The following is a 57,671-nucleotide window of genomic DNA, read 5'->3' on the forward strand; positions in this document are numbered from 1 at the left end:
GTTATTGCCTTCGAGTTTGACCCAGATTTCGCTGCCGTTGTCCGGACCCATGCGCTGAAGCTTGACCAGAGGAGTGTTGCCGATGGTGTGTTCTAATGTATTCATGATCGCTGTCCAATAAAAAGCCCGGTGGCGCTTCGCTTACCGGGCCTACAGACGTCATATTGTAGGCCGGGTAAGCGCAGCGCCACCCGGCAAAACTACGTAATCCTAACCTATCAGGCTGACTCCGCCAGAGCAATATCCTCGCGCGTCTCGATGCGCTCCTTCCCGTGATAAATACGGGCATGCTGCAGCCCGACAAACAGGCGCTCACCCCGGTGCGGCGGCACGTCGTCGCGCATGACCACGGTCAGCGGCTCGGTATACCAGCCCAGCGGCTGTACCACCAATTGGGTGTAGTGACCTTTAGGGCTAGCTTCCAGCACCTGCACCGGCAGCGGTGAATCCAGGCTGGTACGGCGGCTCACGTCCACTTCCCACGGACGCAGGAACAGATCGACCGGCCCCTGATGCGCGGAGGTATAGCCCAGCGGCCAGCGGTGCGCGCCAACGTGGAACTGTCCACCGCGAATGGTGCCCTGCAGACGGTTCACCTCGCCCATAAACTCCAGCACGAAGCGGGTCGCCGGTTCACGCCAGAGCTGCTCCGGTTCGTCAACCTGCTCAATGTTGCCCTGGCTCATGACCACCACGCGATCCGCGACTTCCATCGCCTCTTCCTGATCGTGGGTCACGAAGACGCTGGTGAACTTCAGCTCTTCATGCAGCTGGCGCAGCCAGCGGCGCAGCTCTTTACGCACCTGCGCATCCAGCGCGCCGAAGGGTTCATCCAGCAAAAGAATTTGCGGCTCAACGGCCAGCGCGCGCGCCAGCGCCACGCGCTGTTTCTGCCCGCCGGACAGCTGGGCCGGGAAACGGTCCGCCAGGTGAGCCAGCTGCACCATCTCCAGCAGCTTGGTCACTTTCGCCTTAATGGTTGCCGCATCCGGACGCTCGCGACGCGGCAGCACGGTCAGGCCAAACGCGATGTTGTCGAACACGGTCATGTGGCGGAACAGCGCGTAATGCTGGAACACAAAACCTACTTTACGATCGCGGGCGTGCAGGCGGCTCACGTCGGTGCCGTGAAAGCGGATGTGCCCGCTGGTCTGATGCTCAAGCCCGGCGATAATACGCAGCAGCGTGGTTTTACCCGAGCCAGACGGCCCCAGCAGCGCCACCATTTGTCCGGAAGGGATATCCAGCGAGATATCATTCAGCACCTGGGTGCGACCAAAAGACTTCTTAATATTGGCAATCTCAATGCTCATGATTTCCCTCCTGATGCTGACGTTTTTCCTGATTTTCTAAACGCCACTGCACCACACTCTTCAAAAACAGGGTCAAAATGGCCATCAGCGTCAGCAACGCTGCGGCAGTAAACGAGCCGATGGTGTTGTAGTCCTGCTGCAGCAGCTCAATCTGTAGCGGCAGCGACAGGGTTTCACCCCGGATGGAGCCAGAGACGACGGACACGGCGCCGAACTCACCAATCGCGCGGGCGTTGGTCAGCACCACGCCGTAAAGCAGCGCCCAGCGGATATTCGGCAGCGTGACGCGACGGAACATCTGCCAGCCAGAAGCGCCAAGCAGCACCGCCGCTTCGTCTTCGTTGCTCCCCTGACTTAACATCACCGGCACCAGCTCACGCACCACAAACGGACAGGTCACGAAGATGGTTACCAGCACCATGCCCGGCCAGGCGAACATGATCTGCAGGTTATGCTCGTCCAGCCAGCCGCCCAATGGGCCGTTGGAGCCGTAAAAGAGCAGGTACACGAGACCCGCCACCACCGGCGATACGGCGAAAGGAATGTCCAGCAGGGTCAGCAGCAGCTGACGTCCCGGGAAGTTGAAGCGGGTCACCAGCCAGGCCAACAGGGTCCCGAACACGAGGTTCACCGGCACAGTGATCAACGCAATCAGCACGGTCAGCCAGATGGCATGCAGCATATCCGGGTTCGCCAGGTTTTCCAGCGCGGGCATCAGGCCCTTGCTGAACGCCTGAACGAAGATATAAATCGTCGGCACGACGAGGATGAGGCCGGAAACCAGCACGCCCACGCCAATCAGAAACCATTTGCCCCAGTTAATGCGGGGCGCATCGTATCGCTTCAATTGCGTAACTTCCGCCATCAGTGACCTACCACACGTCGACCAAAGCGACTTTGCAGAGTGTTAATCGAGTACAGCAGCAGCAGCGAGGCCGCCAGGATCACCGAGGCAATTGCGCTCGCCGCCGGATAATCAAACTCCTGCAAACGGATAAAAATCATCAGCGAGGTGACTTCTGTTTTCCAGGCGATGTTCCCGGCGATAAAAATCACCGCGCCGAACTCACCGAGGCTGCGGGTAAACGACAGCGCAACGCCCGCCATCAGCGCCGGAGAGAGTTCCGGCAGAACCACCTTACGGAAGCTCTGCCAGCGCGTGGCGCCCAGCGTTTCCGCCGCTTCTTCGTATTCCGGACCCAACTCTTCCAGCACCGGCTGCACGGTACGCACCACAAACGGGATGCTGGTAAAGGCCATCGCCACCGCGATACCGAGCCAGGTGTAGGTCACTTTGATATCAAATTTCGCCAGCCACTCGCCGTACAGCCCGTTCACAGAGAAGAGCGACGCGAGGGTTAAGCCTGCCACCGCCGTCGGCAGCGCAAACGGCAGATCCATCAGAGCGTCAAGCAGCGTGCGGCCCGGGAAGCGATAGCGGGTTAAGATCCACGCCATCAGCAGGCCAAACACGCCGTTAAAAATGGAGGCGACAAACGCCGACAGCAGCGTCACCTTATAGGCCGCCACCACCTGCGGGTTGGTGACCACGTCCCAATACTGCGCCCAGCTCATCTGAGCAAGCTGCATCACCAGCGCGCTGAGCGGCAACAGCAGGATCAGGCAGACGAACAGCAGGCTGGTCCCGAGGCTTAAGGTAAAGCCCGGCAGCACGCGTTTTGTCGAAACTGCAAACATCACTTATGCCCCGCCGCCAGCAGTTTGTCTAACTCACCGCCGCTGGCAAAATGCGTTTTCATCACATCAGGCCAGGCGCCGAAATGATCTTCCACGCGGAACAAATCGGTCTGCGGGAACTTATCTTTCAGCTTGTTCATCACGTCCGGGTTATTCACGCGATAGTAATAATCGGTAATGATGGTCTGCGCCTGCGGACTGTACAGGTAGTTGAGATAGGCTTTTGCCGCTTTCTCGGTACCGTTTGCCTGCACGTTTTTATCCACCCACGCCACCGGGAACTCGGCCAGGATGTTGGTTTTCGGGATAACGACCTCAAAGCCCTGCGCTTCATACTGTTTACGGATGTTATTCACTTCCGATTCAAAGCTGATCAGCACATCGCCGAGACCGCGTTCTGCGAAGGTCGTGGTCGCCCCACGGCCGCCGGTATCAAACACTTCGACGTTTTTCAGGAACTGGGTCATGAACTGCTCGGTTTTGGCTTTATCGTTACCGTCAGCCTTGTCCGCCGCGCCCCATGCGGCTAAATAGGTATAACGCGCGTTACCGGAGGTTTTTGGGTTCGGGAAAATCAGCTTCACGTCGGAACGCACCAGGTCGCTCCAGTCGTGGATATTCTTCGGGTTGCCCTTACGCACCAGGAAGCCCATGGTGGAATAGAACGGGGAACTGTTATTTGGCAGTCGGCTCTGCCAGTCCGCTGGGATCAGCTTGCCTTTGTCGTGCAGGATCTGCACGTCAGTCACCTGGTTGTAGGTCACCACATCCGCTTTCAGGCCCTGCAAAATCGCCAGCGCCTGCTTGGACGACCCGGCGTGGGACTGTTTAATAGTCAGCTTATCGCCGTTGTTGTCTTTCGCCCACTGCTGTTCAAACGGTGGATTAAGGGCGGCAAACAGCTCGCGGGAGACGTCATACGAACTGTTTAACAGTTCCGTCGCCTGCGCCTGTGCCACCAGCAGTAAACCTGCCAGCGCCAGAGTTCCTTTTTTCAGTACAGTAACGGCCATTGCGCACCCTTATAAATGTGATGACTATCTTATAGTCATAATATTTATAACGGGGATGAAAGGAGTAACGGTTTTATATACCGTTTGGTGATTTAGAAGCAGAAAAGGGAATAAGGGGTGCGGCCTGATGCCCTCACCCCGGCCCTCTCCCACAGGGAGAGGGAGAAAGGCCATTAAAGCGCCAGCAGACGCTCAACGGACGGCGCAAAGTAGTAGCCGCCGGTCACCGGTTTGGTGAAGCGCAGCATGGCGTCACGCTTGCCGTCGGTATCACCGAACATGCTCAGCAGCTGCTGCTCAATGTTATACAGGCGCGCGCAGTAGGCGCAGAAGTAAAGGCCGTGCGTGCCGCTTGCCGTGCCGTACGGCAGGCTCTGGCGAACAATCTTCAGCCCTTTGCCATCTTCTTTCAGGTCAACGCGGGTCAGGTGAGAGGTAACCGGACGGTCGTCGCCGTCGATCTCTTCGTTGGCTTCTTTAGTACGACCAATCATCATCTCCTGGTCGTGCACGCTCATGCGGTTAAGCTGCTTGAGGTTGTGCTCCCAGCGCTGCACGAACACGTAGCTGCCGCCTGCGTCCACGCCGTCTTTAATCACCGCCACGTCGCGACGAACTTCCTCACCCGCCGGGTTTTCCGTCCCGTCGACGAAGCCGCTCAGATCGCGTTCTTCGACCCAGCGGAAGCCGTGAACCTCTTCCTGCACCTCAATGCTGTCGCCAAAAGCCGCTACTGCCGCCTGGGCAACCGAAAAGTTCACGTCGTGACGCAGGGAGAGAATGTGGATCAGCACGTCGTATTGGGTCGCCGGAGCCAGACCTTTGCCGTAAGGGATGAAGTCTTTCAGCTCTTCCGCCCCTTCGCCGCCGCTCAGCTGACGCCAGACGTTATTGCCGAAGGCAACAACGGCGCCGAGGTGGGCCTCCGGGAATTTGGCCTGGAAGGTCGCCAGCTTATCAACAAACGCTTTACTGGCCGCACGCAGGGCATCCACGTCCCCTTTTACATTGGCTTCAATCCAAATCGCCGCGCGGCAATGTTCTGGCAAAATGCCACTCTGAACCTGAGACATCGCTCCTCCTGAAATAAAGATGCCACGTCAGCGTGGCATTGATGGCGGGTATTATACCCGGATTTCAGCGAGGCGGTTTGTTCAGGCGCAAATTACTGCTGCCAGAGTATTTTGCTCACCTTCCAACCCTTCAGCGTGTCGTCAGACGGCATCAATCCTTCCGGACCGCTCCAGGTGCCGGTGAAGACATAGCTGATGTGCTGGCTGCCTTCAGCCTTACATTCCACCGCGACCTTGTCGTCAGACGGCGCGCTGGTGCAGTTGCCAAAGGCCTGCTTATAAAGTTCGCTAAACGGCGTACCCACTTTCACACCGCTCGCCGTTGGAATATCTTCATCCATCACGGCGATTCGGTTTACCGTGCCTTTGTCACCGTTAATCACCAGCGCCAGCTTGTCGCCCTTCAGCGCTTCGTAATAGCGAACAATATTGCCATTCTCCGTTTTCATGCCGCTGCGCAGGCGATAATCACTGCCGATGGCATCCTGAATGGCATCCTGATCCAGTGCCGTCGAGGCGGTGATTTTCCCCACGCCCTGCTCGGTCACTTCCGTTGATGAGCCGAACCAGTTCCACGGATACGCGGCGGACCAGTTAATGGAGGAGAGCGTCGAACAGCCGGTCAACGCCAGCGGGAGAGCGCATAAAAGTAAACGCAGCGATTTCATTGAAACGTCCTTTCTTGTTAAATCAACGCTTGTTGGAGTGCGGCATCGGCAAAAAGTGCCGGATTAATCATCCTGATGCGCAAAACAGGCGCGAAGACGCGGGTTGGTCAGCAGCCACAGCAGGGCCACAATATCGGCAACCACCAGCGCAACGCCGGTGCCCGTCAGCGGTTCACCGTACCACCAGAGTACCGGCTGCCAGAAGAGCAGCGCAACCTGGGCGAGGATCAGCAGCCAGCGAAGCGCGCGCCAAAAACGGGGGATCGCCTGCCGTCGTCCGCTGCATAAAAAAGCGACCACCGCCGGTACGCCCGGCAGCAAGCCGAGCCAGAAGGCGTCATGATCGGGATAAAAGAGATTCAGCAGCGTGTCGCCCTGCCCGCGCGACGCGGCGGCCATCACAAACAGCACCCAGGTCCGGGCCTGCAGCAGCAAAACGCACCAGAATAAAAAGGGCAGCCTGACGCGGCCCTGCGCGTCATAGTCTGCCGGGTGGATCTCAGTACTCTTCATCTTCGATCAGACGCTTTCCTAAACTCAGCACGTCAGAATGCTCGTAACCCAGACGCTCATACATGCCCAGCACCACGTCGTTATCTTCCCGCACCATGATCTGGATTTTTGGGCAGCCGCGGGCGATAAGCTTCTTCTCGAGCCGGTTCAGCAGCGCATTGGCAATGCCGCGGCCACGGTATTCCGGGTGGACGCCCAGATAATAGGCCGAGCCGCGGTGGCCGTCGTAACCGCCCATCACCGTTCCCACGACCACGCCATTGACTTCCGCGACCAGAAACAGACTGACGTCGTGGTTCACCTTACGTTCGATATCCATTTCCGGATCGTTCCACGGACGCAGCAGATCGCAGCGCTCCCAAAGGGTGATCACCTCTTCGAAATCTTCCTGGCGAAAAACGCGTATCTCCATGGTATTAACCGCCTTTTCGGGTTTAAAAACAGTGATTATGGCGCGAAGCACGCCTTTAGCCAATAACCGGGGAAAATCTCGCCAAAATTTGGCATAATGTCACTTTGTCACGTATTGAAATGAAAAGTAAAACAATTCTCAATATGGACTGTCGTAACGGGAAACACGATACGATATAACACCAGGACCCCTTTTTTTAGTATTCAGGCCGCATGAGCACATTCAAACCATTAAAAGCACTCACATCGCGTCGTCAGGTTCTCAAAGCGGGGCTGGCGGCCTTAACGTTAACGGGCATCGCAAAGCAGGCTCAGGCGAAAGACGAGAGCACGCTCAAAACCAGTAACGGACACAGCAAACCGAAAACCAAAAAGCCGGGCGCGAAGCGTCTGGTGATGCTCGACCCGGGCCACGGCGGTATTGATACCGGCGCCATCGGCAAAAACGGGTCGAAAGAAAAACACGTCGTGCTGGCGATTGCAAAAAATGTGCGCGCAATTTTACGCAGCAACGGTATTGACGCCCGTCTGACGCGCTCTGGCGATACCTTTATTCCACTGTATGACCGCGTAGAGATCGCCCACCAGCATGGGGCGGATCTGTTTATGTCGATTCACGCGGACGGCTTTACCAACCCTTCCGCGGCCGGCGCCTCGGTGTTTGCGCTTTCCAACCGCGGCGCCAGTAGCGCCATGGCAAAATACCTCTCCGACCGCGAAAACCGGGCGGATGAAGTCGCCGGGAAGAAAGCCACCGACAAAGATCATCTGCTGCAGCAGGTGCTGTTCGACCTCGTGCAGACGGATACGATCAAAAACAGCCTGACGCTCGGCTCGCATATTCTGAAGAAGATTAAGCCCGTGCATCGCCTGCACAGCAGGAGCACCGAACAGGCAGCATTTGTAGTGCTGAAATCACCGTCCATCCCGTCCGTGCTGGTGGAAACCTCCTTCATTACCAACCCGGAAGAAGAGCGACTGCTCGGCACCACGGCGTTTCGTCAGAAGATCGCCAACGCCATCGCCTCCGGCATTATCAGCTACTTCAACTGGTTCGATAACCAGAAAGCGCACTCCAGGAAACGTTGATGAAACCCGATGCTCAACTGGTAAAAACCTTCCTGCTGCAGCTGCAGGATGAGATCTGCCAGAAACTGGCCGCCGCAGACGGCGGTGAATTTCAGGAAGATAGCTGGCAGCGCGAGGCCGGGGGCGGCGGGCGCAGCCGCGTGCTGCGAAACGGCGGCATCTTCGAACAGGCGGGCGTCAATTTTTCCCACGTGCACGGCGACGCCATGCCCGCATCGGCGACGGCGCACCGTCCTGAGCTGGCGGGCCGCAGCTTCGAAGCGATGGGCGTCTCGCTGGTGGTGCATCCGCACAACCCGTTTGTGCCCACCAGCCACGCCAACGTGCGCTTTTTCATTGCGGAAAAACCGGGGGCCGATCCGGTCTGGTGGTTCGGCGGCGGTTTCGACTTAACGCCCTACTACGGCTTTGAAGAAGATGCCGTGCACTGGCACACCACCGCGCGGGATCTTTGCCTGCCGTTTGGCGAAGACGTCTACCCGAAATTTAAAAAGTGGTGCGACGACTACTTTTACCTGAAGCACCGCGACGAGCAGCGCGGCATCGGCGGGCTGTTCTTTGACGATCTCAATACGCCTGATTTTGATACCGCATTCAGCTTTATGCGCGCGGTGGGTGAAGGCTATACCGACGCGTATCTTCCCATCGTCGAGCGCCGTAAAAACACTGACTACGGCGTGCGCGAGCGTGAGTTCCAGCTTTACCGCCGCGGGCGCTACGTGGAGTTCAACCTGGTGTGGGATCGCGGGACGCTGTTCGGCCTGCAGACCGGCGGGCGCACGGAGTCAATTCTGATGTCGATGCCGCCGCTGGTGCGCTGGGAGTACTGCTACGAACCAAAAGAAGGCAGCCCGGAGGCTGCCTTGAGGGAGTTTATTCAGGTTCGGGACTGGGTGTAACTGCCGGATGGCGCTGCGCTTATCCGTCCTGGTCAACCCGTAGGTCGGGTAAGCGAACGCTCCACCCGACACGCAGCGATTACAGCGGCTGCGTCTGCGCCTCAACCACCGCCAGCGCCACCATATTCACGATACGACGCACAGAGGCAATCGGCGTTAACACATGCACCGGTTTCGCCACGCCCATCAGTACCGGTCCTACGGTCACCCCTTCAGAGCTGGAGACGCGCAGCAGGTTATAGCTGATACGCGCCGCTTCCACGTTCGGCATAATCAGTATGTTGGCCGATCCCTTCAGCGGGCTGTCCGGCATACGTTCGTTACGGATGCTCTCCACCAGCGCGGCATCACCGTGCATCTCCCCGTCAATCATCAGCTCCGGCGCGCGCTCGCGCACCAGCTCCAGCGTCTGACGCATTTTGCAGGCCGCCGCGGATTTAGACGAACCAAAGTTAGAATGCGACAGCAACGCCACCTTCGGCTCAATACCAAAGCGACGCACGGTCTCGGCGGCCATCACGGTGATCTCCGCCAGCTCGTCCGGGGTCGGATCGTCGTTAACGTAGGTATCCGCAATAAAGGTGTTGCCGCTCGGCAGCAGCAGCGCGTTCATCGCCCCGGCGGTATGGACGCCGTCGCGATAGCCGAAGATCTCCTGCACCACGCTAAAGTGCTCGTGGTAATCGCCTATGGTGCCGCAGATCAGCGCATCCGCCTCGCCGCGATGCACCATGATCGCGCCGATCACCGTCGTGTTGCTGATGACGGCCTTCTGCGCCTGCTCCTGGGTGATCCCCCGGCGCTTCATGATCGCGTAGTATTCGCTCCAGTACTCTTTGAAGCGCGGATCGGATTCGTTGTTCACGATCTCGAAGTCCACGCCCGGCTTGATCTGCAGGCCCAGCTTCTGAATACGCATCTCAATTACGCTCGGACGACCAATCAGGATCGGTTTCGCCAGGCCTAAGGTGATCAGCTCCTGGGTGGCGTGCAGCACGCGCGCCTCTTCCCCTTCCGCCAGCACCACGCGCTTCGCGTCGGCGCGCGCCTGGGAGAAGATCGGCTTCATAAACAGGTTCGTTTTATAGACAAACTCGGTGAGCTTATCGACGTACGCGTCGAAATCGTGAATCGGACGCGTCGCCACACCGGAGTCCATCGCCGCTTTGGCTACCGCTGGGGCAATCTTAACAATCAGACGCGGGTCGAACGGTTTTGGAATGATGTAGTCCGGGCCGAAGCTCAGATCCTGATCGCCGTACGCAGACGCGACCACTTCGCTCTGCTCGGCGTGGGCCAGCTCCGCGATGGCGTGAACGGCGGCCAGCTTCATCTCTTCGTTGATCGCCGTTGCGCCGACGTCCAGCGCACCGCGGAAGATGAACGGGAAGCAGAGCACGTTGTTGACCTGGTTCGGGTAGTCCGAACGGCCGGTACAGATGATGGCGTCTTCACGCACCGCTTTCGCCAGCGGCGGCAGGATTTCCGGCTCAGGGTTCGCCAGGGCCAGGATCATTGGCGCACGCGCCATCTTCTTCACCATCTCCTGGGTCAGGACTTTCGGACCGGAGCAGCCGAGGAAGATATCCGCGCCGTCGATCACGTCGTCCAGGGTGCGTTTACCGTCGTCGTCGACCGCGTACGCCGCTTTGGTTTCCGCCATGTTCGGCTCGCGGTCTTTATAGATAACGCCCTTGGAGTCGCAGACCACAATGTTGTGTTTCTGCATCCCCAGCGCCACCAGCAGGTTCATACAGGCGATGGCCGCGGCGCCTGCGCCAGAGACCACCATGCGCACGTCGGAGAGATTTTTCTCGACCACGCGCAGGCCGTTGAGAATCGCGGCGGTGCTGATAATCGCGGTGCCGTGCTGGTCATCGTGGAACACGGGAATGTTCATACGCTCGCGCAGCTTCTGCTCGATATAGAAACATTCCGGCGCTTTGATGTCTTCCAGGTTGATCCCGCCGAAGGTTGGCTCCAGCGCGGCCACCACGTTGATGAATTTGTCAGGATCGAGTTCGTCCACCTCGATATCGAACACGTCGATACCGGCGAATTTCTTGAACAGTACCCCCTTCCCTTCCATCACCGGCTTACCGGCCAGCGCGCCGATGTTGCCCAGCCCCAGCACCGCCGTGCCGTTAGAGATCACGGCGACAAGGTTGCCGCGCGCGGTATATTTGTAGGCCGCCAGCGGGTCTTTTTCGATTTCCAGACACGGGGCAGCGACGCCCGGCGAATAGGCCAGCGCCAGATCGCGCTGGGTTGCCAGCGGCTTGGTTGGGGAGACCTGGATTTTCCCCGGAACAGGAAACTCGTGAAAATCGAGGGCACTCTGTTTTAACTGCTCATCCATCTTATTTTTCCTTTCACGTATCGGTCAAAAGGGTGACGTAAGCGATCCTGATGCACACCCTGGTGTGCCGCCTAGTATCGCCTCAGGCCGCCTCCTAAACTTTGAAGGCAGCCAAACTCTCACCATCACACATTAAAAATTGTTATCAATTTATAACAGCCATGTTACCCGTCTCAAAAGCAATGCCTCCCCCGTCTGCTATGCTTTTTTGTTAAGTCCATCATGATTTTCTCAGAAGTGTGAACTAACGCACTCATCTAACTCTTTTATTTCCAAGGAGTAATTATTTATGAACCAGCTAGACGGCATCAAAAAATTCACCACCGTGGTTGCAGACAGCGGCGATATCGAGTCGATTCGTCACTATCAGCCTGAGGACGCGACCACCAACCCTTCGCTACTGCTCAAAGCGGCCGGGCTTGCCCATTTTAGTCATCTGATTGATGACGCCATTACCTACGGTAAACAGCGCGGGAAAACGCAGGAGCAGCAGGTCGCCGAAGCCAGCGACAAGCTGGCGGTTAATTTCGGTGCGGAAATTCTTAAAAGTATCCCGGGGCGCGTCTCAACCGAAGTCGACGCGCGCCTCTCGTTCGATACAGAAAAGAGCATTAATAAGGCGCGTCGTCTGGTGGAACTCTACCAGGAACAGGGAATCGATAAATCACGCATTCTGATCAAGCTCGCCTCCACCTGGGAAGGCATCCGCGCGGCAGAGGTGCTGGAAAAGGAGGGTATCCACTGCAACCTGACGCTGCTGTTCTCGTTTGCCCAGGCGCGCGCCTGCGCTGAAGCGGGCGTGTTCCTCGTCTCGCCGTTTGTCGGGCGCATCTACGACTGGTATCAGGCAAAACAGCCGATGGACCCGTACGTGGTGGATGAGGATCCGGGCGTGAAATCAGTCCGTAATATCTACGACTACTACAAACAGCACCGCTACGAAACCATCGTGATGGGCGCCAGCTTCCGCCGTACCGAGCAGATCCTCGCCCTGGCAGGCTGCGACCGTCTAACCATCTCCCCTAACCTGCTCCAGGAGCTACAGGACAAAGAAGAAACGGTGATCCGCAAGCTGGTGCCGACCTCCACCGTTCTGCCAAAACCAAAAGCCATGACCGAAGCGGAGTTCCGCTGGGAGCACAATCAGGACGCCATGGCCGTGGAAAAACTGGCGGAAGGTATCCGCCTGTTCGCCGTCGACCAGCGCAAACTTGAAGATCTTCTCGCCGCCAAACTTTAACCCTGCCACGGAGTGAACTATGTCCCGTAAAGAGCTAGCCAATGCCATTCGCGCCCTCAGCATGGATGCCGTGCAAAAAGCCAATTCCGGCCACCCCGGCGCGCCGATGGGCATGGCTGATATTGCCGAAGTGCTGTGGAACGACTTTTTGAAGCACAACCCCAACGACCCAACCTGGTACGATCGCGACCGCTTTATTCTCTCCAACGGTCACGCCTCAATGCTGCTCTACAGCCTGCTGCACCTCTCCGGCTACGATCTGCCGCTTGAGGAGCTGAAAAACTTCCGCCAGCTCCACTCCAAAACGCCGGGGCACCCGGAGATTGGCTATACGCCAGGGGTGGAGACCACCACCGGACCGCTCGGTCAGGGGCTGGCCAATGCGGTCGGACTGGCAATTGCCGAGCGTACGCTGGCGGCGCAGTTTAACCAGCCGGACCACGAGATTGTCGATCACTACACCTACGTGTTTATGGGCGACGGCTGCCTGATGGAGGGGATCTCCCACGAGGTCTGTTCCCTGGCGGGCACGCTGGGGCTCGGCAAGCTGATTGGCTTCTACGATCACAACGGCATCTCCATCGACGGGGAGACCGAAGGCTGGTTTACCGACGACACGGCAAAACGCTTTGAAGCCTACCACTGGCACGTGGTGCACGAGATCGACGGCCACGACCCCGAGGCGGTGAAAAAAGCGATTCAGGAAGCGCAGAGCGTGAAGGACAAACCGTCGCTGATTATCTGCCGTACGGTCATCGGCTTCGGCTCGCCGAACAAGGCGGGCAAAGAGGAGGCGCACGGCGCGGCGCTGGGCGAGGAGGAAGTCGCGCTGACCCGACAAAAGCTGGGGTGGAAACATCCACCGTTTGAGATCCCGAAAGAGATCTACAGAGCCTGGGATGCCCGTGAAGACGGTGAGAAAGCCCAGCAGGCCTGGAACGAGAAGTTTGCCGCCTACAAAAAAGCACACCCGGAGCTGGCGGCAGAGTTTTCCCGCCGCATGAGCGGCGGCCTGCCGGAGGACTGGGACGATAAAACCCAGGCGCTGATTGAAAACCTGCAGTCCAACCCGGCGAAAATCGCCACCCGCAAGGCGTCGCAAAATACCCTGAACGCAATCGGCCCTCTTCTGCCCGAACTGCTCGGCGGCTCGGCGGACCTGGCGCCGAGTAACCTGACCATCTGGTCCGGCTCGAAATCGCTCAAAGAGGATATTGCCGGGAACTATATCCACTACGGCGTGCGCGAGTTTGGCATGACCGCCATTGCCAACGGCATCGCCCATCACGGCGGCTTCGTGCCCTACACCGCCACCTTCCTGATGTTCGTCGAGTATGCCCGTAACGCGGCGCGCATGGCGGCCTTAATGAAGGCACGGCAGATTATGGTCTACACCCACGACTCCATCGGGCTGGGGGAAGACGGGCCTACGCACCAGGCGGTTGAACAGCTGGCGAGCCTGCGCCTGACGCCCAACTTCAGCACCTGGCGTCCGTGCGATCAGGTCGAAGCGGCGGTGGGCTGGAAGCTGGCGGTGGAACGCCATAATGGCCCAACGGCACTGATTCTGTCCCGCCAGAACCTGGCGCAGATTGAGCGTACTCCGGAGCAGGTGAAAAACATTGCCCGCGGCGGCTACATCCTGAAGGACAGCGGCGGCAAGCCGGACGTGATCCTGATTGCGACCGGCTCCGAGGTGGAAATCACGGTGAAAGCGGCGGAGAAACTGACCGCCGAAGGCCACGCGGTGCGCGTGGTGTCCCTGCCCTCAACGGATATCTTTGACGCCCAGGACGAGGCGTACCGGGAATCGGTCCTGCCGTCCAGCGTCGCGGCGCGCGTGGCGGTGGAAGCCGGGATTGCCGACTACTGGTACAAGTATGTCGGGCTCAAAGGGGCGATTGTCGGCATGCGAGGTTACGGTGAGTCCGCCCCAGCCGATAAGCTGTTCCCGTACTTCGGCTTTACCGTTGAGAACGTGGTAGAGAAGGCGCTGAGCGTGATCTAGTGCGGCCTGCGTGCCCGGTGGCGCTACGCTTACCGGGCCTACAAAATCGGGTGGCTCTGCCACCCTTTTTTATACCACCCGCACACCCGCCGCCATCGCCCGCTCCGGCGTTAACAACACGCTTTCACCGGCGTCATCGGTTTCCGCGCAGAGCAACATGCACTCAGACGTTTCGCCGCGCATCTTCGCTTTCGCCAGATTACACAGCACCACCACCGTTTTTCCCATAAGCTCCTCTTCCCGGTAATACGGCACCAGGCTGGTGACGGTTTGCAGCGTTTTTCCGCCCACATCAATCTGCGCGATATAGAGTTTGTCAGCGTTGGCGTGGCGCTTAACGTCCACAATCGTCCCCACGCGGATCTCCAGCTTTGCAAAGTCATCGTAAGCTATCGTGTCCATGCTCTCTCCTGGGTAAAGTTTTACTAAATACTAGCACGCTATTTGCCGGAAGCAATGGGCGGGATATTTACTAAAAACGGATGCATGTCCTGATTCATCCTTTACAATGGGTTATCACGTGGGGAATAAGGACAAACATGGCTACGCTCAAAGACATCGCGACGGAGGCTGGCGTTTCGCTGGCGACGGTATCCCGGGTTTTAAACGATGACCCAACGTTGAACGTAAAAGAAGAGACCAAACACCGCATTCTGGAGATTGCGGAGAAGCTGGAATATAAGAGCACAACGTCCCGCAAATTGCAGTCTGCCGCGGTGGGTCAGCAACACATTCTGGCGCTCTACAGCTACCAGCAAGAGCTGGAGATTAACGACCCTTACTACCTTGCCATCCGCCACGGCATTGAGACACAGTGTGAAAAACTGGGCGTCGAGCTGAGCAACTGTTACGCCAATGCCACCCTGCCAGAGAGTAAAAAACTGACCGGCGTACTGATTGTGGGCAAGCCCTCTTCAGCCGTCCTGCGCGCTGCAACTGCGTTAACGGACAACGTCTGCTTTATCGATTTTCACGAGCCCGGCAGCGCGTTCGATTCCGTCGACATTGACCTCTCGCGCATCAGCAAGCAGATCGTTGATTTCTTTATTGTTCAGGGCGTTAAGCGCATTGGCTTTATCGGCGGTGAAGATGAGCCCGGCAAAGCCGATATCCGCGAAGCCGCTTTTGTCGAGTATGGCCGTTTGAAAGGGGTGGTGTCAGAACAGGATATCTGGCGCGGCGGTTTTTCCAGCTCATCCGGATACGAACTGGCAAAAACCATGCTGGCGCAGGCAAGCTGGCCTGACGCGCTGTTTGTCGCCTCTGACTCGATAGCCATCGGCGTCTTGCGCGCTATTCATGAAAAAGGACTGGCGATTCCGGAGGACATTTCGCTCATTAGCGTGAACGATATCCCGACCGCCCGCTTCACCTTCCCGCCGCTCTCTACCGTACGTATCCACTCTGAAATGATGGGCAGCCAGGGGGTTAACCTGCTGCTGGAAAAATCCCGCGATGGCCGGGCGCTGCCGCTGCAGGTCTTTGTGCCGAGCGTGCTGAAACTGCGCGGCACCACCCGCTAATCCCCCTCGTTTGACACAATGCCGGGCATGCCCGGCTTTTTTTTATTTCGTGATCGAGTTAAAGCAAATCAAATTTACTGATTTTATTTAGTAAAATATTTACTAAAATCCTCAGCAATGATGTTTTACCCCTAAAGGGAGATCGCATGAATCGCTGGGAAAATATTCAACTTACGCATGAGAACCGGCTTCCGCCGCGTGCGTACTTCTTCTCATACGACACCGTCGCGCAGGCTCGCACCTTTGCCCGCGAGGCCAGCAGCCACTTTCTGTCTCTGAGCGGTAAGTGGAACTTTCGCTTTTTCACCCACCCCCTTCTGGTACCGGAAAACTTTACCTCTGAGTATATGGCCGACTGGGGCGACATTACCGTACCCGCCATGTGGCAGATGGAAGGGCACGGCCAGCTGCAGTACACCGACGAAGGCTTCCCCTTCCCGGTCGACGTGCCGTGGGTGCCTACAGACAATCCGACCGGGGCGTATCAGCGCCACTTCACGCTATCGGACGGCTGGCAGGGGAAGCAGACCCTCATCAAGTTTGACGGCGTCGAAACGTATTTCGAAGTCTACGTGAATGGTCACTACATTGGCTTTAGCAAGGGCAGCCGGCTGACCGCCGAGTTTGATGTCAGCCACGCGGTGCATAGCGGGCAAAACCTGCTCTGCGTGCGGGTGATGCAGTGGGCGGATTCTACCTACATTGAGGATCAGGACATGTGGTGGACGGCCGGTATTTTCCGCGACGTCTATCTGATCGGTAAAAATCCCACTCACGTGCGCGACGTCACGATCAAAACCACCTTTGACGAGGCATGGAAAGACGCCACCCTCTTCTGTCAGCTTGAGCTGGAAAACCTGGCCCCGCACGCATCAGCCGTGTCGCTGGAGTATGCCCTGTATGATGGCGACGCAGCGATCCATCAGGGCACAACCGACAGCCTGACCGTGACCCGTCACGCGGAAACCGCCTTTAGCATTGAGGTCAAACAGCCTCAGCAATGGTCTGCGGAATCCCCCTATCTCTACCATCTGGTAATGACGCTAAAAGATGTGGACGGGCAGACGCTGGAGGTCATCCCGCAGCGTATTGGTTTCCGCGACATCAAGGTGCGCGACGGTCTGTTCTACGTGAACAATCGCTACCTGAAGCTGCACGGCGTAAACCGTCACGACAACGATCACCAGAAAGGCCGCGCCGTGGGGATGGATCGCGTCGAGCGCGACCTGATCCTGATGAAACAGCACAACATCAATTCGGTGCGCACCGCCCACTATCCCAACGATCCGCGCTTCTACGAGCTGTGCGACATCTACGGCCTGTTCGTGATGGCGGAGACGGATGTGGAATCTCACGGCTTTGCCAACGTCGGCGACCTGAGCCGCATCACGGACGATCCGGCGTGGGAACATGTTTACGTTGAGCGCATCGAGCGCCATATCCACGCGCAGAAAAACCATCCTTCAATCATCATCTGGTCGCTTGGCAACGAGTCCGGCTACGGCTGCAATATCCGCGCCATGGCGCGGGCCGCAAAGGCGCTGGATGACACGCGCCTGCTGCATTACGAAGAAGATCGCGACGCCGAGGTGGTGGATATCATCTCGACCATGTACACCCGCGTGCCGCTGATGAACCTGTTCGGCGAGTATCCCCACGCCAAACCGCGCATCATCTGCGAATACGCCCACGCGATGGGCAACGGCCCCGGCGGTCTGAGCGAGTATCAAAACGTCTTCGATCGCCACGACTGCATTCAGGGCCACTACGTCTGGGAGTGGTGCGACCACGGTATTCAGGCGGCAGATGCCAGCGGCAATACGTATTACGCCTACGGCGGCGACTTTGGTGATTACCCGAACAACTACAACTTCTGCCTCGACGGGCTGATCTACTCCGACCAAACGCCGGGTCCGGGCCTGCGTGAATATAAGCAGGTGATTGCCCCGGTCAAACTGCGCTGGCAGAACGGCGAGCTGCACGTTGAAAATCGCTTCTGGTTCACCGGCCTGGATGATTACACCCTGCTCGTTGAGGTGCGTGCGGAAGGGGAAACGCTTTACAGCCAGCCGCTGCATATCACTGGCCTCGGGCCCGACAGCGTGCGCAGCATGCCTCTGGACCTGCCCGAACCCGACGAGCGCGAAGCGTTCCTGACCGTGCGCATCAGCAAAAACAGCCGCACCCGCTACAGCGAGGCGGGGCACGAGATTGCGGTGTATCAGTTCCTGCTTAAAGCGCGCACGGCTCACGCTACGCCGTTTATTAACGCCAACGCCACGCCGCTGCTGCTGGAGGAGGACCGCCTGAACTGTACCGTGACCGGACATAACTTCCGCGCACGCATCTCAAAAGTGACGGGAAAACTCTGTTCCTGGCAGGTTAACGGTGAGGAAAACATCACTCGTGAACCGAAAATTAACTTTTTCAAACCGATGATTGATAACCACAAGCAGGAGTATGAGGGACTGTGGCAACCCAACCATCTGCAGATAATGCAGGAGCACCTGCGCGGTGTTGAGATCGAGCAGCAGGACGATGCGATCGTCATTACGACCCGCACGCTGATTGCCCCGCCGGTGTTTGATTTTGGCATGCGCTGCACCTATCGCTGGCGCATTGCCGCCGACGGGCAAATTAACGTTGAGCTGAGCGGCGAACGCTACGGTGATTATCCGCACATTATCCCGTGCATCGGCTCTACCCTCGGCATCAACGGCGAATTCGACCAGGTGAGCTACTACGGACGCGGTCCCGGTGAGAACTACCCGGACAGCCAGCAGGCCAGCACCATTGACCTGTGGCACACCACGGTGGACGAGATGTTCGAAAACTATCCGTTCCCGCAGAACAACGGCAACCGCCAGCAGGTGCGCTGGGCAACGCTCGCCAACCGTCACGGCAGCGGTCTTCTGGTGGTGCCTGAACAGCCCATCCATTTCAGCGCCTGGCACTACACGGCAGAGAACATCCACGCCGCGCAGCACAGCAACGAACTGCGTCGCAGCGATGACATCACCCTCAACCTCGATCACCAGGTACTGGGCTTAGGCTCCAACTCCTGGGGAAGCGAAGTGCTGGACACCTGGCGCGTCTGGTTCAGGCCGTTCCGCTACGGCTTCACCCTGCTCCCGCTGGAAGGCGGACAAACCGCCGCGCAGACGCTGGCGCGCTATCAGTTCGGCACCGGTTTCTTTTCCATGAATTCACACAGCGAGGCAGACAAATGATCGTTCTCGACAGCCTGGAGCAGTTCCAGCAGCGTTATCGCACGGGCCGTAAATGGCAGCGCTGCACGGAGGCCATCAACAACATCGACAACATCCAGCCCGGCGTTGCCCACTCGATTGGGGATTCGCTGGCCTATCGCGTGACCCATGATGCCAGCACCGACGCGCTGTTCGTTGGCCATCGCCGCTATTTCGAGGTGCATTACTACCTGCAGGGCGCGCAGAAAATTGAGTACGCCGCAAAAGACGCCCTACAGCTTGTGGAGTGCTACCGGGATGAAACCGACCGCGAATACCTGAAAGGCGTGGGTCAAACCGAACAGGTGCGCGAGGGGCAAATCGTGATTTGTGAAAACCACGAGGCGTATCGCTTTATCAGCGAAACGCCGGCAAAAAAAGTCGTCCTCTATGTGACCATCGAAGACGGCTATTTCCATAACAAATAAAAAATCCAGCGGTGCCAATGAAGCACCGCCCTCCTCGTACCCGGAGATATGTTATGTCTGAAACTACCAAGCGTAATACCATCGGCAAATTCGGCCTGCTGTCGCTGACGTTTGCCGCCGTATTCAGTTTTAACAACGTTATCAACAACAATATCGAGCTGGGGCTCGCCTCGGCGCCGATGTTCTTTTTAGCCACCCTGTTCTACTTCATTCCTTTCTGCTTAATCATCGCGGAGTTTGTCTCCCTGAATAAAAACTCCGAAGCCGGGGTGTACGCCTGGGTGAAAAGCTCGCTGGGCGGGCGCTGGGCGTTTATTACCGCCTACACCTACTGGTTCGTAAACCTGTTCTTCTTTACCTCGTTATTACCCCGCGTCATCGCCTACGCCTCTTACGCCTTTTTGGGTTATGAGTACATCCTTACGCCGTTTGCCACCACGGTACTGAGCATGGTGCTGTTCGCTTTCTCAACCTGGGTGTCCACCAACGGGGCGAAAATGCTGGGGCCGATCACGTCTGTGACCTCAACGCTGATGCTGCTGCTGACCCTCTCCTATATTCTGCTGGCCGGTGCGGCGCTGATGGGCGGCGTGCAGCCAGCCGACCCGATTACCGTTGACGCGATGATCCCGAACTTTAACTGGGCGTTTCTTGGCATCACCACCTGGATATTTATGGCCGCCGGGGGCGCAGAGTCCGTTGCGGTATACGTTAACGACGTGAAGGGCGGGTCAAGATCCTTCGTTAAGGTGATCATTCTGGCGGGGATTTTCATCGGCGTGCTTTACTCCATCTCCTCGGTGCTGATTAACGTCTTCATCAGCAGCAAGGAGCTGAAATTCACCGGTGGTTCGGTACAGGTGTTCCACGGCCTGGCGGTATGGTTTGGCCTGCCGGAAGTGCTGATGAACCGCTTTGTCGGCCTGGTCTCCTTTACCGCGATGTTCGGTTCCCTGCTGATGTGGACGGCGACCCCGGTCAAAATCTTCTTCTCTGAAATTCCGAGCGGCATCTTTGGGCCAAAAACCGTGGCGCTGAACGAGAATGGCGTCCCGGCGCGCGCGGCGTGGATCCAGTATTTGATCGTCATTCCGTTAATGATTATCCCAACCATGGGATCGAACACCGCGCAGGAGCTGATGAATACCGTCATCAACATGACCGCGGCCGCGTCAATGTTACCGCCCCTGTTCATCATGCTGGCTTACCTGAACCTGCGTCGTAAGCTCGACCATCTCCCGCGTGATTTCAAAATGGGCTCACGCACCACGGGGATGGTGGTAGTGTCGATGCTGATTGTGATTTTTGCCATCGGCTTTGTGGCCTCAACCTTCCCCACCGGTGCCAATATTCTGACGATTATTTTCTATAACGTCGGTGGCATTGTCTTATTCCTCGGATTTGCCTGGTGGAAATACAGCAAATACGTCAGGGGATTATCAAAAGAACAACAACAAATAGAAGCGTCACCTGCCTCAAATATTAATTAACACTTAAGGCATGGATATTTTCTCATTGGGATGAGTGCATGAAAATTAAAGAGAAAACGATTGGGGCACTCGCTGCCCTCTCCTTCTGCTGCCCGTCATTTGCCGCAGAAGAGGCTCGGCCAGCGGAGCACGACGATACCAAAACGCCGGAAATGACCTCTCCATCATTTCGTTTTTATGGCGAGCTGGGGGTTGGCGGATATATGGATTTAGAGGGCCAGAATAAGCATAAATACAGTGACGGCACCTATATTGAGGGCGGTCTGGAAATGAAGCACGGGCACTGGTTCGGCCTGATTTACGGCGAGGGCTGGACCGTACAGGCTGACCATCAGGGGAACGCCTGGGTGCCCGACCACAGCTGGGGCGGATTCGAAGGCGGGCTTAACCGCTTTTACGGCGGCTACAAAACTGACGACAGCACCGAAATCATGCTCAGCCTGCGTCAGGACTCCTCCCTCGATGACCTGCAGTGGTGGGGGGATTTCACGCCCGATCTGGGGTATGTGATCCCCAACACCCGCGACATTATGTACGCGCTCAAGGTACAGAACCGCTCCGGTAACCTGCGCTACAGCGTCACCGCCACGCCTGCGGGGCATCACGACGAGAGCAAAGCCTGGCTGCATTTTGGCAAATACGATCGATATGACGATAAGTATACCTATCCGGCGATGGCCAACGGTTATATCCAGTATGACATCGTCAAAGACGTCACCTGGATGAACGGCCTGGAGGTCACCGACGGGACCGGTCAACTCTTCCTGACCGGCATTCTGTCGCCCAACCTGGCGGCGCGCGCCTGGCATCACACCGGACGCGCCAGCGGCAGGGACGTCTCCGGCACAGAGACCGGGTATATGGTCAGCGCCATGGTTGAAGCGTTAAAAGGCGTCTATCTCTCCACCGCCTACAGCTACGCAAAGCATCGCCCGGACAATGCCGCCGATGAAACGACCTCGTTTATGCAGTTCGGTATCTGGTACGAGTACGGCGATGGCCGTTTTGCTACCGCGGCCGACAGCCGCTTCTACATGAAAAATGCCTCCGGCGACCCGAGCGACCAGGTCTTCCTGATGCAATATTTCTACTGGTAAAAGGATCTTCCGATATGAAACTCAGCCTTACACCGCTGGCCTGCGCGCTGGCGCTCAGCTTTTCGGCTCACGCCACCACCCCAACTGATTTTAAAAACGTCATCAACCGTTCCGGTGCGCCGGAATACATGCACGATTTCGACGCTGACGACCACCAGCGGTTTAATCCCTTTTTCGATTTGGGTGCCTGGCATGGTCATTTGCTGCCGGACGGGCCGCAGACCCAGGGAGGATTTCCCGGCGTAGCGCTGCTCACCGAAGAGTACATTAACTTTATGGCGACCAATTTCGATCGCCTGAGCGTGTATCAGAACGGCAAAAAAGTCGATTTTACCCTTGAGGCCTACAGCATTCCCGGCGCGCTGGTGCAGAAGCTGAACGCAAAAGATGTGCAGATCGCGATGACGCTGCGCTTTGCCTCCGCGCGCACCTCGCTGCTGGAAACCCGCATCATCAGCAAGACACCGCTCGACCTGGTATGGGACGGCGAACTGCTGGAGAAGCTGGAGGCCAAAGAGGGCAAACCGCTGTCGAATAAGACCATCGACGGCGCGTATCCGGATTACCAGCGCAGGCTGGTCCCCACGCGTGACGGCCTGAAGGTGACCTTTGGCAAAGTGCGCTCCACCTGGGATTTGCTGACCTCCGGCAGTTCCGAATATCAGGTTCATAAATCCCTCCCCGTTGACACCACCGTCGACGGGCATCGCTTTACCAGCCGGGCGCACGTTACCGGCAGCACCACGCTGTATACCACCTATTCCCATCTGCTGAATGCCGATGAGGTAAAGCACGAGCAGGTGCAGATCCGCGATATCCTGGCGCGCCCGGCCTTCTATATGACGGCCTCGCAGCAGCGCTGGGAAGGCTATTTGCAGAAAGGGCTAACCAACCCTGATGCGACGCCAGAGCAAACCCGCGTGGCGGTGAAGGCCATCGAAACGCTGAACGGCAACTGGCGCTCGCCGGGCGGCGCGGTGCGCTATAACACGGTGACGCCATCCGTCACCGGACGTTGGTTCTCCGGCAACCAGACCTGGCCGTGGGATACCTGGAAACAGGCGTTTGCCATGTCGCATTTCAACCCGGCAATCGCCAAAGAGAACATTCGCGCGGTCTTCTCCTGGCAAATCAAACCCGACGATCCGGTTCGCCCGCAGGATGCCGGCTTTGTGCCGGACCTCATCGCCTGGAACCTGAGCCCGGAACGCGGCGGCGACGGCGGCAACTGGAATGAGCGTAATACCAAACCGAGCCTGGCGGCGTGGTCGGTGATGGAGGTGTACAACACCACGCAGGATAAGGCCTGGCTGGCGGAAATGTATCCTAAACTGGTGGCCTATCACGACTGGTGGCTGCGCAACCGCGACCACAACGGCAACGGCGTGCCGGAGTACGGCGCGACGCGCGACAAGGCCCATAATACCGCCAGCGGCGACATGCTCTTCACGGTGAAAAGAGGCGACAAAGAAGAATCCCTCTCCGGACTGAAGAACTATGCCAGAGTCATCGACAAGGGCCATTACGACAGTCTGGAGATCCCGGCGCAGGTTGCGGCCTCGTGGGAATCAGGGCGCGATGACGCCGCCGTATTCGGTTTTATCGATCAATCCCAGCTGGATAAATACATCGCAAACGGCGGCAAGCGCAGCGACTGGACGGTGAGTTTTGCCGAAAACCGCGACAAAGAGGGCAGGCTGTTGGGCTACTCGCTGCTGCAGGAGTCAGTCGACCAGGCGAGCTATATGTACAGCGACAATCACTATCTGGCGCAGATGGCGAGCCTGCTGGGTAAAGAGCAGGATGCCAGCCGCTACCGTCAGCTGGCGGATAGGCTCGCGAGCTACATCAATACCTGCATGTTCGATGCGAAGAGCGGCTTTTATTATGACATCCGGATTGAGGATAAACCGCTGTCGAACGGCTGTGCGGGTAAACCCATCGTCGAGCGCGGTAAAGGACCGGAAGGCTGGTCGCCGCTGTTTAACGGTGCGGCAACGCAGGCGCATGCGGATGCCGTGGTGAAGGTGATGCTGGATCCGAAAGAGTTCAACACGCACGTGCCGCTCGGGACTGCCGCGCTAACCAACCCGGCATTTGGTCCGGATATCTACTGGCGCGGCCGGGTCTGGGTCGACCAGTTCTGGTTTGGGCTGAAAGGGATGGAACGCTACGGCTACCGGGAACAGGCGCAAACGCTGGCAGAAAACTTCTTTAAGCACGCGAAGGGGTTAACGTCCGACGGCCCGATTCAGGAAAACTACAACCCGCTGACCGGCGCTCAGCAGGGCGCGCCTAACTTCTCATGGAGCGCGGCGCATCTTTACATGCTGTATAACGACTTTTTCCGTAAACGGTAACGAGGGTGCGGTCTGCTTTGCCGGGTGGCGCTGGCGCTTACCCGGCCTACAAGACCATCGCACCGGGCCACCCGCAAAAAACTACCGTGTAATCCACAGCGTGGGCCAGGCATCTGGCCCGTTCCAGTTGTCGCAGCTGGGCTCTTCCGCATAGCGCACCAGGCGGAAACGCTGGCCGTCAAAACGCCAGCGCGTCTGGATCCCGCAATCGCCCATACCGCGTCCCAGCGCGAGCGTTGTCAGCTCGCGCGTCTTCTCATCGAAGCTGGCGTTCATCAACTCCATCTCACTGCCGTCGCTTGACGGCGTAAACGGCAGACGCAGCCTGACGCTGCGTGTGGTGAACGGTTTTTTACGTGATACCAGCCATGCCAGATCGACCGTATTATAGGCCCCTGCTTCGCAGCTGACGATCAGCAACGCTTTGTCATCCGTCAACGCGGTGACGCGCACTTCCCGGCGGTTAGGATCCAGCGAGCACTGGCTGCTGTTCATCCGTCCGGTACCATAGTCCAGCAGGTCGTTCAGTTCGGCGTGGGAGAGTGGCGTCGGGGTCGGGTTGACGACCGCCACCTCTTTTAAGGCGGGAGCAGGCGGAACGCTTAACGGCGGTTCGTCACCTTTCTTGATCCACGCGGTTTCGCTGCCGACGCGCTTTTGCTGCGCATCAATGAACAGCAGCGCGGCCTTCAGACCGCTCAGTGAAATGACCTGCTTACCGCCGCGCAGGGTCAGGGCCTTCCCTTCCTGGATGTTTTTCAGAAAGGCGGTGATAGTGGCCGCATCGTCCGTTTTCAGATGCCATGGCGTGAGCTGCCAGCGCTGTTTGTCCAGCTTCAGGGGAACGTTATCCAGCAGCAGCCGGGGGGCAATCTCTGGCTCTTTGACCGACGGCGTATCAAGACCGCCAAGATCGATGCGCAGCGTGGCATCCGTTTTCGCCCCGGCGCTTCGGGTGAGCGTCATGACCAGACCACGGTGCTCACCGGTATTGCGCGCAAGGCAAAAGTTCTGGTTATTGCAGGTCACCTGCCAGTCAGAGAAGGCTTGCTGGGCAGGTGCAGCCCGCGCCAGCGGCGCGAGGAGCACACAAAACAGGGAAATTAAAAAGACGCTGTAGCGCATGAATGGCACAATCCCGGAACGAAAACGCTTAACTGGGCAGTATCTTCGTGTTCCCGCCGGGGTTGCTCAATCGGATTTATCAGATATACCCGAAAAACAGACTACATTCGTTCGAAAGCAGCGTTCATTAACCCGGTTGTCTGTAAATACTGCAGTAATATCACTGCCTTACCATCCCTGATTTCGCCTGAACGCATCATCTCCAGCGCCCGGGAAAAAGGAAGCTCCAGCACTTCGATATCTTCATCCTCAACGCCTCCGCCCCGGTGGGTGCGCTGCGCGTCGCTGTACTCCGCAATGAAGAAATGGACGAGCTCCGTCACGCCGCCCGGTGACATAAACAGCTCAAAGACTTTTTTGACCTCGCCCACTTCGAAGCCGGTTTCTTCTACGGCCTCTTTGCGGATACAAACTTCCGGCTCATCATCATCGAGCAGGCCCGCGCAGGTTTCAATCAGACGTCCGTCGGGGTTGCCATTGACCCATGTCGCCACCCTGAACTGACGGATCAGCACCACGCTCTGCTTTTCACGGTTATAGAGCAGAATGGTTGCTCCGTTGCCGCGGTCGTAGACCTCGCGCTTGTGGCGGATCACTTCACCGTTGTTACGCGTAAGATCATAGGTGATGTTACGCAGGACAAAGTAGTTTTCAGAGAGAATTTTGTCTTTGATAACGTTAATTTTCAGGGTCATACGGGCTCCACGACACAATGAGTCGTCCTATACTACGCCGTGAATCCCGCTTTGTCGCCCGCCGGTTTAATGATGTTTTGGCGCGTTAACCCCAAGCCAGTCGAGCATCCCTTGCGCCGCGTGACGTCCTTCCGCCATTGCGGTTACCACCAGATCCGCGCCGCGTACCGCATCGCCCCCGGCGAAGATCTGGGGGTTGGTCGTCTGGTAACGGTAACGGCTCTCAACGGAGGCAACGATCCGCCCCCAGTCATCCGTTTCGACACCCTGCGCCTGCAGCCACGGCATCGCGTGCGGGTTAAAACCAAACGCCATGATGACCGCATCTGCGGCCATCACGAACTCGCTGCCCGCCACGGGAACGGGCCGACGCCGTCCCTGCGCGTCCGGCTCTCCAAGCTCGGTACGCAGCATCCGGATACCGTTGACCTTTCCGTCAGGATCCAGCGTCAGCTCAACCGGCTGGACGTTAAATTCAAACGTCGCGCCCTCTTCTCTGGCGTTCTTCACCTCTTTCTTCGAGCCCGGCATGTTGGCCTCATCCCGACGATAGGCGCAGGTCACCTTCGCCGCACCGTGGCGTAACGCGGTGCGGACGCAGTCCATCGCGGTATCGCCCCCGCCAAGCACCACCACGTTTAAGCCCTGGGTGTCGATGAACGGTTCGCTGGCCGTCGCCGCCAGCCCCATAACGTGCCGCGTGTTGCCCACCAGGAAAGGCAGCGCGTCATAGACCCCCGGCGCGTCTTCATGCGGGATACCTGCCTTCATCGAGCGGTAGGTTCCCACCCCTATAAACAGGGCGTCGTAATCGTTCTTTAACTGCGACATCGACACGTCCTGACCCACCTCGCAGTTCAGCTCGAAGCGGATCCCCATCGCGGTAAATATCTCTCTGCGCCGCGCGAGCAGCGATTTGTCCAGCTTGAATGCCGGGATGCCAAAGGTCAGCAATCCGCCGATTTCCGGATGCCGGTCATAGACCGTCACGCTCACGCCGCTGCGCACCAACACGTCGGCGCACGCCAGCCCGGCGGGCCCCGCGCCGACGATCGCGACGCGTTTACCCGACGGCGTGACGGCGGACATATCCGGCCGCCAGCCCATTGCCAGCGCCCGATCGGAGATATAGCGCTCGATGTTACCGATGGTCACGGATCCCGCCTCTTCACGTATTGTGCAGGCCCCTTCGCATAATCGGTCCTGCGGGCAGACACGGCCGGTAATTTCAGGTAAACAGTTGGTCTGATGAGAAAGCTCGACCGCGCCGGCGATATCCCCCGCGTTGAGGCGCTCAATCCACTGCGGGATGTGGTTATGCAGCGGACAGGTCCATTCGCAAACGCTGTGCTCTCCGCATTTCAGACAGCGCGACGCCTCGCGGGCGGCCTGCCCGTCCCGGAACGGCAGGTAAATTTCGTTAAAATGGCTTACGCGCTCTGCGGCAGCCAGTTTATCGGGCTCGCCGCGTGGCGCCGTCCCCTGCATCTGCTGCAGTTTGGTGCGCGGAGCATCTTCTCCGACGGCCTCCGCATGCCAGGGCTGCGCCTCCAGACAGGCCGTGCGCTGTCGGCGCGATTTCGCCAGATGATCAAGGACAGCAGGCGTCGCCAGTGAGAGGACATCTGCCGGGCAATTTTCGATACAGGCCGGGCCGTGTGGCCGCCTCAGACAGAGATCGCATTTGTTCGCCGAGGCCTTCACGCTGCCGTTGTCGAGCGGGGTGACGATAATCTCCATCGTGCCAAACGGGCAGGCCACCGCGCAGGCCTTACAGCCGATGCATTTTTGTTGATTCACCTGTACGCTGTCATCGCATTTACTGATGGCGCCGTTCGGGCAGCTTTGCGCGCAGGGTGCATTTTCACAGTGATGACAGGTGACGGGGTGTCGCTTGTCGCCGGCTCTCAGGACCGTAATGCGGGGATGAAAATGGCGCTCGCTCAGGACGTGCTGCTCATCGTTGTGCGCCATCACGCAGGCCACTTCGCAGGCGCGACACCCAATGCACTGCTGGCTGTTAGCCATAATAAAACGATTCATAACCACACCTGTTTTTGGTTCAATAACCTTATTCTTTGTATGAATAAGGTATTTACGCATCACGGCGCGATCGGGCAATGTTCAAATGCCCGGAATGCCGAATTATTTACAGTGAACCTGTAGCAGATCAATTTTATTCAGAGAGCCGTTCTGTGACCGTTAAACGACCCGTTTCCGGAAGCCTTGCCTGGGCTTTCTTTTCGATCATTGTCTTATCCGTGCTGACCAGCACCGTCGCGCTGCTGACGCTGGCCAGCAGCCAGCGTGACGCCGAAGCCATTAATATCGCGGGTTCGCTGCGCATGCAGAGCTATCGTCTGGGCTACGAGATGCAGCGCAACAGCCCTTCCCTTGCCGCACATCGCGACAGCTGGCAACAGACGCTGAGCGCGCCTGCACTGCAGAAGCTGAACCGCTGGTACGTCCCGGACAATGTCAAAGCGCGCTACCAGCAGCTGCACGTGGCCTGGCTGGAGATGGATGCACACATCGCTCGCGGCGACAGCGCATGGTATCAAACCCATATTGAGGATTTTGTTGGCCGTATTGACGCCTTTGTGCTCGCCCTCCAGCACTACACCGAACATAAAATTCAGACGGTGACCCTGCTCTCGCTGGCGGGCGCTCTCGGGATCCTGCTCCTGACGCTGTTTACCCTGCGACGCATCCGTCGCCAGGTGGTGGTGCCGCTTAACAATCTGGTGGCGGCCAGCGAACGGGTTGAGCGTGGGGAATTTGCAACCCCGGCGCCGGATACCGCCCTGCCGAACGAGCTGGGCCAACTCTCCCGCGCCTTCAACCACATGTCAGCCGAGCTCGCGACGCTCTACCGTTCGCTCGAAGCCTCGGTCGCGGAGAAGACGCGGCATCTGCATGAAGCCCACCAGCAGCTCGACATGCTGTTCAAGTGCTCGCAGGCGCTGAATACCGGCCAGATAGACAGCCACTGCTTCCGGCATATCCTGCAGATTGTTCATGACTATACGCAGATGAATTATCTCGAACTGCGCACCAGCGACGACTGGCGGCTGTGTGAAGGGACGGAGTCTGAGGGCATCCCTCTGCAAAACCTGCCGGTACTGATGCAGGACACCCTTTACGGCGAGCTGCGCTGGCAAAGCGAGACGGACAGCGTCCCCCTTCCGCTGATGAGAAGCGTGGCGACCATGCTCGGGCGCGGGCTGTATTTTAACCAGGCGCAAAAACATTACCAGCAGCTGCTGCTGATGGAAGAGCGCGCCACCATTGCCCGCGAGCTGCACGATTCGCTGGCGCAGGTGCTGTCCTATTTGCGCATTCAGCTGGCGCTGCTCAAACGCGCCGTGCCGGAGGACAATACTCCGGCGCAGACTATCATCTCCGACTTCTCCCGCGAGCTGAACAATGCCTGGCAGCAACTTCGCGAGCTGCTCATCACCTTCCGCCTGACGCTGAACCACGCGAATTTACCCGCGGCGCTGCAGGAGTCGCTCGACGTCCTGCAGAGCCAGACGCAGGCGAAGCTGCATCTTGACTGTCGCCTCTCCTCGCTGGCGCTGGACGCGCAAAAGCAGGTGCATTTATTGCAGATCGTGCGTGAGGCCGTGTTGAACGCCATTAAACATGCACAGGCCAGCGAGATCACCATAAGCTGCGTGACCGCAGCGGACGGGACGCACAGCGTCAGCATTCGTGACAACGGCATCGGGATTGGCGAAGCCAGCGAGCCGCCGGGACACTACGGGCTGAACATTATGCGCGAACGTGCGCAACGGCTCGGAGGAAGGCTGCACTTTTCGCAGCCGCAAAACGGCGGCACGCTGGTCAGCGTGACGTTCCCGGTGCCCATGCCGTGAACGGGTAAATAACGGTAAAGAGGGAAGCGCAGGAAAAAGCGCATGATAATTTACATTATCTCCTTTATTTCTCCACGTTTGACCTGGGCCTTACCGCTAAAGTTATGCGGACAATAAACAATAATGACGTGCAGCAAAACGAGGTCACATTTTCATGGCGAATTTTTTCATCGATCGCCCCATTTTTGCCTGGGTGCTTGCCATCCTGTTGTGCCTGACAGGCGTCCTGGCGATTACTTCACTTCCTGTTGAGCAATACCCCGATCTGGCGCCACCTAACGTGCGCGTCACCGCAAACTACCCCGGCGCTTCCGCACAAACGCTGGAAAACACCGTGACGCAGGTTATCGAGCAGAACATGACGGGTCTGGATAACCTGATGTACATGTCCTCGCAAAGTAGCGCCACGGGTCAGGCGACGGTGACCCTGAGCTTTAAGGCGGGCACCGACCCGGACGAAGCGGTGCAGCAGGTCCAAAACCAGCTGCAGTCTGCCATGCGCAAGCTGCCCCAGGCAGTGCAGAATCAGGGCGTGACCGTGCGTAAAACCGGTGATACCAACATTTTGACCATCGCGTTTGTCTCGACAGATGGCTCGATGGATAAGCAGGACATTGCGGACTACGTCGCCAGTAATATTCAGGACCCACTCAGCCGGATTAACGGCGTCGGGGATATCGACGCTTACGGCTCACAGTACTCAATGCGCATCTGGCTCGATCCCAACAAGTTGAACAGCTACCAGATGACGGCAACCGACGTGACGGATGCCATTAAAGCCCAGAACGCCCAGATTGCGGTGGGGCAACTGGGGGGAACGCCGTCCGTCGATAAACAGGCCCTGAATGCCACCATTAATTCGCAATCCCTGCTGCAGACGCCGGACCAGTTTCGCAACATCACCCTGCGCGTGAATCAGGACGGGTCGGAAGTGCGTCTGGGCGATGTCGCTACGGTGGAAATGGGGGCGGAAAAATACGACTACCTGAGCCGCTTTAACGGCAATCAGGCCTCCGGTCTGGGGATTAAACTGGCCTCCGGCGCAAACGAAATGGCCACGGCCAAACTGGTGCTGGACCGTCTGGACGAGCTTTCACAGTATTTCCCGCACGGGCTGGAGTACAAAGTCGCCTACGAAACCACCTCCTTCGTTAAAGCGTCGATTGAGGACGTGGTGAAGACCCTGCTGGAAGCCATCGCGCTGGTGTTCCTGGTGATGTACCTGTTCCTGCAAAACTTCCGCGCGACGCTGATCCCCACCATTGCCGTCCCGGTGGTGCTGCTGGGCACCTTTGCGGTGCTTTACGCGTTCGGATACAGCATTAACACCCTGACGATGTTTGCGATGGTGCTGGCGATTGGCCTGCTGGTGGATGATGCCATCGTGGTGGTTGAAAACGTCGAGCGCATCATGAGCGAAGAAGGTCTCTCACCGCGCCAGGCGACGCGAAAATCCATGGGGCAAATTCAGGGGGCGTTAGTCGGTATTGCGATGGTGCTGTCGGCCGTCTTTATCCCGATGGCCTTCTTTGGCGGCACCACCGGGGCGATTTACCGTCAGTTCTCGATAACCATCGTCTCGGCGATGGTGCTCTCCGTGCTGGTGGCGCTGATCCTCACCCCCGCGCTGTGCGCCACCATTCTGAAACCGCTGCACAAAGGGGAGCAACACGGGCAAAAAGGGTTCTTCGGCTGGTTTAACCGGATGTTCAACCGCAATGCCGCACGGTATGAATCTGCCGTCGGTGGCGTGCTCCATCGCAGCCTGCGCTGGATGATGATTTACGTTGTGCTGCTGGGCGGCATGGTCTGGCTGTTTATGCACCTGCCCACCTCGTTTCTGCCCATGGAAGACCGGGGAATGTTCACCACCTCGGTGCAGCTCCCGAGCGGCGCAACGCAGCAGCAGACGCTGAAAGTGGTCCAGAAAGTGGAGCAGTACTTCTTCACCAAAGAGAAAGATAACGTGGTGTCCGTCTTCTCCACCGTGGGCTCTGGCCCGGGCGGAAACGGGCAGAACGTCGCCCGCATGTTCGTCCGCCTGAAGGACTGGGACGAGCGCGATACCAGAACGGGCACCTCGTTTGCCATCATTGAGCGCGCGACCAAAGCCTTTGCGCACATTAAAGAAGCGCGCGTCTTCGCCAGCAGCCCGCCGGCGATAAGCGGGCTGGGTAGCTCTGCGGGCTTTGATATGGAGCTGCAGGATCACGCCGGCGCGGGCCACACGGCGCTGATGGCGGCACGCGACAAGCTGTTAGCGCTGGCGGGCAACGATCCGGGCCTGACCCGCGTTCGCCATAACGGCCTCGACGACAGCCCGCAGCTGCAGGTGGATATCGATCAGCGTAAAGCGCAGGCGCTGGGCGTCTCGATCAACGATATCAATGACACCCTGCAAACGGCATGGGGCTCGAGCTATGTGAATGACTTTATGGATCGCGGCCGCGTAAAAAAAGTGTATGTCCAGTCCGCCGCGCCGTTCCGCATGCTGCCGGATGATATAAACCGCTGGTTTGTCAGGAATAACGCTGGGGGCATGGTGCCGTTCTCCGCGTTCGCCACCTCGCACTGGGAGAGCGGTTCGCCGCGTCTGGAGCGCTATAACGGCTACTCTGCGGTTGAAATCGTCGGGGAAGCCGCGCCGGGAGTGAGTACCGGTACCGCCATGGACACCATGGAAAAACTGGTGCAGCAGCTGCCTGCCGGCTTTGGTCTCGAGTGGACGGCCATGTCCTACCAGGAACGTCTCTCCGGGGCACAGGCCCCCGCCCTTTACGCGCTCTCTCTGCTGGTGGTCTTCCTCTGCCTGGCCGCACTGTATGAAAGCTGGTCGGTCCCGTTCTCCGTCATGCTGGTCGTGCCGCTTGGGGTTATCGGTGCGCTGCTGGCGACCTGGATGCGCGGCCTCGAGAACGACGTTTATTTCCAGGTGGGTCTGCTCACCGTAATTGGGCTATCGGCGAAAAACGCCATTCTGATCGTTGAGTTTGCCAACGAGATGAATGCCAAAGGCCACGAGCTGATGGCCGCCACGCTGCACGCCTGCCGTCAGCGCTTACGCCCGATCCTGATGACGTCGCTGGCGTTTGTCTTTGGCGTACTGCCGATGGCGACCAGTACGGGCGCAGGCTCCAGCAGCCAGCATGCCGTCGGGACGGGGGTGATGGGCGGCATGATTTCGGCCACCGTTCTGGCCATTTACTTCGTACCGTTGTTCTTTGTGCTGGTGCGTCGCCGCTTCCCGCTAAAGGAACGCGCTGAGTAAGTGATTGAAATAAAAAAAGGCGGCTTTATCGGCCGCCTTTTTATTGTGTGATTAATTCACACTATGGTTATTTTACTTATTTTAGTGCTCTTGCAATTCTTACTGAATGTCATTTACGAAGCATGCCTTCGATAAAATCTTTCCAGTTCCCCAGTTCACGTTCAATCATAACAACCTCTCTTATTATTATGCGCATTCTACAAAAACGGACCATCATTGTGAAGACTATTTAACCAATTACTGTGATTGTACCCCACGTCCTGCGGGGATTTATGATAAATATGAACGGAGAGGACTCAATTTTTTGTGACGGCTAGCAATATTTTGAAATAACCCTCCGGACGGGTGAGTTTTATTTTACCCGCTGAGTTTATTCGAAATTTAAACCGTATGGACATCTATGCTTAAATGATGAAAGAATATTCAGCGTACAGTTGTGAGTTGAATTAAGAAGAAGTGTAAATCCAGACAATTCCTGAATGTGTTATATTCTACTTAAGGATATATCTTCGAATTTACTGAACATTTAATCATCATTAGGTCAAAAGGATTCACCATGGTTGTGATGTACGGCATTAAAAATTGCGACACCATCAAAAAAGCCCGCCGCTGGCTGGAAGCAAATGGCGTGGAGTACCGTTTCCACGATTACCGAGCCGACGGGCTTGATGCAGAATTTCTGCATAGCGCGATCGGCGAACTGGGATGGGAAGCCCTGCTGAACACCCGCGGCACCACCTGGCGTAAGCTGGACGAATCTCTGCGCGCCAGCATAAACGACGCCGACAGCGCGGCAAAACTGATGCTCGAGATGCCGGCAATTATCAAACGCCCATTGCTCTGCGCGCCAGGGCAGCCTATGCTGCTGGGTTTCAGTGAAACCCTTTATTCCGACTTTTTTCGTTGAGGTGTAGTTTATGTCATGCCCGGTCATTGAGCTGACTCAGCAGCTTATTCGCCGTCCTTCCCTTAGCCCGGACGACGCAGGTTGTCAGGCACTTATGATTGAGCGCCTGCGTGCCATCGGTTTCACCGTTGAACGCATGGATTTTGGCGATACCCAGAACTTCTGGGCGTGGCGCGGCCAGGGTGAAACGCTGGCCTTTGCCGGGCATACTGACGTCGTTCCCGCCGGTGACGCGGATCGCTGGATCAACCCGCCGTTTGAGCCGACCATCCGCGATGGCATGCTGTTTGGTCGCGGCGCGGCAGACATGAAAGGCTCTCTGGCGGCGATGGTCGTGGCGGCAGAGCGCTTTGTGGCCCAGCATCCAAACCACAAAAACCGTCTGGCGTTTTTAATCACCTCCGACGAAGAAGCCAGCGCCCATAACGGTACCGTGAAGGTCGTTGAAGCGCTGATGGCGCGTAACGAGCGTCTCGACTACTGCCTGGTCGGGGAGCCGTCCAGTACCGAAGTGGTGGGCGATGTCGTCAAAAACGGTCGCCGAGGCTCGCTAACCTGTAATCTGACCATTCACGGCGTACAGGGGCACGTAGCTTACCCGCATCTGGCCGATAACCCGGTCCATCGCGCTGCGCCAATGCTGAGCGAACTGGTGGGCATCGAGTGGGATAAAGGCAACGAATTCTTCCCGCCGACCAGCATGCAGATTGCGAACGTCAAGGCCGGGACCGGCAGCAACAACGTGATCCCGGGTGATTACTTCGTCCAGTTTAACTTCCGCTTCAGCACCGAACTGACCGATGAGATGATCAAGGCGCGCGTCGTCGCCCTTCTGGAAAAATATCACCTGCGCTACACCGTGGAGTGGTGGCTTTCCGGCCAGCCGTTCCTGACGCAGCGCGGTAATCTGGTGGATGCGGTGGTGAACGCCATCGAGCACTATAATGAAATTAAGCCACAGCTGCTGACAACGGGTGGCACCTCAGACGGACGCTTTATCGCCCGTATGGGCGCCCAGGTTGTCGAACTGGGTCCAGTGAACGCAACCATTCATAAAATAAATGAGTGTGTCAATGCGGCAGATTTGCAACTGCTGGCCCGTATGTATCAACGTATTATGGAGCAACTCGTCGCCTGACGAACGCTCTGAGAGGAATAGCGAATGGATTGGCTTTCAAAATACTGGTGGATTCTGGTGTTAGTTTTTCTGGTTGGCGTTTTGCTTAACGTGATTAAAGATCTTAAGCGCGTTGACCATAAAAAGTTTCTCGCCAACAAACCGGATCTTCCCCCGCACCGTGATTTTAACGACAAGTGGGACGATGACGACGACTGGCCGAAGAAGGATCAGAAGAAGTAATCCCCTCACCCCCAACCCCTCTCCCCGGAGGGGCGAGGGGGGCCATGTTCCCTCTCCCCTCCGGGGAGAGGGTCAGGGTGAGGGGGAAAAACCTCACATAAACTCTACAATATCATCGTTATCCGGCTTACCGCCGCTGAGCGCTTCATCAAAGTAGTGCTTCGGTACGGTATAGCGCAAACGATCGAGCGCGAACTGCATGCTACGGTCGTCAATCGCGTGCCCCAGATCGTCAACGATATCCAGCGTCACGTCTCCACCTTCGCGAATCAGGGCTTCCTGAGCGGCAACCGCATGCGAGAGCTCAATCACCCGGTCTTCACCACCGTGGATCAGGTGGATCGTGGTCTGCGTGGTCGCGCTTGTCGGTAACGTCGCAAAACGGCCGTTAAACGCGATGACGCGTGACGCCAGACCCGGCTGCGCTTTAACGCTTTCCAGCGACATGATTGACCCCTGCGAGAAGCCAATCAGCGCGGTCGCATCGGCGCCTACGCCGCTCTGCTGCTGCCAGTAGCGGACGACGTCGATAAAGGTGGGCATGATGGCGTCGATGCGGGCCTGACGGTTCGCTTCCGTTACGCCCTGAACCGAGAACCACTGGCGCCCGTTCGGACCACATGGCTCTACGCCACCGATGCTGACAATCAGCGCTTCGGGGAAAACGGGCGCAAACCAGCTGCCAATCTGCCCCATATTGACGGCATTATCGCCAACGCCATGAAACAGAAGCAGTAACTGTTTAGCCGGTTTGTCAGGGCTTTGAACAACAAAATGGTCATGTTTCATGGTGGTCTCCTTAATAGATGACCTGGATTCTACGCCTCCCGACGTGAATGACCATGCCACTTTACTGAAGAAGTCATTGAAAAAATTGCCATTGCAAAATCTCTTCCTTCAACTGCTGGCAGCGCGGATAGTCAAGACTTTCAATCGCTTGTGCGGTTTCACTCCGCAACGTTGCCAGCAATGCTTTTCGCCCGATGTCTTCCGCTTTTCCTGCCATTTTCCCCCGCAGGGCCGGGAGCGGCATATCAACGGTGAGCAACAACCGCGTCAGCGCGGCAACCGAGGTTGAAAACGCCCGATGCGCAAATGCAAACCCCGCCAGCTCCAGCCAGTCGTCATTATTAAGGGTAGCTTCCCAGCCATCCTCCACGGGGATCTTTTCACCGTTCCAGGCCGATAACACCCGTACATCGCGCTTCAGACGCCGCTGCGCCTGCTCACACAGCTGACGCCCTGCCTCACTCTGCGGCAGCAAGGCCATCGCGGTGTAGCAGCCGCTGCTGGCTTCACGATGGCTGCCCATCCGCACCAGTACAAACCCACACTGCTGCCAGAAGCGCCAAAGCTCATCGGTATAACCAAAGCTCACCGACAGATAATCTTCGCCGCTGGCGCTGCGAACAAGCGCCTGGCCAATCCCTTCCCGCTGACGGTGAGGATGTACGGCAATGCGGGTCACTCGTCGTCCTCTGAGCGTCGCCGCCAGCGGAGAGCCGCCGTGCGCCGCCAGAGACTGCGCCACCAGGTTACCGCGCGGACGCCGGTACCCTGCCCACACGGCGCGGCTAAGCTCGGGGGACAGCCCCCCTTCCTCCACCAGCCACAGCGCCCCGGCGATAACCGGGTTCGTTTCGGCAACGACAAACTGCTGCCCGGGCGCGTCCATCATGCGGCGTAAATCGAGCGGCGAGGTGCGATAATGTGCCGCACAGAGGAGCTCGTATACGCTCGCGACAAGCGCCGGGCGGCTTTCCCATGCCGTCGGCGTCAGGGACGTTAAACGCACCTCTCCATCAGGGCGGCGGTCGATCAGCGTATCGTCAAACAGCAGCGCGCTGGCGACAACCCGCTCAAGCGGGCAGCCCGCAGCCCAGCGGACCGGTGTAGATAAACTGTAGCGCTGCAGCCCGGCAAACCGACCGCAGAATTTAAGCAAGAATCCCCGGCCCGTCCCTTCATATCCCTGCACCGTGGTGGTCAACAGCACGCGAGGGAAGCGGACAACTAACTTTTCCAGCAGCGGACCGGGGATCGCAGCGGCTTCATCGACAATCAGCCAGTCAGCCTGGCGTGAAGAGGCAAGCAGCGCGTCCGGGGCCATAAAATGAAAACGCTCTCCGGCAAAGCGGGCGATGATATCCGTCGCCCCCTTCGACGGGGCGGTGACCACGGCGCTGCCGGCAATGCGGTTCAGCAACATGCCCGCCAGGGCTGATTTTCCGCGCCCGCGCGCGGCGGTGACGGCCACGATGCCCTCCGCCATCCCCAGCAGCACATTCAGGATCTCGGCCTGCTCGCGCTGCGGGGCGCCGCTGGCAGGCTGCCAGTCAGGCGCGTCGGGTAAAGGCGGAAGGGATAACGCAAGGCCCTGATGCCAGACAATCGCGTCGGGATCGGCGGCAATCGTCCGGCAGAAATGGTGTACAAAATGCGGCGTGGCTATCGCTTCGGCGCTGTCGCTCCAGCGCAGCGAATCGCTGTCTGGCAACCCGGACCACGCGTCGAGCGGCGGAACCCGCAGCACCAGAAGGCTTCCGGCGCTCAGCGTTCCGCTCAGGGCGGCAAACGCGGCGACATCAAACCCGACGCTGGCGTCAAAAACAGCATGCCGGAACTCGCGTCCCAGCAGGCCGCTGATGGCTTTTGAAGGATGTTCGTCAAGCCTGACCCAGTCTCCGGGCAAGGCGTCGCGCAGGGTCAGCGCCTGGGTTAACGTCCACTGCGCCTCGCCGCTGAGCACCACCAGCCGACGATGGCCGGTGCGCTCAAGCTCGCTTATCAGCTGTTCAAACTCCAGCATTACATCGCTTTGCCGAAGGTATTACACTGCGCCGGATCGCCGCTGTCGAAGCCGCGTTTAAACCAGGTGTACCGCTGCTGTGAGGTACCGTGAGTGAAGCTGTCCGGCACGACGCGCCCCTGGCTCTGCTGCTGAAGGCGGTCGTCACCGATAGCCTGAGCGGCATTTAACGCCTCCTCAAGATCGCCGGATTCCAGCACGCCCTGCTGCTGCATGCTGTGGCCCCAGACGCCCGCGAAGCAGTCTGCCTGCAGCTCCATTTTAACGGAAAGGCGGTTCACTTCCGCCTGAGAGGCATTTTGCTGAAGCTGGCGCACTTTTGGCTCAATCCCCAGCAGCTTTTGCACGTGATGGCCAACTTCATGCGCGATCACGTAGCCCTGGGCAAAATCACCGTCAGCGCCAAGCTTGCGTTTCATGTCATCGTAAAAAGAGAGATCGATATAGACGGTGCCGTCTGCCGGGCAGTAAAATGGCCCCATTACAGATTGCCCGGTACCGCATCCGGTGCGGGTTGCCCCCCGGTACATCACCAGCTTCGGCTGCTGGTAGGTACGCCCCATCTTCTCAAACAGCTGACTCCAGGTATCTTCTGTTGTGGCGAGAATAACGGAGGTAAATTTGGCCGCTTCATCTTCATTCGGGCTGATGGAGCGCTGAGATTGCTGCTGCTGTTGCAGCGGCTGACCGGTCATCAAACCAGTGAGATCGACACCATAATACCCCGCAACCAGCACAACAATCAGCAGGATTATCCCGCCTTTGCCGCTGGGTAACCGGAAGCCGGGCCCCCCCATTGAAGGACCGCCGCCGCCATCACTGCGTCTGTCTTCTACATTGTCACTTTCACGACGCCCTTGCCAGCGCATAACCACCTCGAACTATTCCATTTATAATAGCTATGATCGTAGGCGGTTAACGGCAAGATTACCATAGGAAACAAAGGTAAGACGCCAAAGGATGGGAACATCCTTTGGCAAGTGAGGGAGTTAGTCGAGCTTAACGCCTAAACGGTGAGCAACCGCTTCGTACGCTTCAATCAGGCCACCCAGGCTCTGACGGAAACGGTCTTTGTCCATTTTATCCAGGGTTTCTTTATCCCACAGGCGGCTACCGTCCGGTGAGAACTCATCGCCCAGCACCACTTCGCCTTTGAACAGACCAAACTCCAGCTTGAAATCGACGAGGATCAGGCCCGCGTCATCAAACAGTTTTTTCAGCACGTCGTTGGCTTTGTAGGTCAGCTCCTGCATGCGCGCCAGGTTCTCTTTACTCACCCAGCCGAAGGTTTCGCAGTAGGATTCGTTGACCATCGGGTCGTGCATGGCATCGTTTTTCAGGAACAGGTCGAACAGCGGTGGATTCAGTTCGATACCTTCTTCAATGCCGAGACGCTTCACCAGGGAGCCCGCCGCACGGTTACGAATAACGCACTCAACCGGAACCATATCCAGTTTTTTCACCAGACATTCCGTATCGGACAGCAACGCTTCCATCTGGGTCGGGATACCCGCTTCGGCCAGTTTGGTCATAATGAAGTGGTTGAACTTGTTGTTCACCATGCCTTTACGATCGAACTGCTCAATGCGCGCGCCATCCCCTGCTGACGTATCATTGCGGAACTCGAGCACCAACAGATCCGGGTTTTCCGTGCTGTATACGGTCTTCGCTTTGCCACGATACAACTCAGCTTGCTTCTGCATCTTCATTACTCCTGGTGTGATGATTTGTGTTCAAAACTGGGGATATTATGCCACGCACACGTTTGCGTGGCACTAAAATAAAAAGGGCTGGATTCACCAGCCCTCGTATTTATTTGCTGAATGCTGCCTGGAAGACAGCGACCAGCGCATCGTTCTGCGACTGGGTCAGCGTGTGACCTTTTGGATCGATAAACTGCAGACTGCTGCGGTTATCCAGGTCGCCTACCTGAATCTTGTAGTCACCGGAGGCAAGCTGAGGATCTTTCGCGCCCAGTTCCTGCCATGCGCTGTCGGAGAGCGGCTTATACGTTGCCGTCATGCTGCCGGTCGAACGCGTACTGTCGGTCACCTTCATGCCCACTTTTTCCAGCGTTGCTGGCAGACGCTGCCAGGTCTGGTTAAACGGTGCACGAACCACCAGCATTGGCAGGCCGGTATCATCCGCTCCGCTTTGCACATCGAAGGTTGCGCCGTTGCGGCTCTGCGCGGCGTTGGCAGCATCGGTAGCGGTCTTATCCAGACCCGCGGCAATCACGTTCAGCATTTCGGTGCTGTAACGCTGCAGGGACGCGGCATCCGCAACCGGTTTACCCGCCTGCTCCAGGTTCAACAGCTTAACGTTAACCGCCTGCTGGTAACCCTGTGGTTTTACGGAGACTTGATAGCGACCGCGGTACTGCTGGTCTTCATCCAGACGATTCCATTCGATCCAGTCGGTGGTTAACGTCTGGCTGGCGTCATCGCGTTTATCGATGGTGTAGTTCTTCGACTGAATAACGCTGACAACCTGCGGCCACAGCGTGGTACCGCGCGCGCTCTCAACCATCAGAGACGCCGTATCACCGGTAAACTGGGTACGCGCCCCGCTGACCAGCGCCAGAGGCTGTGCTGGTGGACGAATATCAAGCGCTTTACCGACCAGGCCGCTGCCGTTGGTCACGGGAATATTATAATCGCCGTTCTGAATCGGCAGGATCATACCAGCCGGTGCGTGAAGTTCAGCAAGCGGGGTCGCATCCAGATAGGATTCATCACCGCTCACCTGGCGCTTGTAGCGCGAATCTGAACTACAGGCAGCGAGCAGCATAACAAGCGAAACACTCGCAACCTTCGCCAGGCGCGACTTCTGTACTGAATAAGCCATCAAATCTCCCTAAACTCTACAGCAAACCGGCATGCTTCAGCGCCGCCCTGACGATGTCACGACCATGGTCGGTAATCGGTGTCATTGGCAGACGCAGCGTGTCGGATGCTACAAGTCCCAACTCCTTACATGCCCATTTCACTGGGATCGGATTGGGTTCGACAAATAATTTATTGTGCAGCGGCATCAGACGCTGATTAATAACACGCGCTTCATCAAAGTGGCCGGCTGCGGCCAGTTTGCACATTTCAGCCATATCGCGCGCCGCAACGTTTGCCGTTACGGAGATCACGCCATGGCCACCGAGCTGCATAAAGTCCAGCGCGGTCGCATCATCACCACTCAACAGGATAAAGTCGTCTGAAACCAGCTCTTTGATCTGATGAACGCGGCTTAAGTTCCCTGTCGCCTCTTTAATACCGATAATATTTTTTACTTCCGAGAGACGACCAACGGTTTCCGGCAGCATATCGCAACCGGTACGGGACGGCACATTATACAGAATTTGTGGCAAGTCAGTATGTTCAGCGATGGCTTTGAAGTGCTGGAACAAACCTTCCTGAGTAGGACGGTTGTAATATGGGGTCACCGTCAGACAGCCAACGATGCCGCTGTCGTTAAAACGTTTGGTCAGGCTGATAGCTTCTGCGGTTGCATTAGCCCCTGTCCCCGCGATGACCGGAATACGTCCGTCAGCCAGTTCCAGGGTCAGCATCACCACATCGCCGTGCTCGTCGTGGCTCAGCGTTGCGGATTCACCGGTAGTCCCTACCGAAACGATCGCCGAGGTTCCGTTGGCGACATGGTAATCAATGAGCTTCTTCATGCTTGACCGGCAGACATTACCTTTTTCATCCATCGGTGTAACAAGCGCGACAATACTTCCCGTGAACATGAGCCATCCTCTGTGCGAACAAGAGCCTCAATGTTACGTTTGGAACTGTAATAAAAGCAAGCGACCTGAGGCTCTCAGGCGGTTGTATGCATGTTTTTTTTATGCTTTCCTTAGGAAGACTTAACCATGCAAAGGAAGAACAGGTTTGACAACCTCATCACAACATTACCTGGTTATCACTGCGCTGGGTGCCGACAGGCCGGGTATCGTGAACACCATCACCCGCCACGTAAGCAGCTGCGGCTGTAATATCGAAGACAGCCGTCTGGCCATGCTTGGCGAAGAGTTCACATTTATTATGTTGCTTTCCGGGACATGGAACGCCATTACGTTGATTGAATCGACCCTGCCGCTGAAGGGGGCCGAGCTGGATTTGCTGATTGTCATGAAGCGCACCACCGCGCGTCCGCGTCCGGCGCTGCCTTCTACCGTCTGGGTGCAGGTTGAAGTACCTGATTCTCCGCATCTGATTGAGCGTTTCACGGCGCTGTTTGACAGCCATCAGATGAATATTGCCGAGCTGGTTTCCCGCACGCAGACAAGCGATGACCAGGGTCTTCCGGTGCTGTTTATTCAAATTACCGCGCACAGCCCTGCCTCACAGGATGCGTCAAATATCGAGCAAGCGTTCAAAGCCCTCTGTACAGAATTAAACGCGCAGGGCAGTATAAGCGTCGTCAATTATTCGCAGCACGAACAGGATGGAGTTGAGTAATGAACCCACTGAAAGCCGGTGACATCGCACCGAAATTTAGCTTACCGGATCAAGACGGCGAGCAAGTAAATTTGACCGACTTCCAGGGACAGCGTGTTCTGGTCTATTTCTACCCGAAAGCCATGACCCCCGGCTGCACCGTACAGGCCTGCGGCTTACGCGACAACATGGACGAGTTGAAAAAAGTCGGCGTAGAAGTGCTGGGTATCAGCACGGATAAACCAGAAAAGCTGTCACGATTTGCTGAAAAAGAGCTGCTGAACTTCACGCTGCTTTCTGATGAAGACCATCAGGTGTGCGAGCAGTTCGGGATCTGGGGCGAGAAGACGTTTATGGGTAAAACCTACGACGGTATTCACCGCATCAGCTTCCTGATTGACGCTGACGGTAAAGTTGAACATGTGTTTGACGACTTCAAAACCAGCAACCACCACGACGTGGTGTTGAACTGGCTGAAACAAAGTGCCTGAAAGTGAGCGTCGGGTGGCGGCTTCGCCTTACCCGACCTACAAGGATAAGTAGGCCGGGTAAGCGCAGCGCCACCCGGCAAAACTTACTTATCTTCCACCGCCGGCACATCCGGCCACGCGTGGACCACGGCTTTAATCAGCGTCGCCAGCGGAATCGCAAAGAACACGCCCCAGAACCCCCACAGCCCACCGAAAATCACCACGGATAAGATAATCACCAGCGGATGCAGGTTCACCGCTTCGGAGAACAGCACAGGGACCAGCAGGTTACCGTCCAGCCCCTGAATAATCAGGTACACCGCAAAGCAGCTCCAGAACTCGGTCCCCAGCCCAAACTGGAACAACGCGACCCCAACCACCGGAATGGTCACCACAAACGCGCCGATGTACGGAATCAGGACCGACAGCCCCACCAGCACCGCCAGCAGCAGCGAGTAGTTCAGGCCGAAAATCAGGAAGCCAATCCAGGTGGCGACCCCCACGACAATCATCTCCAGCACCTTGCCGCGAATGTAGTTTGTGATCTGCTGGTTCATCTCTTCCCAGACCTGCCCTGCCAGCCCGCGGTTGCGCGGCAGAATACGGCGCACGGCGTTGAGCATCTGGTCTTTATCTTTCACCAGGAAGAAGACCATCAGCGGCACGAGCACAAGGTAAACCGCCAGCGTCAGCAGTCCGACCAGCGAGGCCAGAGAGTATTTCACCACCGAATCACCCATCGTCATGATGCGAGCGCGCATATTTTCGGCCATCGCGTCGATAATCCCGGCATCCATCAGGGCCGGGTAACGGCGCGGCAGCGTGGCGGCAAAATCAGAAAGCTTGTTCAGCATGCCGGGCATATCGCGGATCAGGTAGATCCCCTGCTGCCAGGCAACCGGCATCACCACAAAGGCCATTAATAGCAGGATGCCGACAAACAGCACCAGGACGATGCTGGTCGCCCAGCGGCGGGAACAGCCGATATGCTCCAGGCGCGCCGTTGGCCACTCCAGCAGGTACGCCAGCACAATCGCCACCAGCAGGGGGGCGAGCAGACCGCTGAAGAAGAACAGAATGCCGAACCCGGCAACCAGAATAACCAACAAAGCAATGGCTTCCGGGTCGCTGAACCGACGCCGGTACCACTGCATTAACATTTCGAGCATACAACCCTTCCCTGAATCGAATGGCGGGAGTGAGACGGTGAATTGTATCTAACTGTCACAAAAAAGACTTTCGCTTTTTGTATCGCTGACACAATCCGCAAAAGCCTGCTGAATGGGATTTTCTTCATGCGGTAACACGGCTACACTCGCAGGGCAGCAGAGATGAACGATATGCCGGTTCATCGGTCAAATTAGCACATCCAACATACAGGACAGTGGTTATGTTCAGGCAGTTGAGAAAAACACTGGTTGCAACACTGATTGCCGCGGTGACGGTCGGTCAGGTGTTGCCCGCTTTTGCTGACTCGTCCGATACATTGCCGGACATGGGCACCACAGCAGGAAGCACGCTCTCTATTGGGCAAGAGATGCAAATGGGGGATTACTATGTTCGCCAGCTGCGCGGCAGCGCCCCGCTGATTAACGACCCTTTGCTGGTACAGTACATTAACGGGCTGGGGATGCGTCTGGTTTCGCACGCCGACTCGGTAAAAACGCCCTTCCATTTCTATTTAATCAATAATGACGAAATCAACGCCTTCGCCTTCTTTGGCGGTAACGTGGTGCTGCATTCGGCGTTATTCCGTTACTCTGACAACGAAAGCCAGCTGGCCTCGGTGATGGCGCACGAAATTTCGCACGTCACCCAGCGCCACCTGGCGCGTGCTATGGAAGATCAAAAGCGTAACGCTCCCCTCACCTGGGTGGGTGCGCTGGGCTCCATTCTGCTGGCGATGGCCAGTCCACAGGCCGGGATGGCAGCCCTGACCGGTACGCTGGCGGGAACGCGCCAGGGGATGATCAGCTTTACCCAGCAAAACGAACAGGAAGCGGACCGCATCGGGATTCAGGTGCTGCAGCGTTCGGGCTTTGACCCGCAGGCCATGCCGAGCTTCCTGGAAAAACTGCTCGATCAGGCGCGCTACTCTTCTCGTCCACCGGAAATCCTGCTGACGCACCCATTACCTGAGAGCCGACTGTCAGACGCGCGCAACCGTGCCAACCAGATGCGCCCGGTCGTGGTCCAGTCTTCACAGGATTTCTACATGGCGAAAGTGAGAACGCTTGGGATGTACAATTCCGGGCGTAACCAGCTTACCAGCGATCTGCTGGATTCCCTGGCGAAAGGCAACGTGCGCGAGAAAAACGCCGCGCAGTATGGTCAGGCGCTCCAGGCGATGGAAGCCAGCAAATACGACGAGGCGCGTAAAGCGCTGCAGCCGCTTCTGGCGGCCGACCCGAATAACCCGTGGTACCTCGATCTGTCGACGGATATCGATCTTGGGCAGAAGAAAACGGCCGATGCGATTAACCGTCTGAAAGGGGCGAAAGACGTCCGTACCAACCCAGTGCTGCAGCTTAACCTGGCGAACGCTTACTTACAGGGCGGTCAGCCTGGCGAAGCGGCGACCATTTTGAACCGCTACACCTTTAATAATAAAGACGATCAAAACGGCTGGGATCTGCTCGCCCAGGCGGAAGCCCAGCTTGGCAACCGCGATCAGGAGCTGGCAGCGCGTGCCGAAGGTTTTGCCCTGGTGGGCCGCCTCGATCAGGCGATTTCCACGCTCAGCAGTGCCAGCGCGCAGGTCAAACTCGGCAGCCTCCAGCAGGCCCGTTACGACGCGCGTATCGATCAGCTGCGCGGCCTGCAGCAGCGCTTTAAGCCGTACGAGAAGATGTAATAAAGGAGAATTCACGTCATGACCGACGCCGTAAAAATCTATCACAACCCTCGCTGCTCCAAGAGCCGCGATACCCTGAGCCTGCTGAAGTCTAACGGCGTTGAGCCGGAGGTGGTGCTGTACCTCGACACTCCGCCGGACGCGCAAACCCTCCGCCAGCTTCTGCACATGCTGGGGATGGGCAGTGCGAGAGAGCTGATGCGCCAGAAAGAAGATCTGTATAAGTCGCTTAACCTGGATGACAGCCGCCTCACCGAGGCCGAGCTGATCCAGGCGATGGTTGAAAATCCAAAGCTGATTGAGCGCCCGATAGTGGTGGCGAACGGCCAGGCGCGCATTGGACGTCCGCCGGAAGACGTGCTCGAGATCCTCTAGTCCTTATGCCGCAGCGCTTCCAGAAAGGCCTGCGGCGTACTCTCTCCCAGCTTTTTCTGCGTTTTTCCCCGGTTGTAAAATTCGCACAGCTGGATCAACAGCTCCCCTGCCGGTTCACTGTTCAGACGTGGGATGATTTCACATAGCGGCAGATCAACCTGAACGGCGCGGTACTGCTGCGGATGCACTGTCACGGTGGTATTACGCTTCTCAAGCTTCACCTCAAAACCAAAAGTCTCAACAGATTGAATATCTGCCGGACAGGCTTCCAGCGCGTCGTTCGCCCAGCGGGCCAGCAGCTGCGCAGAAATGCCCGCGTACAGCCGGGCGTAGCACCAGCCGCTCACGGGCTCACGCGCCCAGAGCAGGTGCTGTTCCCCGCCATCGTCCATATGCAGAGACAGAGGCTGATGATGTAACTGGAGTTTTTGCGGCACGATGCCTGCCTTTAGCGCCTTTCTCCCCTGCAACGTCGCGCCCTTCTGCTTTACCGAAGCCGGTTTGAGGTAGCGGTTCAGGGTCGCGCGGGATACGGCGATCCCGAGTCCGTTGTTGACCATCTGCAGCAGCTCGTCCAGCGGGGCGCCAGTGATATCCCGCAGGGAATTGACCAGCGCAACCTGCTCCTGTCTCAATGCTTTGTGTATCACTTTTGGCGTCGTATGGTTATCCGAAACCTGATCGCGGTTGCGCCAGCGCCTGACGGTAGTGACCGAAATACCCAGCTCCGTGGCCAGCTCTCTGTCGCTTTTATCTGACTGCTGAAGATAGCGACGGATGCGCGGTGTGGTGGTGGCATTAGCATGCAGTTTAATTTCCATCGCAGGATCCTCAGAACTAATCTTGTGAGATTTATACTACACCAGCGATTGCTTTGTGACCGATTTCACCTTTCGCTCGCCACGCTTCACTGATAATCCCCAGACATAACACAAACAACACCCCTCAATCTTGTACGGAGTTCACAATGAACAATGTTCTGGGATTTCTTGAAGCAAAACTGATGCCGCTGGCGGCCAAAACGGCCCAGCAGCGTCATCTCGGGGCCATTCGCGGCGCCTACGTCTCCTTCATGCCGTTTATCATCGTCGGCTCTATTCTGCTGGTGATCTCGTCGTTCCCGAATCAGGCCTATCAGCAGTTTATGTCTCAGGCCTTTGGTGAGAGCTGGAGCGCTATTATCGAAATCCCGTTCAACGCGGTGTTCTCTACCATGTCGCTGTTCATCAGCTTCCTGGTCGCCTTCCGCCTGGCGGAACACTACGGTGAGGATCGCATCTCCTGCGGCATCCTGGCGCTGGTCGCCTTTCTCATCCTGACGCCGTTTATCAAAGTGGCGGAAAACGGCGGTATCACTGTCATTCCGGTGGAGTGGATTGGCAGCAAAGGGCTGTTCGTGGCGATGATTGGTTCCCTGCTGTGGACGGAGCTGTTCTGCTGGCTCAAGCGCAAAAAACTGGTGATCAAAATGCCGGACGGCGTGCCGCCTGCAGTGCAGGAGTCCTTCGCGGCGCTGATCCCGGCCCTGCTGGTGATGATTCTGGTGCTGGGTATCCGCATCGTGTTTGAAAACACCCACTACAACACCATCCATCAGTTTATTTATGAAGTGGTTGCCACGCCGGTGCGCCACTACGGCACCTCATACTTTGGCGCGCTGATGACGGTGTTCAGCATCACCATCCTGTGGTCAGTGGGCATTAACTCCGGATCGATGATCAACGGCATCATTCGCCCGCTGTGGATGGAAAACCAGACCGACAACATCGCCGCGATTCAGGCAGGTTCGACGCCGCCGCACATTATCACAGAACAGTTTTTTGACATGATCTGGATGGGCGGCGCGGGGGCCACGCTGTCGCTGGTGATTGCGATGCTGATTTTCGCCCGCAGCAAAAACATGCGTGAAGTGGCGCGCCTCGGCGCCGGGGCGTCGGTGTTTAATATCAACGAACCGATCCTGTTTGGCCTGCCGGTGATCATGAACCCGATCATGCTTATCCCGTTCAACCTGGCGCCGCTGGTGCTGGTCACGGTGCAGTATGCCGCGATGAAGATTGGCGCGGTTGCCGTCACCACCGGGGTGTTTATTCCCTGGACGCTGCCGCCGGTGATCAGCGGTTTTATCGTCACCGGGCACCTGAGCGGCAGCGTGATGCAGCTTATCAACCTGCTGATTGGCGCCATGCTGTACCTGCCTTTCATGCGTATCCTGGACAAACAGTACCGCGCGGCGGAAATGGCCACCGTTACGCAAACCGACACCACCCTTGCAAAACAGGAGTAAAGCATGTGGGGAATTATCGCGACCTGGAGAATGGCGCTTGAAGGCGTTACGGAGTCTGCGTCCGCGCTGGCTGCGGGTAAACCGGTCTCCGCTGCGGTGGTGGATGCCGTCGCCGCCGTCGAAGACTTTCCGTTTTATAAATCCGTCGGCTACGGCGGCCTGCCCACCGAAAATGGCGAGGTGGAGCTGGACGCCGCCTACATGGACGGCGACACGCTGGCGTTTGGCGCCGTGGGCAACCTGGTGGATATCGCCAACCCGGTACGCGTGGCGCATGCGTTAAGCCGCCAGCGCTACAACAGCCTGCTGGTCGGCCAGGGCGCGCGGGAATGGGCGCTGAGCCAGGGCTTTGCCGACAAAACCATGCTCACCGACCGCGCCATGCAGCACTACCGCAAGCGCTGCCGCGAAACGCTGGATAAGGGCTTAAGCCCTTACGACGGACATGACACCGTCGGCATTATCGGCCTCGATAAACAGGGGTCAATGAGCGTTGCCACCTCCACCAGCGGCCTGTTCATGAAAAAGCGCGGCCGACTCGGGGATTCGCCCATTATCGGCTCCGGCTTTTACTGTGACAGCGAAACCGGCGCCGCCACCGCCACGGGCGTCGGTGAAGATCTGATGAAAGGCTGCACCAGCTACGAAATCGTCCGCCGCATGGCGCAGGGTATGACGCCGCAGCAGGCGGCCGATTCGGTAGTGTTCGAACTGGAAGACAAGCTAATGTCGCGCTTTGGCCGCGTGGGCGATCTCTCCGTGGTGTGCATGAACAACAGGGGCGAATTTGGTGCCGCCACTAACATCAAAACCTTTTCGTTCGTGGTGGCGACGGCTCGCCAGCCTCTCACCGTTTTTCGTACTGAACGCCTGCGGGAGAAAACGCATTATCACGCGGTAGACGATGCGTGGATGCAGGCCTATGCCGCGCGGATCCGCGCGCCGATTGAGGAGTCATGATGATTACGTATCAGTTTATCACCGTGCTTTCTGACGCGGCTCCACAAAGCCATTTGATTGCCTCCGCCTCCTGTACGCATTTGCCCGAAACGGCGCTTGTCGCGGAAATGCGCGAGTCTGCCAGCATCGCTGACACCCGCTTTGGCTGCGCCCCGTTTGCCCGGATCACCCTGCTGCCCGATGTCCTCTGGCAGGATAGCCTGACCGAAGGATTACTGGCGGCGCTGCGCCCGCTGCTGGCCTCGCCCGTCGGCCCCGAGCTGATACTGGACGTGACTGATATCGACGATGTGGTGCTGGCGCAGGTGCTGCGTTTTCTCTTTAATCAGGCGCACAGGCTGAGCGATTTGCAGTTGAAAAAAACCTGTGACAGCGTCCGTCTTGAGCGCATCACCGCGCTCTGTTTACCCGAACAGGAGGACCGACTGGCGGTTATTTTCCGCCAGCAGCAGGCCATCGCCCACGGCATGGTCGCGGCGCGACGTCTGGCGGATATCCCGTCCGACCGCTGCACGCCGCAGTTTGTGGTGGAAGAGGCGCAAAGGCTCTGCGCCGCCTTCCCCGCCCTGCGCTGCGAAGTGCTGAACGAAAAGGCTATTGCTGAGCAGGGTCTGGGGCTGCTGCACGCCGTCGGCAAAGGGGCGACCTGCCCGCCACGTCTGCTGGCGATTCATTATGACGGTGCCAACGACAGTCCGGCGCGCTGCTATGTGGGAAAAGGCATTACCTTCGATACCGGCGGCCTGTGGCTGAAGGAAGGCGCGGGCATGTACACCATGAAATACGACATGTGCGGCGCGGCTAACGTCCTGGGCCTGATGCTGACCGTCGCAGAGCTGGCGCTGCCCGTACGCATCATGGGCGTACTGGCGCTGGCGGAAAACGCCATCGGCCCGGACGCCATGCAGCCCGGCACGGTAGCAACGGCTTGCAACGGGATCACCGTTGAAATCAACAATACCGATGCCGAAGGCCGACTGGTGCTGGCGGACGCCATCGCCTGGGCCAGCCAGCGGCACCCACAGGCTCAATATATTATTGATATAGCGACCTTAACCGGTGCGGTCGTGAAGGCGCTGGGGTATGAACTGAGCGGGCTGATGACCCAGGATGAACCGCTGCGCGATTTTCTTACCCGAGCCGGGAAAAGAAGCGGTGACGAAGTGTGGTCTTTACCCTTGGATGCCCGCTTGAAAAAGCAGACCGAGAGTACCATCGCCGATCTGTGCAACACGCCGACCAATAATGCAGCAATCAGTGCTTCGGCGGCTTGGTTGCTGCACCACTTTTGCCCGCCGACAATCCCGTGGGCGCATCTGGACATCAGCGGTACGGCGCTGTGGCGCGAAAACGGACGGAGCGTGGCGTCGGGAAGACCGATTCCGCTGCTGGTGGAGCATCTGATGGACGATCTCTAGCCCGGTGGCGCTACGCTTACCGGGCCTACAAAAACCGCCCGGCCCTTGTAGGCCGGGTAAGGCGCAGCCGCCACCCGGCAAAAAACTCAAAGCTTGAGAATATCTTTCACAAACGGAATGGTCAGCTTGCGCTGGGCGGTAATAGAGGCGCGATCGAGCTGATCGAGCGTGTCAAACAGCGTGCGCATTTCGCGATCCAGCCGCTTGAGCAGGAAGCGACCAACGTCCTCCGGCAGCTCAAACCCGCGCTGCTTTGCGCGCAGCTGTAACGCCTGAAGCTTATCTTCATCCGACAGCGGCTGAAGCTTGTAGATTTGTCCCCAGTCCAGACGGGACGCCAGGTCCGGCAGCCCCAGGTTCAGCTGGCGCGGCGGTCGATCGCCGGTGATCAGCAGCCGGGTTTTACCCGATTCCAGAATGCGGTTGTAAAGGTTAAAGATCGCCATTTCCCACGGCTCATCCCCCGCCACGCATTCGATATTATCGATGCAGACCAGTGAGAGATGTTCCATTCCCTCCAGCACCTCAGGCACGAACCAGGTACGTTTATCCAGCGGCACGTAGCCTACCGCATCACCGCGCGCTGAAAGCTCCGCGCAGGCAGCATGCAGAAGATGGCTGCGTCCCGCGCCTTCGCGTGACCAGATATAGATGTATCCGCTGTGATCCTGGCGCAGCACGTTTTGCAGTGCAGCCAGTAAAGAGGGGTTATCACCCGGCCAGAAACTTGCGAAAGTTTCGTCGTCAGGGAGATAGAGTGGCAGAGAGAGCTGTGCCGGTCCGTTCAGAAATACCTCAACCAGAGATCCTACGTAAAATCGGAATGGAGTTTAACACGGAACCTGCAAGGAGAGAACCGGGCGATCCCTCGCCCGTTAATACGATCAATGTGACGCTTTTTCGCTGTCGTCCGCGTCAAGAATTTCTTCTTCCGGGCGGATGACCGAGATCAGCTTGAAGATCAGGCTCAGGCCCACGCCGACGATAGTCGCCAGCGCCATGCCCTTCAGCTCCGCTGCGCCGATGTGCACCTTCGCGCCGCTCACGCCGATAATCAGGATCACCGAGGTCAGGATCAGGTTCTGCGCCTTGCTGTAATCCACCCTGGATTCAATCAGCACGCGAATACCGGAGGCACCGATCACGCCGTACAGCAGCAGAGAAACGCCGCCCATCACCGGTACCGGAATGATCTGAATCGCTGCCGCCAGCTTGCCGACGCAGGAGAGCAGGATGGCGATGATCGCCGCGCCGCCGATAACCCAGGTACTGTAGACGCGGGTAATCGCCATCACGCCGATGTTTTCACCGTAGGTGGTGTTTGGCGTGGAGCCAAAGAAACCGGAGATGATGGTGGAGAAACCGTTCGCAAACATGGAGCGGTGCAGACCCGGGTCGCGGATCAAATCGCGCTTAACGATATTCGCCGTCACCACCAGGTGGCCGACGTGCTCCGCAATCACCACCAGCGCCGCAGGCAGAATGGTGAAGATCGCAAACCATTCAAAGCGTGGCGTATAGAAGGTTGGCAGGGCGAACCAGTGCGCCTGAGCAATCGGGGTGGTGTCCACCACGCCCATCGCGAAGGAGAGCGCATAGCCCGCCAGCACGCCGATCAGGATCGGGATAATCGCCATGAAGCCGCGGAACAGCACGGAGCCAAATACCGTCACGCCCAGCGTTACCAGCGAGATGATAATGGTTTTGGAATCCGGTGACTGGCCGTCAGCAGGCAGCAGACCGGCCATATTCGCCGCCACGCCCGCCAGCTCCAGACCGATGACCGCAACGATTGCGCCCATCGCCGCAGGCGGGAACATCACGTCCAGCCAGCCGGTACCGGCTTTCTTCACAATGAAGGAGACCACGCAGAACAGGACGCCGCACATGATAAACCCGCCCAAAGCCACTTCATAACCCAAAGGCAGCAGCAGCAGAACCGGCGAGATAAAGGCGAAGCTCGACCCCAGATACGCCGGGATTTTGCCTTTACAGATAAAGAGGTACAGCAGCGTACCAATGCCGTTGAACAGCAGCACGGTGGCCGGGTTAATGTGGAACAGGATTGGCACCAGCACGGTTGCGCCAAACATGGCGAACAGGTGCTGCAAACTAAGCGGGATAGTCTGTAAAAGCGGCGGTCTTTCACTCACCCCGATAGCACGGCGCGTCATAGTGTTTTCCTCTGTGTAGTATTGTTGGTGTTTTATTCAAAAAAAAGCCGACTATCAAAGTCGGCTTATTTATCGTTATTCGATTATTTCGTACCAAAGATCTTATCGCCGGCATCGCCGAGCCCCGGGATGATGTACCCGTGCTCGTTCAGGCCCTGGTCGATAGAGGCGGTATACAGCTCAACGTCCGGGTGCGCTTTTTCCAGCGCCGCGATCCCTTCCGGGGCCGCGACCAGTACCAGCACCTTAATGCTGTTACAGCCCGCGTTTTTCAGCAGGTCGATGGTCGCGATCATAGAACCACCGGTTGCCAGCATTGGGTCAACCACCAGCGCCATACGCTCGTCGATGTTAGACACCAGCTTCTGGAAGTAAGGAACTGGCTCAAGGGTTTCTTCGTTACGATAGATGCCGACCACGCTAATGCGCGCGCTCGGTACGTGCTCCAGCACGCCTTCCATCATGCCGAGACCGGCACGCAGGATTGGCACCACGGTAATTTTCTTACCTTTGATCTGCTCAACCTGCACCGGGCCGTTCCAGCCTTCGATGGTGACTTTTTCCGTTTCCAGATCAGAGGTCGCTTCGTAGGTCAGCAGGCTGCCGACTTCAGATGCCAGTTCGCGAAAACGCTTCGTGCTGATGTCATGCTCACGCATCAGGCCCAACTTGTGTTTAACGAGTGGGTGTTTCACTTCCACAATCTTCATTCTCTTTCTCCTCTGAGGTGGCGTCCGCAAAAAAATCGCGGGATTATACCGCTTTTTTCGGATTAGGCCATACCCATGTTGCTTGACGTACATCAATCAAAAACAAAAAAGCCGGAGGTTGGGCTCCGGCTTGGGTGCGGGGTTCTGCCGGGTGGCGCTAACGCTTACCCGGCCTACACGTCCCGTAGGCCCGGTAAGCGCAGCGCCACCGGGCAATTATAGCTGCTCGCCGTTGCTCGCAATCACCTGCTTATACCAGTCGAACGACTTTTTCTTACTGCGGTTCAGCGTGCCGTTCCCTTCATTATCTTTATCGACAAAGATAAAGCCGTAGCGTTTTTTCATTTCGCCCGTTCCGGCAGACACCAGGTCGATACAGCCCCACGGGGTGTAGCCCATCAGATCCACGCCGTCTTCCACCACCGCTTTTTTCATCTCGCGAATGTGGGCGGCCAGGTAGTCAATACGGTACTGGTCGTTCACGGTGCCGTCGCTCTCCTGCACGTCGATCGCGCCAAAGCCGTTCTCAACGATGAACAGCGGCAGCTGGTAGTGATCCCAGAACCAGTTGAGGGAGTAGCGCAAACCCACCGGGTCAATCTGCCAGCCCCAGTCGGATTTCTGCACGTACGGGTTGGAGACCAGGCTCTTGCTTTCGTCGTAATCCAGCTGCGGGTTTTCCGCCGTCGCCTTGGTGGCGAAGGACATGTAGTAGCTGAAGCCGATGTAATCGACGCAGCCCTGCTTCAGCGCCGCTTTATCTTCTTCGGTAATATCCAGCGCGAAGCCGCGACGCTCGAAGTAGTTGAGCAGGTGCTGCGGGTACCTGCCGCGCACGTGCACGTCGGTGAACCAGTAGCGGCGGTGCATCGCGTTCATCGCCATCATCATATCGTCCGGCGCGCAGGTCAGCGGGTAGATAGGACACATGGCAATCATGCAGCCAATCTGCAGCGACGGGTTAATCTCGCGCCCCGCCTTCACCGCCAGGGCGCTGGCCACCAGCTCATAGTGTGCCGCCTGGAACATCACCGGCTCACGATCTTCACCCGGCGCGTACTTCAGCCCGGAGTTGGTGAACGGCGCAAAGTCTTCGTGGAAGTTGGCCTGGTTGTTGATCTCGTTAAAGGTCATCCAGTACTTCACTTTATGCTGATAGCGCTGGAACACCACTTTTGCAAAACGAACGAAGAAGTCGATCAGCTTACGGTTACGCCAGCCGCCGTATTCGGTGACCAGATGGAAAGGCATCTCGAAGTGAGAAAGCGTGATCACAGGTTCGATGCCGTACTTCAGGCACTCGTCGAACAGATCGTCATAGAATTTCAGGCCAGCCTCGTTAGGCTCAAGCTCGTCCCCTTTCGGGAAGATCCGCGTCCAGGCAATAGAGGTGCGGAAGCACTTGAATCCCATCTCGGCAAAGAGTTTGATGTCTTCTTTATAGCGGTGGTAGAAATCGATGGCTTCATGGTTAGGGTAATTTTTCCCGTCCAGCACGCCGTTGGTGATTTCACGCGGCACGCCGTGCGCGCCCGCGGTCATCACGTCGGCCACGCTCACGCCCTTGCCGCCTTCTTTCCAGCCGCCTTCCAGCTGATGCGCCGCAACGGCCCCGCCCCACAGAAAATCTGCTTTAAATCCTGACATTCGCTTTCCCTCATTCTGCGTTATTTTCTGCAAAAACAATTACAGAAACCGGTTTCAGTTCGATGATGTGCAAAGGGCATAGCTGTTGCAAGCAGTTCTCAGAAACCGGTTTCATTTTCGTGAACAGAGTCAAATTTGGCTGCATTACCGGGGTACACAGAAAAAAAGATCCCCACGCCCAGAATAGGCTCGCAAACGTTTGCCTGGACTGTTAGAATTGCGCCGATTTTTCTTACTAGCTATGCAATCGCGTGGGGATTTAAGCCGTGACCAACAAAACTTCTCTCAGCTACAAAGATGCCGGTGTTGATATTGACGCAGGTAATGCGCTGGTTGACCGAATCAAAGGTGTGGTGAAAAAAACCCGCCGCCCGGAAGTGATGGGTGGTCTGGGTGGCTTCGGCGCACTGTGCGCGCTGCCGCAAAAATATCGTGAACCTGTTCTGGTCTCGGGAACTGACGGTGTAGGCACCAAACTGCGCCTGGCGATGGATTTAAAGCGTCACGACACAATCGGTATCGATCTGGTCGCGATGTGCGTGAATGACCTGGTGGTTCAGGGCGCAGAGCCGCTGTTCTTCCTCGATTACTACGCGACCGGCAAACTGGACGTGGATACCGCAGCCAGCGTGATTAGCGGTATCGCCGAAGGCTGCCTGCAGTCCGGTTGTGCGCTGGTCGGTGGTGAAACCGCGGAAATGCCGGGCATGTATCACGGCGAAGATTATGACGTCGCGGGCTTCTGCGTCGGTGTAGTAGAAAAATCAGAAATTATCGACGGCAGCAAAGTGGCCGATGGCGATGTGCTGATCGCGCTGGCCTCCAGCGGCCCGCACTCCAATGGCTACTCCCTGGTGCGTAAAATTCTCGAAGTGAGCGGCTGTGACCCGCTGACGACCGAACTCGACGGTAAACCGCTGGCTGACCATCTGCTGGCGCCGACCCGCATCTACGTGAAAAACGTGCTTGAGCTTATCGAGAACGTCGACGTTCACGCTATCGCTCACCTGACCGGCGGCGGCTTCTGGGAAAACATCCCGCGCGTCCTGCCGGACAACACCCAGGCGGTGATCGACGAATCCTCATGGCAGTGGCCGGCCGTGTTTAACTGGCTGCAGACCGCAGGCAACGTGAGCTCTCACGAAATGTACCGCACCTTTAACTGCGGCGTGGGCATGGTTATCGCCCTGCCGGCAAGCGAAGCGGATAAAGCGGTTAAGCTGCTGACTGAAAAAGGTGAAAACGCGTGGAAAATCGGTACGATTAAAGCCTCCGATTCCGAACAGCGTGTGGTCATTGAATGAAAAACATCGTGGTGCTCATTTCCGGCAACGGAAGCAATTTGCAGGCCATCATAGACGCCTGCAAACAGAAGAAAATCAATGGCACCATTCGGGCAGTTTTCAGCAACAAGGCCGACGCGTTCGGCCTTGAGCGCGCGCGGGAAGCAAACATTCCTGCGCACGCGCTGGAAGCCAGCCAGTTCGCCGGGCGTGAAGCCTTTGACCGCGAGCTGGTGCAGGAGATTGATGCCTACGCGCCGGACGTGGTCGTGCTGGCGGGCTATATGCGTATTCTGAGCCCGGCCTTCGTCGAACACTTCGCCGGACGTCTGCTGAATATTCACCCTTCCCTGCTGCCGAAATATCCCGGCCTGCACACCCATCGTCAGGTTCTGGAAAACGGCGATGAGGAGCACGGCACCTCCGTGCATTTCGTTACCGACGAGCTGGACGGCGGTCCGGTGATCCTGCAGGCCAAAGTCCCGGTCTTTGACGGCGACAGCGAAGAAGACGTGACCGAACGCGTGCAGACCCAGGAACACGCCATTTACCCGCTGGTGGTCAGCTGGTTTGTCGACGGGCGTC

General features: G+C 57.5%; 51 protein-coding genes (2 of these 51 running past the window's edge). 24 read left to right on the forward strand and 27 right to left on the reverse strand.

Annotated elements, in window-relative coordinates:
• The 9 genes from cysM to N037_RS22130 form a co-directional block, all read right to left on the reverse strand.
• On the reverse strand, nt 1–105 hold the beginning of the coding sequence (gene cysM, locus N037_RS22090; protein WP_032643539.1) for a cysteine synthase CysM. 807 nt of this gene lie to the left of the window's left edge; 105 of the gene's 912 nt are visible here — the first part of the coding sequence; the start codon lies at nt 103–105; its stop codon lies off the left edge, out of view.
• A 113-nt stretch (nt 106–218) separates the two neighbouring features.
• Complete coding sequence (gene cysA, locus N037_RS22095) at nt 219–1,313, reverse strand: sulfate/thiosulfate ABC transporter ATP-binding protein CysA (RefSeq protein WP_008501607.1); 1,095 nt, start codon at nt 1,311–1,313, stop codon at nt 219–221.
• Entirely contained in the window at nt 1,303–2,178 is an 876-nt protein-coding gene (gene cysW, locus N037_RS22100; protein WP_023332957.1) for a sulfate/thiosulfate ABC transporter permease CysW, read from the reverse strand. The genes cysA and cysW overlap by 11 nt, the downstream gene beginning before the upstream one ends.
• Nucleotides 2,178–3,011 (reverse strand): sulfate/thiosulfate ABC transporter permease CysT, encoded by an 834-nt coding sequence (cysT, locus tag N037_RS22105; protein WP_004123378.1) that lies wholly within the window; start codon nt 3,009–3,011, stop codon nt 2,178–2,180. The genes cysW and cysT overlap by 1 nt, the downstream gene beginning before the upstream one ends.
• Entirely contained in the window at nt 3,011–4,024 is a 1,014-nt protein-coding gene (locus N037_RS22110) for a sulfate ABC transporter substrate-binding protein (protein WP_032643542.1), read from the reverse strand. The genes cysT and N037_RS22110 overlap by 1 nt, the downstream gene beginning before the upstream one ends.
• A 173-nt stretch (nt 4,025–4,197) precedes the next feature.
• Nucleotides 4,198–5,097 (reverse strand): Dyp-type peroxidase, encoded by a 900-nt coding sequence (locus N037_RS22115; protein ID WP_023332959.1) that lies wholly within the window; start codon nt 5,095–5,097, stop codon nt 4,198–4,200.
• A gap of 92 nt (nt 5,098–5,189) precedes the next feature.
• Complete coding sequence (locus N037_RS22120; protein ID WP_032643545.1) at nt 5,190–5,765, reverse strand: RpoE-regulated lipoprotein; 576 nt, start codon at nt 5,763–5,765, stop codon at nt 5,190–5,192.
• A 63-nt stretch (nt 5,766–5,828) separates the two neighbouring features.
• On the reverse strand, nt 5,829–6,278 hold the full coding sequence (locus tag N037_RS22125; protein WP_023332961.1) for a DUF2919 domain-containing protein: 450 nt from the start codon (nt 6,276–6,278) through the stop codon (nt 5,829–5,831).
• Nucleotides 6,265–6,690 carry a GNAT family acetyltransferase gene (locus N037_RS22130; RefSeq protein ID WP_023332962.1) on the reverse strand — a complete coding sequence of 142 codons (426 nt, stop codon included), beginning with the start codon at nt 6,688–6,690 and terminating at the stop codon, nt 6,265–6,267. Before N037_RS22130 ends, N037_RS22125 begins: the two co-directional genes overlap by 14 nt.
• Before the next feature lie 212 nt (nt 6,691–6,902).
• Here N037_RS22130 and amiA point away from each other — a divergent pair, with 212 nt between their 5' ends.
• Both amiA and hemF read left to right on the forward strand, forming a co-directional pair.
• Nucleotides 6,903–7,778, forward strand: coding sequence for an N-acetylmuramoyl-L-alanine amidase AmiA (gene amiA, locus N037_RS22135; RefSeq protein ID WP_008501615.1), 876 nt, complete (start codon nt 6,903–6,905; stop codon nt 7,776–7,778).
• On the forward strand, nt 7,778–8,677 hold the full coding sequence (hemF, locus tag N037_RS22140) for an oxygen-dependent coproporphyrinogen oxidase (protein ID WP_023332964.1): 900 nt from the start codon (nt 7,778–7,780) through the stop codon (nt 8,675–8,677). Before amiA ends, hemF begins: the two co-directional genes overlap by 1 nt.
• Before the next feature lie 79 nt (nt 8,678–8,756).
• Here hemF and maeB read toward each other — a convergent pair whose 3' ends face one another.
• Nucleotides 8,757–11,036 (reverse strand): NADP-dependent oxaloacetate-decarboxylating malate dehydrogenase, encoded by a 2,280-nt coding sequence (gene maeB, locus N037_RS22145; protein WP_023308741.1) that lies wholly within the window; start codon nt 11,034–11,036, stop codon nt 8,757–8,759.
• A gap of 289 nt (nt 11,037–11,325) precedes the next feature.
• Between maeB and tal the strand changes: the two genes are divergently transcribed.
• Together tal and tkt are read left to right on the forward strand one after the other, a co-directional pair.
• Nucleotides 11,326–12,276 carry a transaldolase gene (gene tal / locus N037_RS22150; RefSeq protein ID WP_023332966.1) on the forward strand — a complete coding sequence of 317 codons (951 nt, stop codon included), beginning with the start codon at nt 11,326–11,328 and terminating at the stop codon, nt 12,274–12,276.
• Between the two features lie 19 nt (nt 12,277–12,295).
• Entirely contained in the window at nt 12,296–14,284 is a 1,989-nt protein-coding gene (gene tkt, locus N037_RS22155) for a transketolase (RefSeq protein ID WP_032643548.1), read from the forward strand.
• Nucleotides 14,285–14,353: 69 nt separating this feature from the next.
• Here tkt and N037_RS22160 read toward each other — a convergent pair whose 3' ends face one another.
• Nucleotides 14,354–14,686 carry a tRNA-binding protein gene (locus N037_RS22160; RefSeq protein ID WP_023332968.1) on the reverse strand — a complete coding sequence of 111 codons (333 nt, stop codon included), beginning with the start codon at nt 14,684–14,686 and terminating at the stop codon, nt 14,354–14,356.
• 137 nt (nt 14,687–14,823) lie between these two features.
• Here N037_RS22160 and ebgR point away from each other — a divergent pair, with 137 nt between their 5' ends.
• The 6 genes from ebgR to ygjK all read left to right on the forward strand — a co-directional run bounded on the left by ebgR (nt 14,824) and on the right by ygjK (nt 24,430).
• Complete coding sequence (ebgR, locus tag N037_RS22165; protein WP_032643550.1) at nt 14,824–15,807, forward strand: transcriptional regulator EbgR; 984 nt, start codon at nt 14,824–14,826, stop codon at nt 15,805–15,807.
• A gap of 146 nt (nt 15,808–15,953) precedes the next feature.
• On the forward strand, nt 15,954–19,037 hold the full coding sequence (gene ebgA / locus N037_RS22170) for a beta-galactosidase subunit alpha (RefSeq protein WP_032643552.1): 3,084 nt from the start codon (nt 15,954–15,956) through the stop codon (nt 19,035–19,037).
• The gene (locus N037_RS22175; RefSeq protein WP_032643554.1) at nt 19,034–19,483 is read left to right on the forward strand and encodes a beta-galactosidase subunit beta; all 450 of its coding nucleotides are present in this window, start codon (nt 19,034–19,036) and stop codon (nt 19,481–19,483) included. The genes ebgA and N037_RS22175 overlap by 4 nt, the downstream gene beginning before the upstream one ends.
• A gap of 53 nt (nt 19,484–19,536) precedes the next feature.
• On the forward strand, nt 19,537–20,973 hold the full coding sequence (locus tag N037_RS22180) for an amino acid permease (RefSeq protein ID WP_032643556.1): 1,437 nt from the start codon (nt 19,537–19,539) through the stop codon (nt 20,971–20,973).
• A 38-nt stretch (nt 20,974–21,011) separates the two neighbouring features.
• Nucleotides 21,012–22,070 (forward strand): protein YgjJ, encoded by a 1,059-nt coding sequence (ygjJ, locus tag N037_RS22185; RefSeq protein ID WP_032643558.1) that lies wholly within the window; start codon nt 21,012–21,014, stop codon nt 22,068–22,070.
• Nucleotides 22,071–22,084: 14 nt separating this feature from the next.
• Entirely contained in the window at nt 22,085–24,430 is a 2,346-nt protein-coding gene (gene ygjK, locus N037_RS22190; protein WP_032643560.1) for an alpha-glucosidase, read from the forward strand.
• Between the two features lie 81 nt (nt 24,431–24,511).
• On the opposite strand, the gene N037_RS22195 is transcribed toward ygjK, so the two are convergent.
• The 3 genes from N037_RS22195 to aegA all read right to left on the reverse strand — a co-directional run bounded on the left by N037_RS22195 (nt 24,512) and on the right by aegA (nt 28,293).
• Nucleotides 24,512–25,555, reverse strand: coding sequence for a DUF1176 domain-containing protein (locus N037_RS22195; RefSeq protein WP_032643563.1), 1,044 nt, complete (start codon nt 25,553–25,555; stop codon nt 24,512–24,514).
• A gap of 101 nt (nt 25,556–25,656) precedes the next feature.
• Nucleotides 25,657–26,250: a GDP-mannose pyrophosphatase NudK gene (nudK, locus tag N037_RS22200; RefSeq protein ID WP_032643564.1), complete on the reverse strand. Its 594-nt coding sequence runs from the start codon at nt 26,248–26,250 to the stop codon at nt 25,657–25,659.
• A gap of 66 nt (nt 26,251–26,316) precedes the next feature.
• Nucleotides 26,317–28,293 carry a formate-dependent uric acid utilization protein AegA gene (gene aegA, locus N037_RS22205; RefSeq protein ID WP_032643566.1) on the reverse strand — a complete coding sequence of 659 codons (1,977 nt, stop codon included), beginning with the start codon at nt 28,291–28,293 and terminating at the stop codon, nt 26,317–26,319.
• A gap of 152 nt (nt 28,294–28,445) precedes the next feature.
• Here aegA and narQ point away from each other — a divergent pair, with 152 nt between their 5' ends.
• Both narQ and acrD read left to right on the forward strand, forming a co-directional pair.
• Nucleotides 28,446–30,128: a nitrate/nitrite two-component system sensor histidine kinase NarQ gene (gene narQ, locus N037_RS22210; RefSeq protein ID WP_032643632.1), complete on the forward strand. Its 1,683-nt coding sequence runs from the start codon at nt 28,446–28,448 to the stop codon at nt 30,126–30,128.
• Between the two features lie 154 nt (nt 30,129–30,282).
• Nucleotides 30,283–33,396 carry a multidrug efflux RND transporter permease AcrD gene (gene acrD, locus N037_RS22215; protein ID WP_023332979.1) on the forward strand — a complete coding sequence of 1,038 codons (3,114 nt, stop codon included), beginning with the start codon at nt 30,283–30,285 and terminating at the stop codon, nt 33,394–33,396.
• 109 nt (nt 33,397–33,505) lie between these two features.
• Here the strand turns inward: acrD and ypfM are convergent, their stop codons facing one another.
• The gene (gene ypfM, locus N037_RS25000) at nt 33,506–33,565 is read right to left on the reverse strand and encodes a protein YpfM (protein WP_015572204.1); all 60 of its coding nucleotides are present in this window, start codon (nt 33,563–33,565) and stop codon (nt 33,506–33,508) included.
• Nucleotides 33,566–33,952: 387 nt separating this feature from the next.
• Between ypfM and N037_RS22220 the strand changes: the two genes are divergently transcribed.
• From N037_RS22220 to N037_RS22230, 3 genes are read left to right on the forward strand one after another with little or no spacing between them, the layout of a single operon-like run.
• Nucleotides 33,953–34,303 carry an ArsC family reductase gene (locus N037_RS22220; protein WP_029739975.1) on the forward strand — a complete coding sequence of 117 codons (351 nt, stop codon included), beginning with the start codon at nt 33,953–33,955 and terminating at the stop codon, nt 34,301–34,303.
• A gap of 10 nt (nt 34,304–34,313) precedes the next feature.
• Nucleotides 34,314–35,441, forward strand: coding sequence for a succinyl-diaminopimelate desuccinylase (gene dapE / locus N037_RS22225; RefSeq protein WP_032643568.1), 1,128 nt, complete (start codon nt 34,314–34,316; stop codon nt 35,439–35,441).
• A gap of 24 nt (nt 35,442–35,465) precedes the next feature.
• The gene (locus tag N037_RS22230; protein ID WP_014171111.1) at nt 35,466–35,663 is read left to right on the forward strand and encodes a YpfN family protein; all 198 of its coding nucleotides are present in this window, start codon (nt 35,466–35,468) and stop codon (nt 35,661–35,663) included.
• A 93-nt stretch (nt 35,664–35,756) separates the two neighbouring features.
• Here N037_RS22230 and ypfH read toward each other — a convergent pair whose 3' ends face one another.
• The 6 genes from ypfH to dapA all read right to left on the reverse strand — a co-directional run bounded on the left by ypfH (nt 35,757) and on the right by dapA (nt 42,214).
• Nucleotides 35,757–36,452: an esterase gene (gene ypfH, locus N037_RS22235; protein ID WP_032643570.1), complete on the reverse strand. Its 696-nt coding sequence runs from the start codon at nt 36,450–36,452 to the stop codon at nt 35,757–35,759.
• A 73-nt stretch (nt 36,453–36,525) separates the two neighbouring features.
• Nucleotides 36,526–38,472: a tRNA(Met) cytidine acetyltransferase TmcA gene (locus tag N037_RS22240; RefSeq protein WP_032643573.1), complete on the reverse strand. Its 1,947-nt coding sequence runs from the start codon at nt 38,470–38,472 to the stop codon at nt 36,526–36,528.
• Nucleotides 38,472–39,341 carry a KPN_02809 family neutral zinc metallopeptidase gene (gene ypfJ / locus N037_RS22245; RefSeq protein ID WP_032643575.1) on the reverse strand — a complete coding sequence of 290 codons (870 nt, stop codon included), beginning with the start codon at nt 39,339–39,341 and terminating at the stop codon, nt 38,472–38,474. Before ypfJ ends, N037_RS22240 begins: the two co-directional genes overlap by 1 nt.
• 120 nt (nt 39,342–39,461) lie before the next feature.
• Nucleotides 39,462–40,175: a phosphoribosylaminoimidazolesuccinocarboxamide synthase gene (gene purC, locus N037_RS22250; protein ID WP_023332985.1), complete on the reverse strand. Its 714-nt coding sequence runs from the start codon at nt 40,173–40,175 to the stop codon at nt 39,462–39,464.
• A gap of 109 nt (nt 40,176–40,284) precedes the next feature.
• Nucleotides 40,285–41,319 carry an outer membrane protein assembly factor BamC gene (bamC, locus tag N037_RS22255; protein ID WP_032643577.1) on the reverse strand — a complete coding sequence of 345 codons (1,035 nt, stop codon included), beginning with the start codon at nt 41,317–41,319 and terminating at the stop codon, nt 40,285–40,287.
• Nucleotides 41,320–41,335: 16 nt separating this feature from the next.
• Nucleotides 41,336–42,214: a 4-hydroxy-tetrahydrodipicolinate synthase gene (gene dapA / locus N037_RS22260; protein WP_023308757.1), complete on the reverse strand. Its 879-nt coding sequence runs from the start codon at nt 42,212–42,214 to the stop codon at nt 41,336–41,338.
• Between the two features lie 145 nt (nt 42,215–42,359).
• Here dapA and N037_RS22265 point away from each other — a divergent pair, with 145 nt between their 5' ends.
• Both N037_RS22265 and bcp read left to right on the forward strand, forming a co-directional pair.
• On the forward strand, nt 42,360–42,929 hold the full coding sequence (locus N037_RS22265) for a glycine cleavage system transcriptional repressor (protein ID WP_029739969.1): 570 nt from the start codon (nt 42,360–42,362) through the stop codon (nt 42,927–42,929).
• Nucleotides 42,929–43,399, forward strand: coding sequence for a thioredoxin-dependent thiol peroxidase (gene bcp, locus N037_RS22270; protein ID WP_032643579.1), 471 nt, complete (start codon nt 42,929–42,931; stop codon nt 43,397–43,399). Before N037_RS22265 ends, bcp begins: the two co-directional genes overlap by 1 nt.
• 83 nt (nt 43,400–43,482) lie before the next feature.
• Here bcp and N037_RS22275 read toward each other — a convergent pair whose 3' ends face one another.
• A complete protein-coding gene (locus N037_RS22275) occupies nt 43,483–44,547 on the reverse strand; it encodes an AI-2E family transporter (protein ID WP_023332989.1) in 1,065 nt (354 codons plus the stop codon).
• Nucleotides 44,548–44,768: 221 nt separating this feature from the next.
• Between N037_RS22275 and bepA the strand changes: the two genes are divergently transcribed.
• Both bepA and arsC read left to right on the forward strand, forming a co-directional pair.
• Nucleotides 44,769–46,232, forward strand: a complete 1,464-nt coding sequence (gene bepA / locus N037_RS22280; RefSeq protein WP_023332990.1) for a beta-barrel assembly-enhancing protease — start codon at nt 44,769–44,771, stop codon at nt 46,230–46,232.
• An 18-nt stretch (nt 46,233–46,250) separates the two neighbouring features.
• Entirely contained in the window at nt 46,251–46,607 is a 357-nt protein-coding gene (arsC, locus tag N037_RS22285) for an arsenate reductase (glutaredoxin) (RefSeq protein ID WP_023308762.1), read from the forward strand.
• On the opposite strand, the gene N037_RS22290 is transcribed toward arsC, so the two are convergent.
• A complete protein-coding gene (locus tag N037_RS22290; RefSeq protein ID WP_032643580.1) occupies nt 46,604–47,428 on the reverse strand; it encodes a helix-turn-helix domain-containing protein in 825 nt (274 codons plus the stop codon). The two genes, arsC and N037_RS22290, sit on opposite strands and share 4 nt — an antisense overlap.
• Nucleotides 47,429–47,574: 146 nt before the next feature.
• Here N037_RS22290 and celB point away from each other — a divergent pair, with 146 nt between their 5' ends.
• Genes celB through N037_RS22305 form a run of 3 tightly spaced genes read left to right on the forward strand, consistent with a single transcriptional unit; the run spans nt 47,575 to nt 51,272 of the window.
• Nucleotides 47,575–48,894, forward strand: a complete 1,320-nt coding sequence (gene celB / locus N037_RS22295) for a PTS cellobiose transporter subunit IIC (RefSeq protein WP_032643582.1) — start codon at nt 47,575–47,577, stop codon at nt 48,892–48,894.
• A 3-nt stretch (nt 48,895–48,897) separates the two neighbouring features.
• Nucleotides 48,898–49,854: a N(4)-(beta-N-acetylglucosaminyl)-L-asparaginase gene (locus tag N037_RS22300; RefSeq protein WP_032643584.1), complete on the forward strand. Its 957-nt coding sequence runs from the start codon at nt 48,898–48,900 to the stop codon at nt 49,852–49,854.
• Nucleotides 49,854–51,272, forward strand: coding sequence for a leucyl aminopeptidase family protein (locus N037_RS22305; RefSeq protein ID WP_032643586.1), 1,419 nt, complete (start codon nt 49,854–49,856; stop codon nt 51,270–51,272). The genes N037_RS22300 and N037_RS22305 overlap by 1 nt, the downstream gene beginning before the upstream one ends.
• 86 nt (nt 51,273–51,358) lie before the next feature.
• Here N037_RS22305 and N037_RS22310 read toward each other — a convergent pair whose 3' ends face one another.
• From N037_RS22310 to N037_RS22325, 4 genes are all read right to left on the reverse strand, one after another.
• Entirely contained in the window at nt 51,359–52,060 is a 702-nt protein-coding gene (locus N037_RS22310) for a DnaA inactivator Hda (protein ID WP_211438414.1), read from the reverse strand.
• 96 nt (nt 52,061–52,156) lie between these two features.
• Complete coding sequence (gene uraA, locus N037_RS22315) at nt 52,157–53,446, reverse strand: uracil permease (protein ID WP_032643589.1); 1,290 nt, start codon at nt 53,444–53,446, stop codon at nt 52,157–52,159.
• 83 nt (nt 53,447–53,529) lie between these two features.
• A complete protein-coding gene (gene upp, locus N037_RS22320) occupies nt 53,530–54,156 on the reverse strand; it encodes a uracil phosphoribosyltransferase (protein ID WP_023308769.1) in 627 nt (208 codons plus the stop codon).
• A 216-nt stretch (nt 54,157–54,372) separates the two neighbouring features.
• Nucleotides 54,373–55,803 carry a 6-phospho-beta-glucosidase gene (locus N037_RS22325; protein ID WP_032643591.1) on the reverse strand — a complete coding sequence of 477 codons (1,431 nt, stop codon included), beginning with the start codon at nt 55,801–55,803 and terminating at the stop codon, nt 54,373–54,375.
• A 266-nt stretch (nt 55,804–56,069) separates the two neighbouring features.
• Here N037_RS22325 and purM point away from each other — a divergent pair, with 266 nt between their 5' ends.
• Both purM and purN read left to right on the forward strand, forming a co-directional pair.
• Nucleotides 56,070–57,107 (forward strand): phosphoribosylformylglycinamidine cyclo-ligase, encoded by a 1,038-nt coding sequence (purM, locus tag N037_RS22330; protein WP_032643593.1) that lies wholly within the window; start codon nt 56,070–56,072, stop codon nt 57,105–57,107.
• Nucleotides 57,104–57,671, forward strand: partial view of a phosphoribosylglycinamide formyltransferase gene (gene purN, locus N037_RS22335; protein ID WP_024907555.1) — the 5' portion only. The gene runs 74 nt beyond the window's last position; only the first 568 of its 642 coding nucleotides appear in the window; it begins with the start codon at nt 57,104–57,106; the stop codon falls past the right edge of the window. Before purM ends, purN begins: the two co-directional genes overlap by 4 nt.

This window comes from Enterobacter sp. EGD-HP1 (assembly GCF_000733275.2).
In the GTDB taxonomy this organism is placed as follows: domain Bacteria; phylum Pseudomonadota; class Gammaproteobacteria; order Enterobacterales; family Enterobacteriaceae; genus Enterobacter.

Excerpts from the sequence above, each read along its gene's own strand:
- N037_RS22115 (WP_023332959.1), bottom strand. The coding sequence starts at position 5,097 with ATGTCTCAGGTTCAGAGTGGCATTTTGCCAGAACATTGCCGCGCGGCG.
- ypfJ (WP_032643575.1), bottom strand. The coding sequence starts at position 39,341 with ATGCGCTGGCAAGGGCGTCGTGAAAGTGACAATGTAGAAGACAGACGC.
- N037_RS22305 (WP_032643586.1), top strand. The coding sequence starts at position 49,854 with ATGATTACGTATCAGTTTATCACCGTGCTTTCTGACGCGGCTCCACAA.
- ygjK (WP_032643560.1), top strand. The coding sequence starts at position 22,085 with ATGAAACTCAGCCTTACACCGCTGGCCTGCGCGCTGGCGCTCAGCTTT.
- N037_RS22120 (WP_032643545.1), bottom strand. The coding sequence starts at position 5,765 with ATGAAATCGCTGCGTTTACTTTTATGCGCTCTCCCGCTGGCGTTGACC.
- N037_RS22290 (WP_032643580.1), bottom strand. The coding sequence starts at position 47,428 with ATGGAAATTAAACTGCATGCTAATGCCACCACCACACCGCGCATCCGT.
- N037_RS22130 (WP_023332962.1), bottom strand. The coding sequence starts at position 6,690 with ATGGAGATACGCGTTTTTCGCCAGGAAGATTTCGAAGAGGTGATCACC.
- ebgA (WP_032643552.1), top strand. The coding sequence starts at position 15,954 with ATGAATCGCTGGGAAAATATTCAACTTACGCATGAGAACCGGCTTCCG.
- N037_RS22195 (WP_032643563.1), bottom strand. The coding sequence starts at position 25,555 with ATGCGCTACAGCGTCTTTTTAATTTCCCTGTTTTGTGTGCTCCTCGCG.
- arsC (WP_023308762.1), top strand. The coding sequence starts at position 46,251 with ATGACCGACGCCGTAAAAATCTATCACAACCCTCGCTGCTCCAAGAGC.
- upp (WP_023308769.1), bottom strand. The coding sequence starts at position 54,156 with ATGAAGATTGTGGAAGTGAAACACCCACTCGTTAAACACAAGTTGGGC.
- ypfH (WP_032643570.1), bottom strand. The coding sequence starts at position 36,452 with ATGAAACATGACCATTTTGTTGTTCAAAGCCCTGACAAACCGGCTAAA.
- N037_RS22230 (WP_014171111.1), top strand. The coding sequence starts at position 35,466 with ATGGATTGGCTTTCAAAATACTGGTGGATTCTGGTGTTAGTTTTTCTG.
- dapA (WP_023308757.1), bottom strand. The coding sequence starts at position 42,214 with ATGTTCACGGGAAGTATTGTCGCGCTTGTTACACCGATGGATGAAAAA.
- bamC (WP_032643577.1), bottom strand. The coding sequence starts at position 41,319 with ATGGCTTATTCAGTACAGAAGTCGCGCCTGGCGAAGGTTGCGAGTGTT.
- uraA (WP_032643589.1), bottom strand. The coding sequence starts at position 53,446 with ATGACGCGCCGTGCTATCGGGGTGAGTGAAAGACCGCCGCTTTTACAG.
- ebgR (WP_032643550.1), top strand. The coding sequence starts at position 14,824 with ATGGCTACGCTCAAAGACATCGCGACGGAGGCTGGCGTTTCGCTGGCG.
- ygjJ (WP_032643558.1), top strand. The coding sequence starts at position 21,012 with ATGAAAATTAAAGAGAAAACGATTGGGGCACTCGCTGCCCTCTCCTTC.
- purC (WP_023332985.1), bottom strand. The coding sequence starts at position 40,175 with ATGCAGAAGCAAGCTGAGTTGTATCGTGGCAAAGCGAAGACCGTATAC.
- N037_RS22240 (WP_032643573.1), bottom strand. The coding sequence starts at position 38,472 with ATGCTGGAGTTTGAACAGCTGATAAGCGAGCTTGAGCGCACCGGCCAT.
- cysW (WP_023332957.1), bottom strand. The coding sequence starts at position 2,178 with ATGGCGGAAGTTACGCAATTGAAGCGATACGATGCGCCCCGCATTAAC.
- maeB (WP_023308741.1), bottom strand. The coding sequence starts at position 11,036 with ATGGATGAGCAGTTAAAACAGAGTGCCCTCGATTTTCACGAGTTTCCT.
- dapE (WP_032643568.1), top strand. The coding sequence starts at position 34,314 with ATGTCATGCCCGGTCATTGAGCTGACTCAGCAGCTTATTCGCCGTCCT.
- N037_RS22125 (WP_023332961.1), bottom strand. The coding sequence starts at position 6,278 with ATGAAGAGTACTGAGATCCACCCGGCAGACTATGACGCGCAGGGCCGC.
- cysA (WP_008501607.1), bottom strand. The coding sequence starts at position 1,313 with ATGAGCATTGAGATTGCCAATATTAAGAAGTCTTTTGGTCGCACCCAG.
- tal (WP_023332966.1), top strand. The coding sequence starts at position 11,326 with ATGAACCAGCTAGACGGCATCAAAAAATTCACCACCGTGGTTGCAGAC.
- N037_RS22175 (WP_032643554.1), top strand. The coding sequence starts at position 19,034 with ATGATCGTTCTCGACAGCCTGGAGCAGTTCCAGCAGCGTTATCGCACG.
- N037_RS22275 (WP_023332989.1), bottom strand. The coding sequence starts at position 44,547 with ATGCTCGAAATGTTAATGCAGTGGTACCGGCGTCGGTTCAGCGACCCG.
- N037_RS22325 (WP_032643591.1), bottom strand. The coding sequence starts at position 55,803 with ATGTCAGGATTTAAAGCAGATTTTCTGTGGGGCGGGGCCGTTGCGGCG.
- nudK (WP_032643564.1), bottom strand. The coding sequence starts at position 26,250 with ATGACCCTGAAAATTAACGTTATCAAAGACAAAATTCTCTCTGAAAAC.
- cysT (WP_004123378.1), bottom strand. The coding sequence starts at position 3,011 with ATGTTTGCAGTTTCGACAAAACGCGTGCTGCCGGGCTTTACCTTAAGC.
- amiA (WP_008501615.1), top strand. The coding sequence starts at position 6,903 with ATGAGCACATTCAAACCATTAAAAGCACTCACATCGCGTCGTCAGGTT.
- N037_RS22180 (WP_032643556.1), top strand. The coding sequence starts at position 19,537 with ATGTCTGAAACTACCAAGCGTAATACCATCGGCAAATTCGGCCTGCTG.
- acrD (WP_023332979.1), top strand. The coding sequence starts at position 30,283 with ATGGCGAATTTTTTCATCGATCGCCCCATTTTTGCCTGGGTGCTTGCC.
- bcp (WP_032643579.1), top strand. The coding sequence starts at position 42,929 with ATGAACCCACTGAAAGCCGGTGACATCGCACCGAAATTTAGCTTACCG.
- N037_RS22110 (WP_032643542.1), bottom strand. The coding sequence starts at position 4,024 with ATGGCCGTTACTGTACTGAAAAAAGGAACTCTGGCGCTGGCAGGTTTA.
- tkt (WP_032643548.1), top strand. The coding sequence starts at position 12,296 with ATGTCCCGTAAAGAGCTAGCCAATGCCATTCGCGCCCTCAGCATGGAT.
- hemF (WP_023332964.1), top strand. The coding sequence starts at position 7,778 with ATGAAACCCGATGCTCAACTGGTAAAAACCTTCCTGCTGCAGCTGCAG.
- N037_RS22160 (WP_023332968.1), bottom strand. The coding sequence starts at position 14,686 with ATGGACACGATAGCTTACGATGACTTTGCAAAGCTGGAGATCCGCGTG.
- aegA (WP_032643566.1), bottom strand. The coding sequence starts at position 28,293 with ATGAATCGTTTTATTATGGCTAACAGCCAGCAGTGCATTGGGTGTCGC.
- celB (WP_032643582.1), top strand. The coding sequence starts at position 47,575 with ATGAACAATGTTCTGGGATTTCTTGAAGCAAAACTGATGCCGCTGGCG.
- N037_RS22220 (WP_029739975.1), top strand. The coding sequence starts at position 33,953 with ATGGTTGTGATGTACGGCATTAAAAATTGCGACACCATCAAAAAAGCC.
- N037_RS22300 (WP_032643584.1), top strand. The coding sequence starts at position 48,898 with ATGTGGGGAATTATCGCGACCTGGAGAATGGCGCTTGAAGGCGTTACG.
- bepA (WP_023332990.1), top strand. The coding sequence starts at position 44,769 with ATGTTCAGGCAGTTGAGAAAAACACTGGTTGCAACACTGATTGCCGCG.